This window comes from Clostridium sp. CF012, from assembly GCF_018861755.1.
Taxonomy (GTDB): Bacteria; Bacillota; Clostridia; order Clostridiales; family Clostridiaceae; genus Clostridium_AD.
Genome location: NZ_JAHLEF010000014.1, coordinates 1 through 57,671, shown reverse-complemented (window position 1 = coordinate 57,671; position 57,671 = coordinate 1). Strand labels below are relative to the sequence as shown.

At 30.3% G+C, this 57,671-nt stretch carries 55 protein-coding genes and 1 tRNA gene (1 of these 56 running past the window's edge); 47 read left to right on the top strand and 9 right to left on the bottom strand.

Going from position 1 to position 57,671, the window contains the following annotated elements:
* A protein-coding gene (locus KPL50_RS13990; RefSeq protein WP_216299144.1) for a hypothetical protein crosses the window boundary here: on the bottom strand, positions 1-502 show its 5' portion. It extends 404 nt beyond the left edge of the window; only the first 502 of its 906 coding nucleotides appear in the window; its start codon is at positions 500-502; its stop codon lies off the left edge, out of view.
* 185 nt (positions 503-687) lie between these two features.
* On the opposite strand from KPL50_RS13990, the gene KPL50_RS13985 reads away from it, so the two are divergent.
* The 18 genes from KPL50_RS13985 to KPL50_RS13905 all read left to right on the top strand — a co-directional run bounded on the left by KPL50_RS13985 (position 688) and on the right by KPL50_RS13905 (position 23,643).
* A tRNA-Ser gene (locus KPL50_RS13985) sits at positions 688-779 on the top strand.
* Between the two features lie 681 nt (positions 780-1,460).
* Positions 1,461-3,332 carry an AIPR family protein gene (locus KPL50_RS13980; protein WP_216299143.1) on the top strand — a complete coding sequence of 624 codons (1,872 nt, stop codon included), beginning with the start codon at positions 1,461-1,463 and terminating at the stop codon, positions 3,330-3,332.
* A gap of 460 nt (positions 3,333-3,792) precedes the next feature.
* The gene (locus tag KPL50_RS13975; RefSeq protein WP_216299142.1) at positions 3,793-4,155 is read left to right on the top strand and encodes a hypothetical protein; all 363 of its coding nucleotides are present in this window, start codon (positions 3,793-3,795) and stop codon (positions 4,153-4,155) included.
* A 30-nt stretch (positions 4,156-4,185) separates the two neighbouring features.
* Entirely contained in the window at positions 4,186-4,311 is a 126-nt protein-coding gene (locus tag KPL50_RS27925) for a recombinase zinc beta ribbon domain-containing protein (RefSeq protein WP_375372924.1), read from the top strand.
* Between the two features lie 515 nt (positions 4,312-4,826).
* Complete coding sequence (locus tag KPL50_RS13970) at positions 4,827-5,015, top strand: hypothetical protein (protein ID WP_216299141.1); 189 nt, start codon at positions 4,827-4,829, stop codon at positions 5,013-5,015.
* 284 nt (positions 5,016-5,299) lie between these two features.
* On the top strand, positions 5,300-5,446 hold the full coding sequence (locus KPL50_RS13965) for a hypothetical protein (protein WP_216299140.1): 147 nt from the start codon (positions 5,300-5,302) through the stop codon (positions 5,444-5,446).
* Positions 5,447-5,724: 278 nt separating this feature from the next.
* Positions 5,725-6,351 (top strand): hypothetical protein, encoded by a 627-nt coding sequence (locus KPL50_RS13960; RefSeq protein WP_216299139.1) that lies wholly within the window; start codon positions 5,725-5,727, stop codon positions 6,349-6,351.
* Positions 6,352-6,502: 151 nt separating this feature from the next.
* Positions 6,503-7,492: a hypothetical protein gene (locus tag KPL50_RS13955; RefSeq protein ID WP_216299138.1), complete on the top strand. Its 990-nt coding sequence runs from the start codon at positions 6,503-6,505 to the stop codon at positions 7,490-7,492.
* Positions 7,493-8,091: 599 nt separating this feature from the next.
* A complete protein-coding gene (locus KPL50_RS13950) occupies positions 8,092-9,591 on the top strand; it encodes an ATP-binding protein (protein ID WP_216299137.1) in 1,500 nt (499 codons plus the stop codon).
* Positions 9,581-13,003 (top strand): Z1 domain-containing protein, encoded by a 3,423-nt coding sequence (locus tag KPL50_RS13945; RefSeq protein ID WP_216299136.1) that lies wholly within the window; start codon positions 9,581-9,583, stop codon positions 13,001-13,003. The genes KPL50_RS13950 and KPL50_RS13945 overlap by 11 nt, the downstream gene beginning before the upstream one ends.
* 4 nt (positions 13,004-13,007) lie before the next feature.
* Positions 13,008-13,922: a PD-(D/E)XK motif protein gene (locus tag KPL50_RS13940; RefSeq protein ID WP_216299135.1), complete on the top strand. Its 915-nt coding sequence runs from the start codon at positions 13,008-13,010 to the stop codon at positions 13,920-13,922.
* 16 nt (positions 13,923-13,938) lie between these two features.
* A complete protein-coding gene (locus KPL50_RS13935) occupies positions 13,939-16,047 on the top strand; it encodes an AIPR family protein (RefSeq protein WP_216299134.1) in 2,109 nt (702 codons plus the stop codon).
* A 120-nt stretch (positions 16,048-16,167) separates the two neighbouring features.
* Entirely contained in the window at positions 16,168-17,229 is a 1,062-nt protein-coding gene (locus KPL50_RS13930) for a hypothetical protein (protein ID WP_216299133.1), read from the top strand.
* 150 nt (positions 17,230-17,379) lie between these two features.
* Positions 17,380-17,712 (top strand): hypothetical protein, encoded by a 333-nt coding sequence (locus KPL50_RS13925; protein WP_216299132.1) that lies wholly within the window; start codon positions 17,380-17,382, stop codon positions 17,710-17,712.
* A 403-nt stretch (positions 17,713-18,115) separates the two neighbouring features.
* Entirely contained in the window at positions 18,116-19,135 is a 1,020-nt protein-coding gene (locus KPL50_RS13920) for a DNA cytosine methyltransferase (RefSeq protein ID WP_253200625.1), read from the top strand.
* Positions 19,136-19,138: 3 nt separating this feature from the next.
* Positions 19,139-20,668 (top strand): DNA cytosine methyltransferase, encoded by a 1,530-nt coding sequence (locus tag KPL50_RS13915; protein WP_253200624.1) that lies wholly within the window; start codon positions 19,139-19,141, stop codon positions 20,666-20,668.
* 129 nt (positions 20,669-20,797) lie between these two features.
* Entirely contained in the window at positions 20,798-21,976 is a 1,179-nt protein-coding gene (locus KPL50_RS13910) for a hypothetical protein (RefSeq protein WP_216299131.1), read from the top strand.
* A gap of 320 nt (positions 21,977-22,296) precedes the next feature.
* Positions 22,297-23,643 (top strand): DUF3883 domain-containing protein, encoded by a 1,347-nt coding sequence (locus KPL50_RS13905; RefSeq protein WP_216299130.1) that lies wholly within the window; start codon positions 22,297-22,299, stop codon positions 23,641-23,643.
* Between the two features lie 484 nt (positions 23,644-24,127).
* Here KPL50_RS13905 and KPL50_RS13900 read toward each other — a convergent pair whose 3' ends face one another.
* Positions 24,128-25,120, bottom strand: coding sequence for a hypothetical protein (locus KPL50_RS13900; protein ID WP_216299129.1), 993 nt, complete (start codon positions 25,118-25,120; stop codon positions 24,128-24,130).
* 288 nt (positions 25,121-25,408) lie between these two features.
* Between KPL50_RS13900 and KPL50_RS13895 the strand changes: the two genes are divergently transcribed.
* From KPL50_RS13895 to KPL50_RS13835, 13 genes are all read left to right on the top strand, one after another.
* Positions 25,409-25,765 carry a hypothetical protein gene (locus KPL50_RS13895; RefSeq protein WP_216299128.1) on the top strand — a complete coding sequence of 119 codons (357 nt, stop codon included), beginning with the start codon at positions 25,409-25,411 and terminating at the stop codon, positions 25,763-25,765.
* A gap of 2 nt (positions 25,766-25,767) precedes the next feature.
* Positions 25,768-26,673, top strand: coding sequence for a tyrosine-type recombinase/integrase (locus KPL50_RS13890; protein ID WP_309245179.1), 906 nt, complete (start codon positions 25,768-25,770; stop codon positions 26,671-26,673).
* A 94-nt stretch (positions 26,674-26,767) separates the two neighbouring features.
* Complete coding sequence (locus tag KPL50_RS13885) at positions 26,768-27,199, top strand: phage integrase N-terminal SAM-like domain-containing protein (protein ID WP_216299127.1); 432 nt, start codon at positions 26,768-26,770, stop codon at positions 27,197-27,199.
* Between the two features lie 122 nt (positions 27,200-27,321).
* Positions 27,322-27,852, top strand: a complete 531-nt coding sequence (locus KPL50_RS13880; RefSeq protein WP_216299126.1) for a JAB domain-containing protein — start codon at positions 27,322-27,324, stop codon at positions 27,850-27,852.
* Between the two features lie 18 nt (positions 27,853-27,870).
* Positions 27,871-28,179, top strand: a complete 309-nt coding sequence (locus KPL50_RS13875) for a DUF960 family protein (RefSeq protein ID WP_216299125.1) — start codon at positions 27,871-27,873, stop codon at positions 28,177-28,179.
* Positions 28,180-28,188: 9 nt separating this feature from the next.
* Positions 28,189-28,548, top strand: coding sequence for a hypothetical protein (locus tag KPL50_RS13870; RefSeq protein ID WP_216299124.1), 360 nt, complete (start codon positions 28,189-28,191; stop codon positions 28,546-28,548).
* Complete coding sequence (locus KPL50_RS13865; protein ID WP_216299123.1) at positions 28,548-28,691, top strand: hypothetical protein; 144 nt, start codon at positions 28,548-28,550, stop codon at positions 28,689-28,691. The genes KPL50_RS13870 and KPL50_RS13865 overlap by 1 nt, the downstream gene beginning before the upstream one ends.
* A gap of 224 nt (positions 28,692-28,915) precedes the next feature.
* A complete protein-coding gene (locus KPL50_RS27090; RefSeq protein ID WP_253200623.1) occupies positions 28,916-30,016 on the top strand; it encodes a hypothetical protein in 1,101 nt (366 codons plus the stop codon).
* 124 nt (positions 30,017-30,140) lie between these two features.
* Entirely contained in the window at positions 30,141-31,520 is a 1,380-nt protein-coding gene (locus tag KPL50_RS13855; RefSeq protein ID WP_216299122.1) for a phage/plasmid primase, P4 family, read from the top strand.
* Positions 31,521-31,819: 299 nt separating this feature from the next.
* The gene (locus KPL50_RS13850) at positions 31,820-32,521 is read left to right on the top strand and encodes a hypothetical protein (protein WP_216299121.1); all 702 of its coding nucleotides are present in this window, start codon (positions 31,820-31,822) and stop codon (positions 32,519-32,521) included.
* 219 nt (positions 32,522-32,740) lie between these two features.
* Complete coding sequence (locus KPL50_RS13845) at positions 32,741-32,938, top strand: hypothetical protein (protein WP_216299120.1); 198 nt, start codon at positions 32,741-32,743, stop codon at positions 32,936-32,938.
* Between the two features lie 51 nt (positions 32,939-32,989).
* Positions 32,990-34,162 (top strand): site-specific integrase, encoded by a 1,173-nt coding sequence (locus KPL50_RS13840; RefSeq protein ID WP_216299119.1) that lies wholly within the window; start codon positions 32,990-32,992, stop codon positions 34,160-34,162.
* Between the two features lie 182 nt (positions 34,163-34,344).
* Positions 34,345-34,782, top strand: coding sequence for a hypothetical protein (locus tag KPL50_RS13835; protein WP_216299118.1), 438 nt, complete (start codon positions 34,345-34,347; stop codon positions 34,780-34,782).
* Positions 34,783-34,999: 217 nt separating this feature from the next.
* On the opposite strand, the gene KPL50_RS13830 is transcribed toward KPL50_RS13835, so the two are convergent.
* Positions 35,000-35,614, bottom strand: a complete 615-nt coding sequence (locus KPL50_RS13830; RefSeq protein WP_216299117.1) for a hypothetical protein — start codon at positions 35,612-35,614, stop codon at positions 35,000-35,002.
* A 326-nt stretch (positions 35,615-35,940) separates the two neighbouring features.
* Between KPL50_RS13830 and KPL50_RS13825 the strand changes: the two genes are divergently transcribed.
* The 5 genes from KPL50_RS13825 (at position 35,941) to KPL50_RS13805 (ending at position 39,084) form a co-directional block, all read left to right on the top strand.
* Positions 35,941-36,138: a hypothetical protein gene (locus tag KPL50_RS13825; RefSeq protein WP_216299116.1), complete on the top strand. Its 198-nt coding sequence runs from the start codon at positions 35,941-35,943 to the stop codon at positions 36,136-36,138.
* A gap of 83 nt (positions 36,139-36,221) precedes the next feature.
* Positions 36,222-36,740, top strand: a complete 519-nt coding sequence (locus tag KPL50_RS13820; RefSeq protein ID WP_216299115.1) for a hypothetical protein — start codon at positions 36,222-36,224, stop codon at positions 36,738-36,740.
* Positions 36,741-37,271: 531 nt separating this feature from the next.
* On the top strand, positions 37,272-38,027 hold the full coding sequence (locus KPL50_RS13815; RefSeq protein WP_216299114.1) for a tyrosine-type recombinase/integrase: 756 nt from the start codon (positions 37,272-37,274) through the stop codon (positions 38,025-38,027).
* Positions 38,028-38,453: 426 nt separating this feature from the next.
* On the top strand, positions 38,454-38,849 hold the full coding sequence (locus KPL50_RS13810; RefSeq protein WP_216299113.1) for a hypothetical protein: 396 nt from the start codon (positions 38,454-38,456) through the stop codon (positions 38,847-38,849).
* On the top strand, positions 38,842-39,084 hold the full coding sequence (locus KPL50_RS13805; protein ID WP_216299112.1) for a hypothetical protein: 243 nt from the start codon (positions 38,842-38,844) through the stop codon (positions 39,082-39,084). Before KPL50_RS13810 ends, KPL50_RS13805 begins: the two co-directional genes overlap by 8 nt.
* A gap of 693 nt (positions 39,085-39,777) precedes the next feature.
* Here KPL50_RS13805 and KPL50_RS13800 read toward each other — a convergent pair.
* From KPL50_RS13800 to KPL50_RS13780, 5 genes are all read right to left on the bottom strand, one after another.
* Positions 39,778-40,335, bottom strand: coding sequence for an OB-fold putative lipoprotein (locus KPL50_RS13800; protein ID WP_216299111.1), 558 nt, complete (start codon positions 40,333-40,335; stop codon positions 39,778-39,780).
* Between the two features lie 159 nt (positions 40,336-40,494).
* A complete protein-coding gene (locus tag KPL50_RS13795) occupies positions 40,495-41,289 on the bottom strand; it encodes a hypothetical protein (RefSeq protein WP_216299110.1) in 795 nt (264 codons plus the stop codon).
* Between the two features lie 581 nt (positions 41,290-41,870).
* Positions 41,871-43,085, bottom strand: a complete 1,215-nt coding sequence (locus KPL50_RS27085; protein WP_253200622.1) for a transposase — start codon at positions 43,083-43,085, stop codon at positions 41,871-41,873.
* A gap of 576 nt (positions 43,086-43,661) precedes the next feature.
* Positions 43,662-43,820, bottom strand: coding sequence for a hypothetical protein (locus tag KPL50_RS13785; protein ID WP_216299109.1), 159 nt, complete (start codon positions 43,818-43,820; stop codon positions 43,662-43,664).
* A 129-nt stretch (positions 43,821-43,949) separates the two neighbouring features.
* Positions 43,950-44,648, bottom strand: coding sequence for a hypothetical protein (locus KPL50_RS13780; protein WP_216299108.1), 699 nt, complete (start codon positions 44,646-44,648; stop codon positions 43,950-43,952).
* Positions 44,649-44,781: 133 nt separating this feature from the next.
* Between KPL50_RS13780 and KPL50_RS13775 the strand changes: the two genes are divergently transcribed.
* Positions 44,782-45,705, top strand: a complete 924-nt coding sequence (locus KPL50_RS13775; protein WP_253200621.1) for a GNAT family N-acetyltransferase — start codon at positions 44,782-44,784, stop codon at positions 45,703-45,705.
* Positions 45,706-45,834: 129 nt separating this feature from the next.
* Entirely contained in the window at positions 45,835-46,338 is a 504-nt protein-coding gene (locus tag KPL50_RS13770) for a flavodoxin family protein (RefSeq protein WP_216299107.1), read from the top strand.
* 27 nt (positions 46,339-46,365) lie between these two features.
* On the opposite strand, the gene KPL50_RS13765 is transcribed toward KPL50_RS13770, so the two are convergent.
* Positions 46,366-46,824 carry a YdeI/OmpD-associated family protein gene (locus KPL50_RS13765; RefSeq protein ID WP_216299106.1) on the bottom strand — a complete coding sequence of 153 codons (459 nt, stop codon included), beginning with the start codon at positions 46,822-46,824 and terminating at the stop codon, positions 46,366-46,368.
* Between the two features lie 275 nt (positions 46,825-47,099).
* On the opposite strand from KPL50_RS13765, the gene KPL50_RS13760 reads away from it, so the two are divergent.
* The 9 genes from KPL50_RS13760 to lgt all read left to right on the top strand — a co-directional run bounded on the left by KPL50_RS13760 (position 47,100) and on the right by lgt (position 57,521).
* Positions 47,100-47,846 carry a copper homeostasis protein CutC gene (locus tag KPL50_RS13760; protein ID WP_253200620.1) on the top strand — a complete coding sequence of 249 codons (747 nt, stop codon included), beginning with the start codon at positions 47,100-47,102 and terminating at the stop codon, positions 47,844-47,846.
* Between the two features lie 35 nt (positions 47,847-47,881).
* Positions 47,882-48,658, top strand: a complete 777-nt coding sequence (locus KPL50_RS13755; protein WP_216299105.1) for a GNAT family N-acetyltransferase — start codon at positions 47,882-47,884, stop codon at positions 48,656-48,658.
* 242 nt (positions 48,659-48,900) lie between these two features.
* On the top strand, positions 48,901-49,818 hold the full coding sequence (locus KPL50_RS13750) for an LD-carboxypeptidase (protein WP_216299104.1): 918 nt from the start codon (positions 48,901-48,903) through the stop codon (positions 49,816-49,818).
* A gap of 178 nt (positions 49,819-49,996) precedes the next feature.
* Positions 49,997-53,542 (top strand): response regulator, encoded by a 3,546-nt coding sequence (locus KPL50_RS13745; RefSeq protein ID WP_216299103.1) that lies wholly within the window; start codon positions 49,997-49,999, stop codon positions 53,540-53,542.
* Entirely contained in the window at positions 53,539-54,387 is an 849-nt protein-coding gene (locus KPL50_RS13740; protein ID WP_216299102.1) for a protein-glutamate O-methyltransferase CheR, read from the top strand. The genes KPL50_RS13745 and KPL50_RS13740 overlap by 4 nt, the downstream gene beginning before the upstream one ends.
* A gap of 24 nt (positions 54,388-54,411) precedes the next feature.
* Positions 54,412-54,996, top strand: a complete 585-nt coding sequence (locus KPL50_RS13735; protein ID WP_216299101.1) for a chemotaxis protein CheB — start codon at positions 54,412-54,414, stop codon at positions 54,994-54,996.
* On the top strand, positions 54,980-55,960 hold the full coding sequence (locus KPL50_RS13730; protein WP_216299100.1) for a diguanylate cyclase domain-containing protein: 981 nt from the start codon (positions 54,980-54,982) through the stop codon (positions 55,958-55,960). The genes KPL50_RS13735 and KPL50_RS13730 overlap by 17 nt, the downstream gene beginning before the upstream one ends.
* Before the next feature lie 208 nt (positions 55,961-56,168).
* Complete coding sequence (locus KPL50_RS13725) at positions 56,169-56,492, top strand: rhodanese-like domain-containing protein (protein WP_216299099.1); 324 nt, start codon at positions 56,169-56,171, stop codon at positions 56,490-56,492.
* Positions 56,493-56,741: 249 nt separating this feature from the next.
* Positions 56,742-57,521, top strand: a complete 780-nt coding sequence (lgt, locus tag KPL50_RS13720; protein WP_309245181.1) for a prolipoprotein diacylglyceryl transferase — start codon at positions 56,742-56,744, stop codon at positions 57,519-57,521.
* The last annotated feature ends 150 nt before the right edge of the window (positions 57,522-57,671 follow it).

Genomic DNA, 57,671 nt, shown 5'->3' with positions numbered 1-57,671 from the left:
TAAATGGATAACTATTTTTGCTATCTGCACTTATCCACGTTCCTTCAATTTTATCAACAGTACTCATTGTACCTTTAAATACACCTGTATTTTTACCTACATCATCATATTCATATAGTATAATATTTTTTTCTCCTGATTTTCCTTGGAGTTTGATTTCTTTTCTCTGTTTGTCATAAAAATAAGAGCCAACCATATTTTTTTCTAATGGATAAATGCTCATATGAATTGGGAGTTTATTATTTATTGTGCCCTGATAATCATAATATCCCTTTTCAAACGGACTTTTAGTAGTATCTATATTTTCCAGTGATTTGGTAATTATATCACTATTAACGACTGTATCAATTTTAGTTGTCTTTTCTGATTGAGATTGTTGATTAGTATTTATTGCGGTATCATTAACCGTAGGTTTAGCTATATTATTAACATCCTTCTTTGCACTTGAACACCCTGTTAAGATGACCATTAAAGCAATGATAATACTTACTGTTTTATTCATTTTAAATTCATCCCCTTATTTTTGGTTGATTCACAGGAGTTATTATATTCAACAAGTTAACCAATAGGTTATTATTCACTTATGTATATTATAATGCTTTTACATAAGGGGTTCAACAGGAATTACATTTTTTAGTATATAGTTACTTGTTTATATGTTATACTATAAAAGGTAACTTATTATATGGAGAGATGTCCGAGTGGCCGAAGGTACCTGCCTCGAAAACAGGCGAACGCTTTATCGCGTTCCGGGGGTTCAAATCCCCCTTTCTCCGCCAAAATCAAAGGCTCTAGCGATTATGCTAGAGCCTTTTTAGTAGGGATTTTCAATGAAAATCGGGCTTGTGGCGCCCGTTTGACGACAAAATAGGAAAGACTAAACGAAAGTGGATGATAATAGTATTTTTAATGTTATTAAAAATGATTAACTTTAATGTTAAAAGATTAGATATTTAGAATATCACTCAATGAACCGTATCATAAGTAAATGAGGTTTTTACTAAAATTGGTAGTGAGTTATAAATCACTGATGTCATTTAAAATTATGCTACATAACATTGGTTTGGAGTGACTCGAGGTGAACCGTACCACAAATAAAGAAGGTTTATTAATAGGGGGATGATGCGGTTCGAATCCACCAGTAAAACTCGACTAAATAATTTTAGTTGAGGTTTTTCTTATGCGTTGATTTTCTGTCGGCGAGTTATCAGGGAGTGACCATACTTTAAATGATGCAAATATTTTATAGCAGAATACTGAGCGTTATATAAAATTAAGAAGGTTATAGACAGTGTAGAGCTACCCTTATACAAACTTAGAATTACTCATATAAGCCAACTAAATATTTTATATAAGTCTTTAAAATTATGTACATTTATTACATATATATGTATAATATATATATATTTAGTCAATAACAAAGATAATTTGGGTATATAAGTCTAATCTTGGGGGAGTATATGAGCAAGTATAGTACATTAGTAAATATTCTTGATGAATTAAGAAATGAGGCGCCAAAAGGTTACAAAAGGTATTATCCATCAGTAAATGAAAAGGAGAAACTAGATGCAGCCCGATCAAGAGCATTTGTACATTTATTTTTAAAGGTTTACTATGGATTGAGTGACTTTTTTAGTAGAGAAGATTATATTACAGATGATCCAGCCGATGGTGGGATAGATGCCTATTACATAGATAGTGAACGAAAATTAATAACTTTTGTCCAATCTAAATTTAGGACAAATGAAGTTAATTTTGAGAATAAAAGGATTGATCTAGATGAAATATTAAAAATGGATGTAGATAGAATAACAGATGGATATAATACCGACGAAGATGGCAATACATATAATGATAAGATAATTAACATGATGAAAAGAATAAGCGGAATACCTGATGTTGGAAGGTATAGGTATGAAGTAATTATATTAGCAAATTTAAAAAGTTATAAAGATTCGGTATTGAAAAGATTAACTGGTGGATTTAGTGCAACGGTTTTTGACTATGATAAATGTTATACCTCACTATTATTTCCAATAGTAACAGGATGCTACTTTAATGCTGATGAGATTAATATTGCCTTATCTTTAATAAATAAAGAGAGTAACGAGGGGAGAATTAGTTACTCTGTACAAACCGAGTTTAGTGACTGCAAAATCATGGTTGTATTTGTACCTCTAATTGAAATTGCCAAGATTGTATATAAATATAAAAATTCTATACTAAAATTTAACCCTCGTTGCTATTTGGGACTAAATAACAATGATGTTAATCCTAAAATAGAAAACACAATTAGAAATAAAAAAACTAATGAATTTGCGTTATTTAATAATGGAATTACAATATTATCTGATAATACTGAATTGAATTCTAAAATAGCCTTAAAGGATTCAGCACAATTAATTATTACAAATCCTCAAATAATTAATGGAGGACAAACAGCATACACTTTGGCGACTGTTTATGAAAAATGCTTAAAAGATAAAAATGAATATATTTTTGATAATAAGGAAGTACTTGTTAAAGTAATAACATTTTTTGAAGCAGAAGGTAATGCAGAAGGTAATCAACAGAAAAAACTATCATTAATAGAGGAGTTGTCTAGAGCAACTAATGAACAATCTGCTGTAAGAGAATCTGATAGACGCTCAAATGATAAAGCACAAATTAATTATCAAGCTAAAATATTTAATGAATTTGGATATTTTTATAATCGTAAAAGAGGAGAATTTCATGATGGATTAAGTAAAAAGTATATTGAAAAAGATAAGATAATTGACCATTCTGTATTTATTAGAGTTGCGGTAAGTGCAAAAGGCGATGTTGCAAGGGCAAGAAGAAACAGTGAAGAATTTCTATTTAGAGAGAGTAACTTTAAAGAAGTATTTGTTGATTCGGAGATATACAAAAAATATATGTTTGGATACTTTTGTCATCAATATTTAGTTGAGTTAGAAAAAATATTCGATAAGACGCAAAATAATAAATATGGTGTAAACACTTATGGAAATGCCTTAAGATATGGCAAGTATGCGATTGTTAATGTAGTTACAAGATTTTTTGATGAGAGCTTTGAAATATCAATATACAAAGATCTAGCTAAAAATATTACTGATAAAGTCCTTAACCAATGGTTAGGTTTTGAAAAAGCTGTAAGTGAAAAAAGCTATAACAATGATTATTTTTATTCTTATATGGATGATAATAAAAAAAATATATTTTACAATTTTGATGGTTATTATAAAGGTCGAAATATAGATAATGACATAAAGGGTTATAAATTTAATATAGAAAGTAATGATGAAGAAGTAGCTGCAACATTGGATGAATAAAATAATGTGAAAAAAATAATTTATATATACTATTAATAAAGGCATGAGAATTAATTCTCATGCCTTTATTAATTTTTAAAAGTATAAGTCAAACTAATGTTCTAATTAATTTAGGCCACTAGGTGAGAACTTCTCTGCCAAACAATACTTCATCTACGAACCCCATATGAAGCATGTCTACTATTCTGCATAAGTAAGATTTACCTTTTGTCTACCAGGTAAACTTAGCATCTACAAAATAGAAATGTTTTATTAATCTCGGCATATTGGAATTAGCATTTAATATATTCTCAACACTATTTATTTCATAACCATCTAGTGGTAATGGCATAAGGAAATGAAATAAATATAAGAGTAATTAAGTATTATTATTTTAACAAATATATACCATAAAAAAGAACTACCTGTCTATGGAGATTATAGATAGGTGGTTTTTATATTTTTACGGGAGGTAATGTTAATGATTGAATTAGTATATTTGAAAGAAATGGACAAGCTAAAAGCTATGCCACAAGAGGGACAAGAAACCATCCAAGGTATATTGCGGATATTAGATACAGAATACGGAGCAGATAGAAAGCAATATGAAGACAATGGAGGGTACATTATAATTGTAGAGAGGCAGGAGGATTTCGAAAAAATAAAGAAAAACACATACTTTGATTGTGATAATGTTATTGCCGAATATGTGGATAAAATAGTATGTAGCAATGGGCAAGTGTTAACTAATTCCTTAATAATGTGTAATAGTGATTATACAATATCAATAATAATACCAATGGAATTAACACCACAAAATTTAATAATTTATATGATAGATTAAAAGCCTTAATTGCCGATATAACAAAAGCCTATGTATGTCTCCTATAGATGTGGCAGTAGATTGAAAAAAAGAAATTGTGATGATAAGGAGATACGTAGAGAATACATTGAGGAATTTGTACTATCAGAATTAGAGCGGAACATATTAAATGATTAAGCTATTTCGGTATTTGTTAATAAGATTAATAAACATATACAATAATAATCAAAGAATAATCAAAGAATAATCAAAGAATAATCAAAGAATGAAAAGTCATCAACAGAAATAATAGCTAAAGAGCTTGATGGCATTGATAAGCAGATTAGTAATATAGTAACCCCAATTACACAAGGATTTGCCTATGATGAATTTAAGACAAAGATGGTAGACTTAAAGGAGAAGAAAACTAAATTAGAAGTTACTTTAATTGGGAAGGAGCATACAAGTTAAGCTCCTAAGATAACAGAAGAGCAGGTTAAGAATTTGTTTTCAATGTTCAGAGGGTAATAATACTGTATAATAAAGATTGTAATATCTATAAAAGTTAGGGTGAGTGAATATATAAAAAAACAGGATATGAAATACAGGTAAGGAGACAATAGTACCTTTATTTGCATATGGTGAGGTTAGAAGGGTTTTAAGTGAATTATTCCAATAGGTTATTTTAATGAAGATAATAGGAGGGGTATATTATGAATTCAAATACATTTGTTTGTCTATTGTCGCAGGAAAAACAGGATAAAATTAAAGAGTTGGTTACCTCATATGCAATTAAAGAGGGATACGGTGCTGATGAAATAGAAAAAATGATAGTAAGTGTTATGGAAAACAGATTATGGAATATAGAAGATATTATTGATATAAAGCAATTCCTAATATAAAAAGTATCTTAATAATTAACATAAAATAGCAGGGACAAAATCCTTACTATCTCTTCCACGCATCTTTTAGCTTATATTTTATTTCCTCAGTTATATCATACCCCAATGGGGGCTGACCCCTAGTATGCCTTGCTTGATATGCTGTTTCTTTCATACCTTTCATTACTTAGATTGTTAGGTTAGCTGAATAATATTGTCCATTCCTTCAATTACTGATTCAAGAATTATTGATTCTGGACTTCCATTTAAAATTTCCACTAGAGCAGGTAAAAGCCTTGTTTTCAATGTTCAGAGGCGTTGTAACAGAGAGGAATATACCAGAGTGTAAGAAGTTCATTCAGAATTATGTTGATAAAGTAATTATATTTAAAGACCACGTTGAAGTAATATTCAACGTGGTCTTTACTATTTTAAAGGAGTATGAAGCATAGAAGATTAAGTTATCTGCAAATAAGACTACACTTCTTAATAAGCATAGAAATATTGTGGAGACATTAAAGCTGCTATAAAATTCAAGGTGATTATAGTGGCTTTAATTGTGCTAAATTTTGGGATGGGTGAAAGTGCAAATACATGATTGAAATAATCATGAAAATTTTATAGAAATGATTAGAAAAGGCATTGACATAGCTCGATAAAAGTTATATGATTGAAACAATCAATAATACAATATAAAAATGATTAAAAAAATTAAAAGGAGATGACGTTTATGAACGACAAACAGTATAAAGCTATAAAACTATTAGCAAAGGCTAATTACATGGAAAGTATTAGTGAAGAGTTTAGTACCATCAAAGACAGATTATTGGGCGTATTAGATACTTACATGTATGATACTAATGAGAAAAAACGTGATGCATCCTCATTTATGAAAACTGTAATTGACGAAGGTTGCTTTATAAATGTAGTTAGCTTACACAATCAGTTAATGCATTCGCTTAAGGAAAATAATAAAAAAGAATATGAGGCAATATATAATAGCGATTATAGCAAAAGTGTTAATAGGGCACGTTCTAGAGCTGCACATAACTTTGAAAATCAGCCTAATTTTGAACTAACATATAACTGCAATTATTTAACCGAGGTAAAAGAACCTATTTCAAGAACTTTGGAAAATGCATTATCATATGATGATATTACCCAAACAACTATATATGAAAAACACTTTTATGATATAAGAAAAGAGTATTCAGCACAAAATATACAGCAAAGTTACGCGCGAACTGGATATCCAAATCAATATTGGATTACTCAACAGCCAATTGTACCACAACAACCAATGATTCCAATACAAACTGTTAATGAGCAATATTTTATAAAGCAACCAAATTACTAGTATGAGCTAGTTGGTTATCAAAATGAGTATCCATATTGATATATATATTTTTAGTTGTTAAATAAATATTAAATAAAAGACAATATTTAGAGTTAGTTATATAGTATATTTAATATATAACTAACGCTTATTAAAAATGAAAGGTGACTTTATGGAAGAAAAAACAAAATATTATGAAAATTTAATCGATAAATATATATATAATACAATAATTAGTGTTTCAGAAATAGCAAAATGTTTAGGTATTAATTTAAGTGATATGACTGAAGTAGTTGGTTTTTCAATATCTGCTGTCTCAAGAATTAGAAACAAGGTGAAAAATGAACAACATAAAGCTTATGATAGTTTGCCATATGCTTTATGCATGTTAACTTCAATAGACTATTTATGTATATTTGATGGTATAAAAAGTGAAACTTTATCAGAAATAAAAAGAATGTTATTTGAAAACATGTGTGAACCAGTTCCACTGTATTATGATGCTGATGGTGTAGCGCATAACACAATAAGCATCAATAAGCAAAGATGGTATAAAGTAGAACATGTTGAAGGTAGAGGATTTGTATATCAATTGAAATATTTTATATATCGCAAGAAGCAAGAAGAAAAAGAGGTGCAGCGTTACATAATAGAGAATGAGCTAACAAATATACTTAAAAACTGCAGAATAGCGTTTACATTAATGGGATATAAATATGCAGAAAAACGTTTTGATGAGATAAATAATTTAATAAGAAATACCTATAAAAATAGCAATATTATTTATTTAAGTTCTTTTATTTCTGATGAAAACTATTATGGAAAATTAAGATTACCAGATAAAAAAATATATATGTACGAACTGAAAAGTTGTAGTAAAGAGATAATGAATGAAATGCAAGGTGATGCAGATTGTATTATTGACTTTTATTCTTTGGTTTTAGAAGAAATTAGTGATAACTATGTGCTTTTATTCATAAAGAATGAGGAGGAAAAATTTCTTTATAAAGAAATTTATAAAGAAGAATACCAAGATAAAGTAATTTTTGCATATTATTCATATAACAATAATGCAAAAAAAGCGAGATTAGTTCTCAATTACAAAGATAGTGCTTATATAGTAAATAATACTAACAATGTTTTAGATATGTATGATTTATAGCAACCTTCTTGAAATTGGTTTGTGGGTTTTCTTATGCGTTGATTAGTCTGGTGAAGTAAACCGTACTGAAAGTACGATGCATTTTAACCTAAATAGACATACAATTTAATAGACTGATGAGAATATAAAGTATAATCTACGAGCATTAATTCACCTGTCTCGAAAGCAGGTGAATGGGTTATTCCGTTCCGGGGTTCAAATCGTCATTTTTCAACAAAAATTAAGGGTTCTAGCAGTTTATGCTAGAGCCTTTTTAGTATTGTTCTTAGATGAAAAACAGGATAGTGGTGCCTGTTAAACGACAAAACGGGAAATACTAAACGAAAATGTATAATAATGATGATGTTTTGTTAACTTGAATTAGTGATATATGTATATGGACAGAAATATAACTAATTCATGATAGTGAATTTAGTTTAGTTCGAAAAATGATATAATATGTAATAAATCTTTATATGGTGTATAATTAAAGTATAAGAAAGAGTAATAATAAAATATAATTTTTTATAAAAATGGTATTAACCAACTGTAGTAAGCTAGTAGATTACGGGGATAAAAACTAAATTTTTACTTATATACCAATAGAGGAGGTTCGGGTCGTGGCAACTTACAAAAAAAATCCACCTGAGGCAAATGTCCTTATGGAATCTATGCGAGCAATGGGGTATTCATTTGAATCTGCAATTGCGGATGTTTTAGATAATAGCTTGACTGCGCATTCGAGAAATATACAACTAGTTTTTCCTGTTGATCCACAGGATTGCTATGTAGCAATTTGTGATGACGGAAAAGGTATGACAAATTCGGAATTGTATAATGCAATGAAATATGGATGTAATATAAATGAAGGAAATAGGAGTGAATATGACCTTGGTCGTTTTGGTTTAGGACTAAAATCAGCCTCATTATCTCAATGTAAAAATTTGACTGTTGCAAGTAAATGTAATGGGATTATTTCTGCATATGTTTGGGATATAGATTTTGTTAAATCCCAAATGGACTGGATAATTCAAGAATTAGATGAAGAAGAAATTAGTAATATAAGAGAAGTTGATAGACTGAATGAATTGGAAAGTGGAACTGTGGTTCTTTGGCAAAAATTTGATGTTATAGAAAAATCGACAGGTGATGTTTTCACTACATTGGACAGTTATAAAGAACGTACTGCAGAATATCTATCACTTATTTTTCATAGATTCATAAATTCTGAAAAGCAAAAGCGAGTAACAATTAAAATAAATAATTTTATAATTGTTGGATTGGATCCTTTCTTGGAAAAACACAAAAAAACTAATCCTAGAAAAGAAATAGGAATTCCAATTGAAGATTCAAATGGAATAGAAAGATATATAATTGTAAGTCCATATGTTCTTCCTTTCCAGAAGGATATGGATAAAGATGATTATAAGAAAATCGGAGGAGTACAAAATTATAGAACTAAGCAAGGGTATTATATATATAGAAACGAGAGATTAATAGTATGGGGCACTTGGTTTGGATTACCAAAGAATGAGTTAACAAAAAATGCTCGTATAAAAGTTGATATCCCAAACACTTTAGATGACATTTGGGGAATTGATATAAAAAAACAAAAGGCTACTATTCCGAAAATAATTAGGGCACAACTTAAAAGGGCTGTAGATGAAGCTATGGATATTGCCATTAATTCACAAGTATACCGTGGACGGATACAGAATGTTAATGAAGACTTGGACTATGTTTGGGATAGAATAAAGGTTAGAAATGAAAAATATATTTGTAAAATAAATAGGACATCCAGAATCTTCGATTTTTTAAAAGATGCAGATATTAATGATGACATATTGAATAGATTTGAAATGATACTTGAAGAGTTGGAAAATACTTTGCCATATCAACAAATCTATATAGATATGTCAGGGAATAAGATAGCCGATGAGACTGAGACAGATCGTTTGAGTGATGTGTGTGATAAAGCACGATTCTTAATTAAAATGAGTTTTAAAATGGGTAATTTAGATTTAAATAACATCATTGATAAAATATTTATTTCAGAACCGTTTTGTAAGTATTCTCAATTAAAAGAAAAACTACAGGGGGAATATAAAAGTGGAAATTAACAATATTGAAATCATGAAATGTGTTGAAGCGATTGAACATTTGTACAATATAACTAGAAGTTCTGATGATGTTGATGAACAACAACTTCAGAAGAGTATTGCTATGATTATTGAAGTTTCTAAGTATAGATTTAATGAGGTTGAAGCTAAAAAGGTAAAATCAGAGGCTGAGTATTTGTGCCAAACAAAGCATAGTAATGGGACGAGCATTACAAATGATTATGATCACTATGAATGGTATTCAGAAAAATTGAAAGAAGAAGGTGCATTGGACCCGTTTTTTTGGAGTAGATATAGAAAATATTTGCTCGAAGATCAACATTTAGGACTTAATGATGTAAATAAACTAGATCAAACTACATTAATTAAGTTGATGAATTACCTTGGAGATCCTCAAAGCGAGGCTAAATTTTTTCGTAGAGGACTTATTATTGGGGATGTTCAATCTGGTAAGACTTCGACATATATTGGTATGGTATGTAAAGCAGCTGATGCAGGATACAAGGTTATTATTTTGTTGACGGGAACAATTGAAACATTGAGAAATCAAACACAAAAGCGTGTTGAAGAAGGGTTTGTAGGATTTGATATTTCACGTTGTAATGATGGAGCTCAAACATCTCGAATAGGGGTTGGTAAAGATGGTAAATCACTCTCTGTTACTGCGATGACATCAAGAGAGTATGATTTTGTTGGAAATATGAACAAAATAACAACTTCGTTAGAAAGCAATAAGGTTGTTGTATGTGTAATAAAGAAAAATACAACTGTACTTAAAAGATTATACCAGTGGTTATACAATCTTAATGCTGATCCAATAACTAAGAAAATTCATTACCCAATGCTCCTAATTGATGATGAGGCAGATAATGCATCGATTAATACAAACAAGCCAGAAGAAAATCCTACTAAAATTAACGAATTAATTCGTAAGTTAGTAGATGTATTTTGGCAAGCTTCATACGTAGGCTTTACAGCAACACCTTTTGCAAATGTTTTTATTAATCCAGAAACTACAGAAGACATGTTGAATGACGATTTGTTTCCTAATGATTTTATATATAGTTTGCCTACTCCATCAAACTATATTGGGGCTCAAAAGATATTTTACGAAGGTGGAAAATACAGAAAAGCTTTAAAGTATATCGAAGATGCTGGATCTAATGTTGATAATGATTTATTTAATTGTAAAAATATAAAAAGAAAATGGAATGGAACGTTGCCTAAGAATCTAAAGGATTCCATATATACTTTCCTTTTGGCAAATGCTATTAGAGATTTAAGACATGATTTAGATAAGCCTAGAAGAATGATGATAAATATTTCACACGTTAATGATATTCAACAATATGTGAAAGAAAATGTTGAATCTATTTATACAGAAGCATATAACAAAATAAAATTTGATTTATCACATGATTTGGAAAAAAATAAGAAAATCCCAATCTTAAATGCAATATATACTCAATGGAAAATAAATTATGAGGGGTTAGAATTTACATGGGATCAAATTGTAGATTTGCTCTTTACATCTATAGAAAATATACAAATAAAAGTTATTAATAGTTCTAAAGGGTCAGACAATTCGGATTATGTAAATAATTCAGATTTAAGAGTAATTGCAATTGAACAAGAAGAAAATCCAACTAAAATCAACAAATTAATTCTACAATTAGTAGATGTATTTTGGCAGGCTACCTATATAGGGTTTACAGCTAACTACGTAGAAGTTACAGCTACCTCATTTGTACAGGAGGGGTCTGCCTCATCAAACTATATAGGGGATCAAAATAGCTTTTACAAAGATAGGGATAAAGATTTATTTTATTATAAGCATAAAAAAAATTGGAAGGGAACGTTACCTAAAAGCTTAACTGATTCAATATATACTTTTTTTTTGGTGAATGCTATTAGAGACTTAAGACATGATTTAGATAAGCCTAGAACAATGATGATAAATATTTCTAGATTTGTTGACGTTCAACAATACGTGAAAGAAAATGTTGAACAAATTTATGAAGAAGCGTATAACAAAATAAAATTTGATTTATCTCATGATTTGGGGAAAAATAAGAAAATACCAATTTTGAATGCAATATATACTCAATGGAAAAAAAATTATGAAGGAATAGAATTCACATGGGATCAAATTGTAGAAAAGCTCTTTACATCTGTAGAAAATATACAAATAAAAGTTATTAATAGTTCTAAAGGGTCAGACAAGCTGGAATATGAAAGTAATCCGGGTTTGAGAATAATTGCCATTGGTGGTCTATCCTTATCTAGAGGGTTAACTCTTGAAGGTTTAATTATAAGTTATTTTTATAGAAACACATCAACCTATGATGTGCTTATGCAGATGGGAAGATGGTTTGGTTATCGTAAAAATTATGACTTTTTATTTAGGATTTGGACAAGTAAAAAGTCAGCTGATTGGTATACTGAAATATCAGAAGCTACTGAGTTATTAAAAGAGGATTTGGAGGTAATGAGAGAATGCAAGAGAACCCCAAGAGAATTTGGTGTAAGAGTACGTAATGATAGCAAAGAATTACGCATAACAGCTGCAAATAAAATGAGGATAGCAGCAGATAAAACTGAATATATGAGTTATTTTGGTGACGTTTTTGAAACACCATATTTAATAAATGATTTACTACAAAACTCCAAAAATGTTCAATTGGTGCATTTGTTAATAAAAAATGCGAGGGGCAGCAGTGTAAAATTAGATAGATTAGAAAGTCAAGGTAACCATTATGCATTAAAAGATGTTCCTAAAAGAATTGTTATTGATTTTATAAGTAATTTTAAGTCTTCAAAATATAATCGACGTTTTGATACCAAACAAATTTATCAATTTTTAAGTAGCTGTGAAATATCACAACTAGATTGTTGGGATATCGTATTTTTAGATGGAGATAAAATAGAACCACCACTCGTTTTCGAAGGAGCTAAAATATATTCTCTAACACGCTCTTGTTCAGTTGATGAGTATCGAGATAGGATAAATATTGGAAATAGAGGGAAACTTGCAGGTCCTTCTGATGGGCGACAGTGTTTAAATGACGTAGAGATAATTGAAAATGCTAAAAACAACTTTAAAGCGCAGTATCTACAGGATAAAAAAGTGGAATTTAAAGATAAGCAAAAATATCCTATAAACACATGGTTTAAGTATGTTGAAAAGAGAAATCCTCTTTTGTTAGTTTATTTAATTAATTTGAAAGAAGATGGGGAAGGTAGTCTAGCAACTAAGAAGGTCATTAAAGAATCAACGGAACCATGGGTTGGATTGGCTATGGGCATACCTAATTGTGATGGAAGTAATGCTGAAAAGCATACTTATAAGGTTAATCCGATTTACTCAAAGCAAGAAATTAAAGATATGCTAGCTGAAAATGAGGAGGAATAAGGTCATGTTTAATATACAAGAAAGATTCAAGGAATTAAAATCTTATGGATATTTCATAAAGGCTGATGCTAAGCATATTTTGGATTGGTATATCGGACTTGATGATCAAGGAAGGAAATCAATTAAATTTAGAGCAAAATTCACACCTAGAAATATTATGGGTACAAACACAATTATAGTGAATCAATATAAAAGTGATGACTATAACACATTAATTTTCTCTTTAGAAGACAATGAAATTAGTGGATTATTTTATAGATTTTGCGAAGATTTAATGGAGACATCAAGAAGTATTGACGAGCCTGACTTGGGTTATACCAATATAATAAATAGATTTTCACTATGGAAAAAAATGTTTTTAAAATCAAGGAACGAATTTTTAACTGAACCAGAAATCATGGGGCTTATTGGCGAAATCTTATTCCTAGAGGAGCAATTGTTTGGCCTATATGGTAAACACCAAGCATTATTAAGTTGGAGTGGACAGGAACTGACACATAAGGACTTTTCAAATGATGATACGTGGTATGAGATTAAGACCATGCACAGAGGTAGCCAGACAGTTAAAATTTCATCCATTGAACAGCTTGAAAGTGATAAAATAGGTGAACTTGTTGTATATAGTCTCGAGAAAATGAGTCCAGCTTTTAATGGAATTAAATTAAATGAACTTGTTTCAGAGATATATGAATCATTTGATAATGAGGATGATAAGGGGGATTTTTTTACTAAGGTGTCACTACAAGGATTTACATATAATGACCATTATGATGATTATGTTTATGAAGTCAGCGATTGTAGAAAATTTTTAGTTGATGAAGAATTCCCAAAGCTTGATAGAAATAATTTGATTTCTGCAATTGTTAAGGCTCAGTATGAATTGTCATTGGTTAATATTATGGATTATGAAATTAAATAGATAAAGAGGGGTATATATGGATGTAAATGAATATCGTAAAGAGTTTATTGAAGAACTACGTATGGATGCAGCAATTAATTGTACTGACACGGATGATGAATTCGTAGCTAGGTCATTGGAAATATTGGAATCATTAGGCGAAGTTAGTGATCCGGTTAAGTTCTATTTTGGAAAACAAGGTCGAAGAAATAGGATGATGCAATTTAACGCATATGCGTTTGATGAAGCTGATGGATCCATTATACTTATTATTAGTGATTTTAAAGATACATTTAATCTTGAGACGTTGACAAGGACTCAAATTGATGTATTATACAAAAAAATGGTTTCATTTATTGATGAAGTATATAAAGGGAATATTGGGGACTATTGTGACGATGCTGATCCAACACTTGATGTGGCTAAGGAAATAAGAATTAAAATAGGAGCAGATATTGAACGAAGTAGTATTTTAAAATTTAAGTTCTATATTATTTCGAATTCAAAACTTAGTGAGCAGGTTAAGTCGCTTAAAAGGGAAGATTTATTGGAGAGACACGTTGAATTAAACGTTTGGACTATTGAACGTTATTTTGAAATAATGCAGTCATTTAGTAATGAGCCAATTGTAATTAATGTAAATGAGTTTGGTATTAGTGGTATTCCATGCCTTAAAGCTAAAATGAATGATGAAATAGATTACGATGCTTATTTAGCAATAATAACAGGTAAATTTTTAGCTGATATATATTTAGCTTATGGTAGTAGACTTCTTGAAGGGAATGTTAGAGCATTTTTGAGTATAAAGGGAAAAGTAAACAAGGGGATTAGAAATACAATTATAAAAGAACCAACTAAATTTTTTACATATAATAATGGGGTTGCCGTAACAGCAGAGCATGTTGAATTTATGCAAGGTGAAAATGGACTTGAAATTACATGTATGAGAGATTTGCAGATAATTAACGGTGGTCAAACTACTGCATCATTAGCAAGTGCAATAATCAAAAAGGATAATAAAGAATTATCGAATATCTTTGTTCCAATGAAGTTGACGGTAATTAAGACAACTGGAAGTGAAGATGAAAGAGGAGAAATTTATAACAATATGGTTCAGAAAATCTCTAAATGTGCTAATTGCCAAAATCCAGTTAAGGATGCTGATTTCTTCTCGAATAGTCCGTTCCATATTTTAATAGAAAAAATGTCAAGGAAATATATGGCGCCTCCTATTCACGGGAATCTACATCCTACTGTATGGTATTATGAGCGATTTCGTGGGAAGTGGGAACAAGAGCAAATGAAATTGACAAAATCTGAAAGAGAAAAATTTAAAGCTAAATATCCAAAAGAACAGAAACTAACAAAAGAATTATTAGCTATGTATTTAATTACTTTGGATTGTTTGCCATATGTTGTTGCAAGGGGTTCTGCAAAAAACATGAAGTACTTTGCGGATAATATTGATAGGCAATATACTACATCAAAAGAGCAATTTAATGAATTCTATTTCAAAAGGGCGATATGCGCTGCTATTATTTTTAAGAATGTTGATAAGCTGCTATATAGACAACCGTGGTATCCAAAAGGGGGAAATAAAGCTCAAATCGTGCCGTATACAATTTCTAAGATCATTAACTGTATACCAGTAGGCCTTTCTTTAAATTTTATGATTATATGGCAAAAACAAGAGTTATATCAGTCGCTTATACATGAGGTAGAAATAGTATGTAAGATAGCGCACGAATTTTTAGCTGATTCTCATGGAATTATTGTAAGGGAATATGCAAAGGATGTAAAAACATGGGAAGAATTTAAATGCATACCATACAGTTTGACAGAACGTTTCTTGATTGACCTTGTACCAATGGAAGAAATACAATCTGAAGCAAGACAAGCAAAAAAAGAACAAAAATTAGACAATGATTTAGCATTAGAGATTATAGTTTTGCGTTTTGGTGCGGATTATTGGCGTAGATTATTAAAAATAGGGTTAGAAAAAAAAGTATTAAATATAAAAGAAATGGAATTGCTGAAAATTGGTACACAAATTGATAGTTTAACACCCAAAATTCCGTCTTCACTGCAAGCTAAAAAGATGATGGAAATTAGAGATAAGCTTGATTCTGAAGGAATTGTAGTATAATAGCACTAAAATGAGTTATTACCTAAAGAATATAATATTAATAAATGAGAAATGATTTGAGGTAAAGGTAAAGACTATGTGTTTTATAATTAAAAAAGGAATAGATTATGGGAGAGGAAAATGAGAAAAGAGGAATTTGCTCAATGGTTAAGAGTTGTAAAAAAATTAGGACAGGGGACTATTAGTTCACGTGTATCAAATGTCCTGCGAGTAAATAGGGTAGAGGGAGATTTAGATAAGCACTATCAGGAAAATGATTGTAAAATATTATTAAATAAGCTTGAGTATTCAAAGTTGGATTATTCTGAAAAGAAACCACTAAATCACAAAATAATTATTGATGGAAATTATCTTACTGGAACGGCAACATTAAAAAGGGCCGTAAAGTTATACTTAGAATTTTGTAGGAGCGTTAGTGAGGATATTGATAATTGTACGGAAGTTGCAATAATAGTTAAAACTAAAAAAAAGATAGTTAAAGACATTGTTAAAAATAATAATAAAGAGATAAATAGTATAATACTTGATTCGTATGAATGTTTTACTAAGAAATTTAATATTACAAAAACTGATTTTTATAACTTCGGATTAGAAGAAACAATATATCCATTAGCTGAGAGAGTAGAAGAATATTGGGATGAATTAAAAAAAAGATTATTTAATAATAAAAAAGTATATATTAGAGGATACGGCAGAGATGCTCATGGTACACCACTATATAAAGAATTTCATGTAAAAGTATTTGGAAATGAAAATGTTAAAAAGGATCCAACAAATAATCTACAGCCTCAAAAACTCATTCAGAAATTAACTGGATTTAGACGTAATGATAACTTAATGAATTATCAAGTTTCGCATATTTTTGGTATGACACGTAATGCATTAATGTTTGAAGCACCATGGAATATTGCATTAGTCCCTAAAATAATAGACCCATTAACAGGGCATGAAAGTAATGGAGATTGGGCTAAGGAATATAAGGAGCTATTTCTAAAGGATATATATATAAAATATGCTAAATATATTGATGAATATAATCAACTTGCTAATAAATATGATTTTCAAGGTAAAATAGCAGAGTTCGGTGTTGAAAAGGCATCAGATGTATCAAGTGAATATTTTAATTTGAAAAAGCGGAATAAACTACTATCTGATTTAAGCAATGATTTTAGGTTCTTATAGAACGGATTAATAAATAACGTGAACTATATTACCATAATATATGATGAGCTATTTTATAATACATTATAAATATATATTATTATAATAATAAAAACTTTTATTCACATTATAGTGAGTAGGAGTTTTTTACTTTCTAGGAGGTATTCGTAAATGATAGATACTAATTATTTAAGAGAAAAAAATAGGGTAGCAATAACAAGTTTTCTTCAATGGGAGGATAGAAATGGAAGCTATACAGATAAAAACAGTGATATTGAAGGTGTCAAAAGGATGTTATATGAGGATGCAATAAAATATTTTTTTGGAGTAATAAACTCAGAAATATATTTTGCTATTGCTGATAATATTTTTGAGTTAACATATGAAGAAGTAATAAAGTATTCAAAAGAGTTTAATATCTATGATAAAACAATGTATAAGATGAGACTGTTGTTTAAGCAGAACAATAATACTAAAGAATTCTATAGGAGCTTAATAGATTAAAACTATATTTTTATATGAGTGGGAATATCAATAATAGAGATATTATCTAGAGGTACAATAAGATAACCAACATGTAGTGGCGACAATTGACATAGGAACTAATGTTCGATACAATGATAATATAGAATTTTCAAATACAAGTTACTATAAGTGATAAATTTGAAAATTATTTATAAAAGTAGCAAATATATTACAATTTAAAAGCATATTGTTATTCAATTTTATCTATGATAAAATAGTATGGTCGAAAGGGATAATATTATGGCGAAAGCTCGGAATAATTAGGTTTTGTTATAAATATAATAATTGAAAATGATTTATTAGAAGAAATTAATAATAGATTTGAAGGTAATATAGAACAGAAGAAACAATGGCTGTCTTAAGAAGGGATTGGGAAATATATATGGAAAGAATTAATTATATAAATAGACATCTGAGGACTGTAAGTTTATTTTCGGGAGCTGGAGGTTTAGATTTAGGTTTTTTAAATGCAGGATTTGATATAATATTCGCTAATGACTATGATAGATATGCAGTTGAAAGTTACAGAGATAACATTGGAGATCACATACAATTAGGAGATGTAAATGAGGTACTGGATCAGATACCAGAACATGATGTTCTTATAGCGGGGTTCCCGTGTCAGCCATTTAGCTTGATGGGGCACCAAAGGGGCTTTGAAGATGAAAGAGGGACTTTATTTTTCACTATAGAAACAATATTAAGAAGACATCAATCTAAGATAATAGTTTTAGAAAATGTAAAAAATCTACAAAGCCATGATGGTGGAAACACATTCAGAAGAATGAAAAGAATACTAGAAGAGGATCTAGGGTATATTTTATTCCATGATGTATTAAATTCTGCCGACTATGGAATACCACACACAAGAAGAAGAGTATTTATTGTTGGATTTAAAAGAGAGTATTATGAGCAAAATAATTTAGCATTTGAATTTCCACCACCTACTATAGATTTAGAAACTACAGTTCAACCTACAGTTCAAGATATACTAGATGAAGATGTTGATAGGAAATACTTTTTATCAGAAAAAATACTTAGAACAATAATGGCTACAGGGACTAGGAACTATGTTGCTAGGCCAGAGATTAATTTGGAAGTAGCTAGGCCATTATGTGCTACTATGCATAAAATGCACAGGGCTTCACAAGATAATTATTATGAGGATAGGATAAACCGTGAAAGATTCGAAGATGATGAAATAAGACCTATTTCAAATGTTAGAATGCTTACACCAAATGAATGTAGAATTTTGCAGGGATTTCCGAGTGATTGGAATCAAGTTGTATCTAATACACAGGCATATAGACAATTTGGGAATGCTGTAACAGTTAATGTAGCATATAGTATTGCTATAGCGATTGTACAAGCTTTAAATATAAATTTAGAAATTGAGGTATAAGAAATGGTGAAAATAGAAAAGAAATCTTTTAGCATATTTCAAGAGTTAGCTGGTATTACTAAGACTGGAGAAAAAAAGATATTTCGAAATATTTTGAATGATTTTGTTAATTGTATTTGTCAATTATATAAAATACAAAAAAAAATTATTGTACAGAAAAATGACTATTCAATTGAGCTTTATAACTTCCTTATAAAGCTAGGAGTCATACGGAATGTCGATGAAATATATAAACTAAAGATTGTTTTAGACAAAGATTTTGACGTTATAATGTCTGTTTTATCAGAATATTTAAGCCTTAATGAAATGATAGATACTAACTTAATGAAGTATATGGATTATTATAGAGAAAAGGCAATGATTGAATATTATAAAGATACAAAAAGCCCTACTGTGGTAGATTTCTTTTGCGGTTCCGGTGGGATGAGCTTGGGATTTTATCAAAATGGCTTTAAAACACTGCTTGCTAATGATATTGAAGATGTATGTACAGAAACGTATTCATTTAATCATTCTGAGGTTCCAAAAGAGAGAATTATAACCGGAGATATAAAAGAGATTGTTGATAAAATTGATGAATATATTAATGATGAAGTAGATGTTATAATAGGGGGTCCGCCATGCCAAGGATTTTCAATGGCTAATAGACAGAGACTAATAGATGATCCTCGGAATGTTCTTTATAAGTATTATGTAAGAGGGGTCGAGAAAATAAAACCTAAATTCTTTGTGATGGAGAATGTAGCGGGTATGATAAGTGTCGCAGACCAAGTAATAGAAGATTTTCATAATCTTAAAGGAGCGGATTATGATGTTTGCTATCATGTTTTTAACGCAAGCGACTTTTCAGTGCCACAAAATAGAAAACGTCTGATTTATATAGGAATAAGGTCAGATATAAGTGAAAGGTTACAAATTAACGCAAAAGAAATAATTAAAGAAATAGAATCTTATGCTGAAGGTATGGAGAAGTATGTTTTGCAAGATGCTATTGGAGATTTGAGAGAACTACAACCATTAAGAATAAGAAATTCTACAAAAATGGACACAGAGGAATCAGGAAAAAAGATTGAATGCAATAGAAGTAAGGCAAGTAGTGCGTATGCAGACTTAATAAATCAAGGATCTAGAAATACACTTATTTTTAATCATAAGACAAGATATAATAATGACCGAGATATAGAGATTTTCGCGAGAATGCTGCCAGGAGATAAGTCAGATAGTGAAAGAATAGCAGATATAATGCCGTATACATCAAGAAGTGATATTTTTAAGGATAAGTATTACAAGTTAATTCCTAATAGAATATGCAAAACGATTACAGCCCATATGAAGTTCGACTGTAACATGTATATACATCCAAATCAAGCAAGAGGGTTAAGTCCAAGAGAGGCTGCGAGGGTGCAATCATATCCAGATAACTATTTCTTCTTAGGTCCATATACTAAGACATATATGCAAATAGGAAATAGTGTGCCTCCATTAATGTCAAATGCAATAGCAGATATCTTAAGGAGATATCTTAGAAGATAGTTTTAGAAGACTATCTTCTTTTTTTTGCCCGAGTACAATCAAGATGGTCTGACAATTATAAGATAAGGCATTGACAGGTAAGATCGGGGAGAGTATAATCATGGTAATAGATGAAAGGGAGGTATTATTATGATATATGAAGTTAATGAAATATTAAACAAAGGGGAAGAGTATTTAAAAAAAGTTGGTGTAAGTGTAAAAGAAATAGAATATATATTAGATGAAGATAAGTTTCAGTGTACTTTAGCTATAAGACTACCAGAAGTGTGTATATTAAAAGAAAATAGGTCAACAGGCAGTAGAAGTAAACAGTATCATATCCATTTTACAGGAGATGGAATGAAGAACTTTTACTCACAGATTGAATTGCAAAATGCAATTAGCTCTACTGAAGATATCAAGATAAATATAAGACTAATAAATAAGAATCTAATAGATTTACAAGCAAGGCATAATAATATTAAGAATAATGATTCAGATAAAGAAGTATTTGATGTAATAGAAAATGGGTATGTTTTAAGTAATACAGTTAAAAAGATATCAGTCAGAAATGATTTATCAAAGCAAGTACAATTAAGTAAAATAAAATATGATGGAAACGCATTTTCAAAATTAAGAACATACCTGTTTCCGGGCGATTTATTACTCTTCTATAAATATAATGATAGTGATGAGTATTTAGTTGTAGGTATTCCTTCTGAAAATGCTGATGGTATTAATTTTAGTAAAGGGGCTACAAAATATACAGAGATTGCTGCAAATGAAGAAAATAAGAAAGAATTAAGCAGTAAGAAAATATTAAGTCAACGTAAATTAAAAGAGGTTACTGCTGACACTATTGCAGAAACTATTTTTAATGATGATGAAGATGATGATGAATTTGAAGATTTAGGTAATTATAGTGATGGAAAAAAGAAATTAAGAGAAAGAACAGAAAGACATCAAAAAATAGTGAAGAAGTTAGCTAAGTATTTGGAAGCATGTGGGTTTACAATATATGAAAGTGCAATTGACTGCTTAGCAATAAAAAACGAAAAGAAAATTCTAGTTTTCGAAATTAAAACTTTAGAAGCATCTGAGGTTGATGAAAGAAAACAAATTCGTAGAGTATTATCTCAATTATGTTTTTACGAAGAATTTAGGATGGAAAACTACAAAGGATTAGAATGTACAAAAATAGGTGTATTTGAAAGAAAAATTGATGATAAATACATTGCTTTTTTAAGAAAATACAATATAGAAGCATTTTGGTATATGGGTGATCAATTATGTGGTAGTAATAACAAAATACAAATATTAAATGATTAGTGACATTAAATAAGAGGTTGCTTTCTTTAATGTCAAATGAAATAGAGGATATCTTGAGGAGATATCTAAGAAGATAGTTTTAGAAGACTAGTTCTTTTTTTACCCGAGTACAAATGGGATAGTCTGATAATTATACATTAAGGTGTTGACAGGTAGACTCGGGGAGAGTATAATCATGGTAATAGATAAAAGGGAGGTCTTATTAAGATAGGTGAAGTTAATAAAAGATTAAACAAAGGGAAAGGGTGAGGGTATTTAAAAAAGTTGGTGTAAGTGGAAAAGGTTAAGTATAAATAAAAATTTAACAAGGGGGTCAGAATATGTTTAATAGAGTATTAACAGATATCAATCAATTCTTATCTAATATTGGGGTAACAAATTATATTTTAAGAGGTGAAGATTTTCAGGGGGTGTTTATTAAAAGGTTATCCAATTCCAACATTAATAATGAAGAGAAAAAGGATCTTAAACCTAATGATAAAAGAAATCATCAATCTCATTTAGATGTTCCTGGGAAAAAGAATATAAATTTCTTTTTTTCGCAAGACGTACAAGATATGCATAACAATGGAGAGAAAATAGGAAAATTTATTAATATTGATTTAATAAGAAATAATAGCGATTATATTAATCAAATAGATGTCCCTATAACGAGGGTTGAATTTAAGCGTAAAGAACTAACTTATAAAAAAACAATTAGGGCGACACACTCACCATATATTAGTAGTGGTATTACTGGAAGCACATTAATAGAATGCAGGGCAATATTAAAATTAGGTCATGAGTCTAATGTGCAAGTTCAAATCAATACTCCGGTTCCTACTGATAGATTTAATCAATTTCGCAAAAAACTATATAAAAATGATATATTGGTATTATTAAAAAAGGATGAAGATAATTTTGTAGGAATAGCGATACCATCAGAGGACCTTCATAATTATAATGATTTACAATTTACAATGGCTAATACAGTGATATTAAATGGCGGGGCAGGAATAGACGAGGCAGAAATAGAAGAGGATGAAATAGAAGTAGAAGAGGAAGAAATAGAAGAAGCAGAAGTGGTAGATGATATAAATAAAGGAGATGGCCATAAGCAGGAAGAAACGGTTAAGGAAGATAATACATTTGAACTAGATACTAATAATTTGGAATTTGTACTGTATACACCACCGTTTGGAAATAAAACGCCCAGCTTACAAAGTGGAAATCAAAGAAGAGCTAGGAAAAAAGATTATGATAAAGCTAATAAGACGAATGGGATTAAAGGCACTTTAGGGGAAGAGGCAGTTGTAATTAATGAAAAAGAAAAATTAATATCAATTGGGAGACAAGACCTTGCAGACACCGTTGAATGGGTGTCTAAAACAAAAGGAGACGGATTAGGATATGATATTGAATCTTGGAAGGTTAACGGACAAATTGCAGAAAAAATGTATATAGAGGTAAAAACAACTACAGGTCCAATTAGTACTCCTTTTGAAATAAGTGCAAATGAGGTTGAGGTATCGAAGGAACTTGGAGATAAGTATTATATATATAGAATATTTGGTATAGAAAAGATAACTACTAAAATTAACTTTTATATAATAAATGGTGATATTACAAAACATTTTGAATTAATTCCATCCTCATTCAAAGCTTATCTAAATACAGAGGATATTTAATGGATTGGTAATAATATAAGCTAAATACATGAAGTCGAATTCCATGCAACTAAATTATAGTCAAACATTTTAAATATCAACCATTTATAAAGAGCTATATATTATAGATATAGCTTTACTACATCTATTTCAAGATACATTGCGTCATATAGTGAGAAAACGTTAAATAGATATAAGAATCCAACAGATATTTTTAATATTAACCGATTAGTAAATTTATGAAATTATATTAAGCGTTTTTACAACTTATATAGGATAATATGGTGCACCCAAAAATATAATTCACTGCAAAACTTTGTGAGAATTCACTGCAAAAAATATTTGTAGTGGTGGTACCAATAGCAGTTATTCTAGTATAAGGACTGGCAGGAAATCAGCTACGTCATTTCTTACTGCATAATATAAATAATGCAGTGTATTGTTAGAAGTCTAAGATGGAGTAAGATCTGTCTTAGGCTAAATGAAAATTTTAATAATAGCCACTTCAATTAATTAGTTTAAATTTATCTGGATATGTTAAATTAAGCGCTTTAGAGACTGAACTACTAAAACATCGTTTTAACATCCAACCAAGTCCATTTTCATTAAAATTACTTCTAGATAGCTTTTTAATGATATCTTCATCAGACCACTTAAGCTTTTCCTCTATTAGCCACTTCGTAGATTCTATTCCATCTTCTAATGTCCATTGGCTATGATTTGATATTATAAAATCCCATGACCTAAATTTATTGGGATATGCTGAATCTAATGCTTTATATAATCTCCCATCATAAACATTCTCTAACATTCTCCTTAAGCCATTATCATGAAATATCTTTACGCATATGTATTTCTTAACATCATTATGTGACCATTTCATCTTTTCCTCTATCAACCATTTAGTAGCTTCTATCCCATTCTCTGTCTTCCAATAAATTGTTGGAACAAAGTTCAATTCCCAAGGTTTGAATATATTAGGGTAGATATAATTTATTGCATTATATGTAGAATTATTAAAAACAAACTCTAACATACATCTAAGTCCATTTTCCCTAAATATATTTACATTCAACTTTTCACATATATCTTTGTTAGACCATTTTAGTTTTTCTTCTAAAAGCCACTTAGTAGATTCTCCACCTGTTGTTACTGTCCAATAATTTTTAGGTACAACTTTTATTTCCCAAGGTTTAAATTTATTAGGATAAGCTGAATTAATAGCTTCAAATGGTGATTTATTATAAACTGCGCACATCATTCCACAAAGTTTATTATTCAAAAAAGTTGATGATGAAAACATTTCTTTAATATCACTATTAGACCACTTTAAAATTACTTCTAACAAGTACCTAGTTATCTCAATTGCATTTTTATCAGCATCTGGTTTCTGCCAAAACCCTTTAGGAAATGATTTAATATCGCCAATTAAAACCAGTTTATAAATCTCTATTGCAGTTAATCTATATAAATTTTTTCTTTCTTTTCTAGTAAGCATAATTAAATTCCCCCCCATAGTAACCTTCTCTCATTTGCATACACTTACAACCATTAATTCAATATTTAAACAAATATAATTAATTTTACATTACAAAGCACTATAATACAAGAAAAATGAATAGATAGTTTATCACCCTTGGATTACAAATATAATCATTTTTAAAAACAAAGTATAATTACGAGAATTAAGATATGTCTTAGGCGATTTTTTATATGTAACAATCATAAATTCAAATATATATTATTACCTTGAATAACATATATAGAATTCAAGGAGGATATAATTATGATAAAGTTAGCTCACAAAACAGAAGTAGAAACTCTAAAAGGTTTACCTGCAGAAGTAAAAGAAAAAGCATTAGAAATAGTAACTATTCTTGATGATAATTACGGCGATATAAGGGTTAAAAGGGATCTAGGAGGATATGTACTAATAGCAGAAACCCCAGAAGATGTAAAAACTATAAATGAGCTAATAGATTTTGAATATACTTTTCCAGAGTATGTTGAACTAATATCATGTAAAAATAGTGGTGGCAGCTACACTAATTCTCTAATGCTCCTAAGCAGTGATTATAGTATAAGTCTATTGATTCCAAATATATTAACACCTGAGAATTTATTAATATATTTGGAGGGATAATTGTGAATGAAGATAATATTGAAACAGAAGCTAAAAAAATATTAACTGACTTTGAGCAAGCATTAGTTGCAGATGGTAAAGCACTAAAAACTATAGAGAGTTATATAGGTGACATTAGGGTATTTCTTGGATGGTTAGAATCTAAGGGTAACATCTTTATCGGAAACCTAAAAAGGTTTCATATTACAGCATATAGGAATTACTTAGTCCAAAATAACTACGAGATAAATACCATAAATAAGAAAATTAATAGTCTACAATCATTTGGTCAATATCTAATGGATGAAAAATATCTAACTGAGCAAGTGGTGAATTTAAGAAAAGATAAATTAAAGGTAGCGGCAGGTAGTGAAAAAGAAGTGGAAGTATTCACAGATGCTGAAGTAGAAAGGTTCTTATTTTATATCCAATCGGAAAAAGTAAGAGCTAGAGATAGTCTAATAATACTACTGCTATTGTACACTGGGGTAAGAGTATCAGAACTTGTAAATGTGAAACTAAGGGATGTAGATATGTTATCTATGAACCTAACTGTAGCGTGGGGCAAAGGTGGAAAAAGAAGGGAGGTTCCACTAAAGGGAGAAGTCGTTGATTCAGTTAAGGAATACTTAGAAGGAGAAAGAAGGGTGAATAAATTTGCAAGTAGTGAGTATTTAATATTAACCAATAGGTCGCCAAGGATGGATAGGGATGCAGTGAATAGTGTATTGAAAAAGATGGAAAGTAAGCTGATTATAAGAATGCACCCACATAAATTTCGTCACACATTTTGTACTAGACTGTTAAAAAAAGGAGTAGAATTGACAACTGTTGCAAAGCTTGCGGGCCATTCTTCAATTCAGACAACAGCTAGTTTCTACATCAATACGTCTTCAAAGGACAAGAGGGAGGCTGTGGAACGGCTATAGATGGTATATTTTTCTGCAATAGTAGATACTACTAATCTAAAATATCGATACTAGCAGTATATAGATATGAAATGAAAAATGGAGGTAAAAAAAAATGGCAACACCTAAAAAGAAAAGCAATATTATACAAGAAATAGTAGAGGTTGATGCAATGCCTATAACAAAGATATCAAATGGTAGACAGGCGATCGAGTTTAAAATCAGTGAAGAAGCTAAAAATATAATTGAAGAATTCAAAGAGAATTTAGTGGGAAATAATAAGGCATCAACGACCGTTAAATCATATATTTTTGACGTTAATAGCTTTATTTCTTACATAGAAAGTGTAGGAATAGTATTTACTGGCGAATTCAATACTTCTCAGTATAGTGACTTTATAAAAACTCAAATTGAATTAAAAGTTAAACCTAATACTATTAATAAACGAATAAACAGTTTGCAACAGTTCAATATTTACTTATTATTAAAAAAGTATATGAAGGGTGTAATTATAATATCTAAAAACGATAGACTGCCAATAAATTAATTACTACTTTACTGGTAGATATAGAAGATAATAAAGAATTTAAAAATGAAAATATGTAAGGCGCTTAATCTCAAAGTAATTGAGGTTAAGTGCTATTTTTATGCGAGAGGAATGATAAGGATATGACGAGTTCAATATATTGTGTTGGCAAAATAAATAGAGGGCAAAAGGAAATTATAGTAGCAGAAGATAATAATAACAATATTACTCCTGCTAAAAGGATAAATATAGTATCTATAAAAATGGTGAGGGAAGCAACAATGCTCTATGATATACGAAGAATATCCTCGCCAGCAGATGCAGTTGAACTTGGAAGAAGGTTTTTGGATGAATTAGATAGAGAACAGCTATTGCTATGTTGCCTAGATACTAAAAATCAGCCAATTGCATTGAATGTGGTGTCAGTAGGTAGTCTCAATAGTTCCATAGTTCACCCTCGTGAGGTATTTAAAGTTGCAATTCTAAGCAATGCAGCCTCAATAATATTATACCATAATCATCCTTCAGGTGACCCAACCCCATCTAGTGAAGATACTAGTATTACTAATAGGTTAAAGGAATGTGGAAAACTAATTGGTATCGAACTAATAGACCACATAATCATTGGTTCAGAGGGTAGATACTGTAGCCTAAAAGAAAAAGGAATATTGTAGAGTAAGGAGATATAAAAGATGTTTGATAAAAGTAACAGGTACATCACCAAAGGAATTCAACAGGAAATGCCATTAGAATTACAATTATTAATGTGGAATTATATAGATAAACTAAAAGAGCAAGGGATGGAACTAGACTATTTGCAGGTATTTGAACTAATTGAGCATAGAGCTGATGATATATTCTACCAAATCATAGAACATAGACAAGAAGTACCAGAGTACAATAAAACTTATAAGTTATTTTCAAAGAGAATCATTAATGCAAAGGTATTTGTAATTTGTGATGGAAAGTATGCGACAATGCTTCTGGCAGAGGAATATTAGGAGGACTAAATGAAGAGAAAATTAAGTGATGAAAAATGTTTTAACTATGATAGTAATGAGCTTCTAGGTGTAATGAGATTTGATTTCCATGATGGTGCATTAGCTAATCAATGGAATACGAAAGATTTATTAATTAAGTTGAAGAATAATACGGAAATAGATTTAAAAAAGCTACAAGAAGAATTAAATTACATTCAATTTAACATTATTAATGAGTATAATAAGGTTGTAGAACTATGCAATGGTACAGGATATGAGAATGAAACCTTAATGTATATAGATTTAGATATAGCTAAATATGTAATTAAATTAATTCCAGTCAGAGATACATACTCTTATATTTATACATACATTAAGGAGATCAGTTAATGGACATACTAAAAATAATTAAGATAATTTCGATAGTTCTCCAACTTATAGTAAGTGGCTTATCTCAATCAGAATCAATTACAGGTGCATCAGCTAAATTTGGAGTGTCAGAAAACCTGATAAAAAGATTTATGAAGATATAAATTTTCACTATATATTTATTAAAAATTCAATAAATATATAGTGAGTTTTTATTATGTTAAGTAAGTTCTAAGTTCTACGAGACTATTTTTTTTTTGAAAAATACCGTTGTAATCAATAATACGATTATTATAATATTTTTAGCTATAAAAGTAGTTATATTAAGAATAGGAAAAGAAGTGTTATAATCAAATACATAAATAAAAGAAAGGAAAGATTAAATCTAATGATAGAAACAAGGCATACTGATGAAGAGAAAAATAACTGTGTAAACGAATATCTTAATGGTATGGATAAATGCTATTTATCCAGTAAATATTCAACATCAATTAGGACTATTGATAGATGGATAAAAAAAATTAATGTTGATGAAGTTAAGTTAAAGATAGCTAAAAGGTCCGGGACAATACCAAAAGATATACAAGAAGAAATTCTTAAAATATTGAATACTAATCCTATATTTCAAGGCTTTAATATAGCAGAATGGAATGAACCGAAGGTAATTAAATACATAAATAATACATTTGGTATTGAGATAAATAGGAGGATGGCGAAAGCATTAATAGAAGATGCAGTAAAAGTAAATACTATTCAATATGAGGATAGAGTGGACAGCTACATAGAACAATTCGATACTTTAGGGTATAGCATAGTGCTATTAGATTACATAAAAATAGGTAAGATTAGTAGAATAGAGATAGAGTCATTGGAACTTAGAAAATATACAAAAAATAAATTAGATGTTAACCTTGTAATTGCTAGGGCAAATGATCATATATATTTAGATGTAATTGTATCAGAAATTAATATAGTAGATAAAAGTAAAATAGAAATTATTAAGACTTCGGAAAAGGAAAGATTAGACAGACAGGTGCTTCAAAGAAAAGTAATTGTAGATGATAAGTATGATATATTAAACAAAATAAAGAGGCTAGAGGGTAATGAGAATATTGTATTTATAACAACCTATGATAAAGATATTGATAAGCTCATAAGGAAAAGAAATAAGATAAAATATTATATAGTGAATGAAGGTATATATAATAAACTATTACAAGAGAAATATGAAGGTATGCATGGTAAATCTGTAGTTGATTATATGAATAACGAGAACAATAAAAGTAGAAGATATGAGTCAGTTAGGGATATAAGTGAAGTAGTATGGGGGAAGGTTAATGATTATGTATTAAAAATTACAAAATATAGAATTGATATAGAAGAAAACGCAAAGAATACAGAAAATAAAACTTATAAAATGAAGAATGATGAAGAAAAAATGAGAAAAAGAATGGTAATATTAAATCATAATTTTATATATAACATTTAAGACAGAGAACTTTGAGCTCTGTCTTTTAATTTACAGTTAATTACATAGAGATGTGATATATATACTATTAATCTATAATAAATCTTGTAAGGAACACAGAGAAAAACATAGAGGAGGAATTAAAATGTTTACAGATAAACAGTTGGAAGAGATTGAACAAATGGGAATAAGTATCTGCAAAAACACTTTTAAAGTTAATTACTTTAGTCCTAACAAGTTTGCTTCATATATTAAAGGGAAATCACATCTGATTTACAACAAAGGAGAATTCTACACGTACAATAATGGAAAATGGAGCAAGGTAGATGAGTTAAGAGTTTTTAAGAGGTTAAGAGCTCAACTTCACAAGTATTTTGATGACATTTGGAGCACTAAGGTAGAACGGGAATATGTAGAAGCATTGAAGAGAATAGTACTACATAATGAAGAATTAAATAGTTATAAGGATTACATAAACATGCTAAATGGAATGTATGATTTAGAAACACATACTTTAGTAGAACATAGTCTAAAATTTTATAGCACTATTCAGATACCTATTAACTACGATGAGAATGCTGAATGTCCTAACTTCATGAAGTTCTTAGATGAATGCTTCTTAGGTGATGAAGATTCAAAGATCCTTTCACAAGAATGGGCGGGATATTCTATGACGGCAGAAGTAAAGGCGCAAAAGGCACTGGTACTTTACGGTACAGGTGCTAACGGTAAAGGAGTATTCATTGATTTAATAAGTTACTGTATCGGCAGTGAGAATATATCAAGTGTTGCTCTTAATGAGCTTAATAAACCTTTTATGCGAGTATGCTTACACAATAAGCTTGCTAACATATGTAGCGAAAATGAAAATAATGGTGCAAGTCTTAACACCCAGTATTTTAAGATGATAACAGGGGAAGACGTAATAACTGCTGAGCAGAAATATAAACCAGCCTTCTCATTCAAACCTACAGCAAAGATTATTATGGCAATGAACAATCTGCCACATACCAAGGATACTAGTCATGGATTTCAGAGAAGATTGAGTGTTCTCCATTTTAGGAATACTGTTGCTGAAAATAAAAGGGACAGAAACTTGAAAGATAAGCTAAAGCAAGAGCTACAAGGCATTTTTAATTGGAGTATATTAGGTCTGAAAAGATTAAAGGAGAATGAATTCCGATTTTCAGATTGTAATGTTTCTAATGAAGTAATTAAGAACTATGCAAAGGACATTAACCCTTTTATATGTTTCTTTGAAGAGTGTATTGAAAAAGCAGAGGAGTCCTATAAAGAAGATAAGAAAGTAATCTATAACACATTTAAGGTATGGGCAGATGCTAACGGAATGAAAGGATATGCGGATATAAGTACTAGGAAGTTCTGGGCGAAATTCGATGAACAGTTAAAAGTTCTAGGGTATATGGGCAAATCTGGACATTCCAATAAATTGAACTATCATACTGGAGTAAGAGTGATTGGAGAGTTCAAAATTGATATAAACAATCCAATTTATAAATACTAAAACTTTAATTGGGGAGTATAGAGGGGGTGATTGGGTGGAATTAGGGTACATCAATTTCATGTAAATCAATGGGTTGGGGGATTGGGTAAGTTTATTATTAGAAATATTCATAAAAATATTTTTAATAATAAATATAAAACATGGGTAAGAAAGCTCCCATACATCCAAACATAATGAAATCAACGAATTCCAGGTGTTTTCAATACACCTAAATATGTCCATGAATAACCCAAAATAAAAAATACAAGGTAATGGGTACAAAAAGCAATCAAATAAAAGATAAAAGGAGAATGATTAAATTGGCAGTAATAAAGAGAAGACCAGTACCAACAACAAACGCTACAGAAGAAACGAAAGTGAAAACAGGTAAAGAAACAACAAGAAAGCCTAGAAGACCAATAACTGAATTACTGGAAGAATGGAAACATTCAGAAAAAGAAAAAGAAAAAGAAAAAGAAGAAGGTTCAGAAGTAGAAGAGGTAGAAGGCTTAGCAGTAGAAGAAACAGAAGGTTCAGCAATAGAAGAAGGACAAGAAATTAAGGAAATAGATACTCAAGAATATAAAGAAATAAAAACAGACATCATTCAAGAAACCAATAAGAATTATAACCTAGAAAAATTTCAACCATCATCAAGTAAGAAAATAAGTAGAAGCAATCTAGTAGCAGGAGTTATGTCAGTTGTAAACTCTAAATATGCAAAAAGAGTGACTTTATCAAGAGGCTTAATGGATAAGTTAAACAATCCAACTAAGGTTGCAATATCATTTTCAGATGAAAGTATTGCAATAGGAGTAACATTACCAAATAACAATAATCAATTAGATGTCAAGATAATGGGCAAGAACGGGGTTATTTATTCAGCAGGAATTGTTTCAGAAATAACTGATAAGTATAAGTTGAATTTCAGTAACAGAACATCAATAACCTTTTCAGAAGTTGAATACATTAAATCAGATGGATGCACCATTGCAATAATTAATGCTAAGCAAGTTAAATAAGGAGGTAAAGAAGATGGACAAGTCAAAAAGAGTTGATGAGATTATGGATATATTAGAAAAAGTGATACTAGAGTACATTCAAGTAGAGAAAGTACCTAAGAAAAAATAAACAATATACATAAAGCTTGGTATTAGATGTAATTACAATAACTGATATCAAGCGTACTAATAAAAAATTATAAATATATATTATTAAATAGAATATGGAGGTTATCAATAATGAAAAATCTTAATGAGTACCCAGAAATAATGACCGCTAAAAACATAGCTGAGTATATGGATATAAGCTATGCCAAAGCTCTACATATGCTAAAATATAGTGATGTACCTTGCCTTAAAATAGGGCATATCTTTAAGGTCTCAAGAAATGTCTTTGAAGCATGGTTAAATGAACCCAATAAAAAGATAATAGCTTAGATTTATGGGGGGAGTATTTTCCCCTGTTACATTATAGAGGAGGTAATAAAGATGGCAAGAGGGCATATAAGAAAAAGAGTATACAAGAGCGGTATAACATGGCAGATTACTATTGAGCTTGGTCTTGATGAAAATGGTGAAAGGCAAAGAATGTTTAAATCCACTTATGGCACTAAAAAAGAAGCCGAAAAGGAAATGCAACAAATGTTGAATGAGCTAGATGGTGGGACATTTATTGAAGATACAAAAATCACCGTAGCTTCTTATTTAAGAAATTGGATAAAGATTTATGTTGAACCAAACCTTGCTCCCACTACAATAGATGGGTACAAATCTAATGTTGAGAACTACATTATCCCTAAGATAGGGACGATATTATTACAAAAGCTATCACCTATGCATCTACAAGATATGTATCTTAAGTTATTTCAAAATGGACGTTTAGATGGCAAAGGAGGATTGTCTCCAACCACAATTAGAGCGATTCATAGGACTCTAGGTAAAGCACTAGACCAAGCACTAAGAATGGACCAGATTAAAAGAAATGTTTCTACTCTAGTTACAATACCAAAAGTGAAGCCCTATAAAGCTGAGATATATGATGAAATAGAACTTATTAATCTATTAAATGTTGTTAAAGGCACAGATATGGAGGTTCCTTTAACATTAGGAGCTACACTTGGATTGAGACGTGGTGAGATATTAGGTTTAAAATGGGATGATATTAATCTAAAGGAAAATAAAATGACCATTAACAATAACTTAGTTAGTACGATGGCAGGGGCAGTTTTTACAACTCCCAAAACTAATAAAAGTTGCCGCACACTTGAATTGTCAGAAGGAATGTTAAACTTACTTAAGAAACACCGGTTAACGCAAAAGGAAAACAAACTAAAGCTAGGAGATGCATATAATGACATTGATTTAGTTTGTTGCTATCCTGATGGGAATTTCTATGTACCTAAGAATTTCAGTAAGAAATTCGCTTGGTTCCTAAAGAGTAAAGGATTAAAACATATAAGGCTGCATGATCTGAGACATTCTAATGCCACGTTAATGCTGACCTATGGGATACCTGCTAAAGTAGCATCAGAAAGGTTAGGACATTCCTCAATCAGTATTACCCTTGATCTATACTCTCATGTTACTGCTAGTATGCAAAAGGATGTTGCTGACAAGATTGAGCAGGGTATATTTAATAGATTAACTGCATCTGCTAATTAATGGGAACTACTCTTCGACGAGTGGTTTCTTTTCTATGTGTTTTAAGAATCAAATTAAATAAATATTTTGCTTTGAAATAATATAAAAGAATAATAATACTATATAATTGGCAAGGAGAAGGATTATTTGTATTTATGAGGAATAATACAATTATAATAATAAAAGTATAAAGGGGTTAATCAATGATGGACAATAATTGGTTACAAGGTAATACACTTGGTGGAAAAGAGAAGTATTTTTGGTGGCTTTATGATGGAGAAAAAATTACAATTAAAAGAAAAATAAAAAACAATCCTGATTGCATAACGCAACTTTCAAATAATCAAGTTGATATGTTAATGTTATATATTAAGCAAAGTGGTAGAACACCTTTAGCAAATAGTATGACAAAAATTGAAGATGGAACAGAAAAAGATGGTATAGGAAAATACATTTATAACGATATTATAAAAGATAAAAGAGTAGCACAGTCTGCAAGTCAATTGGTTTCAATATTTCATCGCATTAATGTATTGCACTATAATGGAAAGAAGCGCAACATGGAATTTTGGATCAATAATATGAATTGGAAAGAAATCATTTTAAGTTTTATGAAGCAATTAAACGAAGATATTAATTAAGCTACACGTAGTTTATAATGATAAACATCTGAAAAAATGGATACTTTGAAGTTAGACAATAACTAAATTTATATATTGCCTAAAGGTAGTTGTTGCTAATATCTAAAAGGATGTTCCTAATAATATTAAACGTGGAGTGTTTAATAGAACTGCTTCTTCTAATCTTAAAAGGGAACTACTTCTTAAAGAGTAATTCCTTTATATGTGTAAATTTAAATTAATCTATAAATAAATCATCTATTTTCTTCGCAGTAATTGCCTTAACCAGGCTTGTTGTCCTATTAACTATTATTCTAGGATGATTCACATAATCTGCGGTAAGCGGAATTGGATTTCTTAACTCTTTTACTTCTGATAATACCACAATTTGGTACTCACGCCATGAAAGTATTTCCTTCCCAAAATTAGGGTCGCTTAACAAAGCTTGAAGCTCTGGTAAATCAAGTATTTCATTGCCAACAACGTGACGATATATATGGGATACTTTTCCTACATGACTAATACAATTTGGTAAATCACACTGTGAATCTCCATAAAATAAAATATTCATCATTGGAGTAACCATTCTGGTTGTTGTAAAAAAACAGATTTTATATTTTACTAGAAAATCCATATACCACTTATGCTGTGTGGCGGTAACTGCTTCCCTCACATCTTTTACTTTTAAATCATCAATAACAACTGTCTCCATCTTACTTTTTCTCCCTTCAATACTCTCAATATGAGTATCTATTATCTCATTTAGATACTGGTTTAAACTTTTGGGTTTTGATAAATTTGTTAATAGGTCAAACTTTCGTTCACTCATGCGTAAAAGAAATTTTTTATCCATAATTCACATGCCTTTCACTAAGTGATATCATTCACTCTGTGAGTAGATGATATCATTCACATACGAAGATGTCAATAAAAATATTTAATATGCTTCAAGGTCCATAGTTTAGTTAAATATATTTTTGTGAATGTTAGCAAAGGTATAGACAAAACAACTTTATTATGACATAATAAGCTTAATGGCAATGAAGCTACTTGAAGTTACTTGAAGCCACTTGAGGAAAGTGTAATTGCTTGAGGTTAAATAAGGGTTATAACGACATGATGGTTGTGACAACTTCTTTTTATTATTTTAAATATACCATTAAAGGAGGGAAAATGAGCATGAAGACAACGAAAACTGAAAAAATATTAATTTATTTATGGGCAAACAACGGAGGAATGGATTTAGAGGTGCTTTATCAGTTAATGAATGCAATTCAGTCATCTTCTGAACGTCATAATATTAGGGGAATTTTAAGTAGTCTTAAAGCGAGAGGATTAGCTAATAATCCTAAGCATGCTTGGTGGCAAGTAGTTTAGCATGGCAACAGAAGCATTATGTGCTTCTGTTGTTTGTGATTATTCTGTCATTAATATAAAAAAGAGAGGGGAGTAATGTGCAGATGGATAATAAAGATGTTCTAGAAATTGTGGTTTTGTTTAAAGATGGGAAATATAAGCGAGTCAATTCAATGGAATCCTTCAAGGATTTATTTGATAATAGAGAAAGTGAAGATGAGAAAAGTGATGTTGCCATCAAGACAGAAAAGAGATTGGCAGAAATGTTTACTTCTCATAGGTATTCAATGTATACCAGAAAAATACTAATAAATATTGCTGCAATAATGCTGGCTAGCGCTGAAAATGAATTTAATGCATCATTTAATATAAATAGTATTATTGGTAGGATTTCGAGTGTTGCAGTGATAACTAAACAAACTGTGTCAGATAAATTATATCGTGCGATGCATTTAAAATCTTGGGATTATCACAGAAAGATTATGGATTACCTTGATAATTCAGAAGAAACTGACGATACGTTAGAACAGCACTTAGTCAAAAATGCCAATAATGTATATGATAAAGAACTAATTAGTGATTATTTTAACGGTAAATTTTTTGATGTAATGGGAAATAAATAATAGACAGATAGAAAACACAGGGGGTAAGTGAGTAGGTATAAAACGAAGTAAGAATAAATGATTTTCATCATTTTTGATTATGTTGAGCAATAAATAATGTATAGAGATACTTATAAGTTTTTGTTTTTATAAATAATTTTGTGTGACGCCCATACGACGACAAAATGGTCGCCACTAAGCCATACCAATAATAATTGGATGAAACTGAAAGTAACAACGTCCGAAACTAAACATCAATAGAAGCAAGCATCTTTCAACAGGGGCTACTACAAGAAAAGTCTTCAGCACAACTCGAAAACAGGCGAACGGGTTATTCCGTTCCGGGGGTTCGAATCCCCCTCTCTCCGCCAAGGATTTTAAAGGGTTTGTAATCCTTTTTCATATTATATATATAAAAATATATTCAAGAAAGTACGTATGATTTTTCGAAAGAAAAAGAGAAGTCATGCGTACTTTTTTTGTCTTTTTTATGGTTTTCCTTATCAATAATATTGAAAGGTGGAATTAAAATGAAAATAAAAACGAATAAAAATGAATAAAAAGAACAATGAAAAAACCTTTGAGGAGGGGTTTAAAGAATTTATTAATTATTGTAAGGTGAAAAACTTAGCAAAAGATACAATTAGATTTTATGATGGGTGTTTTAATTCTTTTACATCACACGTAGATGAAAGTATATTGATAAAGGAAATTGCAAGTAAAACTGTAGATAGCTATATTTTATATCTATATGGTAGGGGGATAAGAAGTGTGTCCACTAATACATATATAAGGGGTATACGAACCATACTGTATTACTTTATGAAACTCGAATACCTTAAAGAGTTTAAAATTAATATAATAAAATCAGAGAAGAAAGTTAAAGAAATATATACTGACGCAGAATTAAAAATATTACTGATAAAACCAAACTTGAAGGAATGTGCTTTTACAGAGTTTAGAACTTGGACAATCATAAATTTCTTCCTAACTGTTCCTGTTAGAGCAGGTACTTTGGTAAGTATAAAAATAAAGAATTTGGACTTTGAAAGTGAATTGATAACATTTGAAAAGATGAAAAATAGGAAACAACAAATATTGCCGATGGGTAGAATTTTAAAATCAATCTTGCTTGAATATTTACAATATAGGAGTTCTGAAACAAGTGAAGATTTTCTATTTCCCAATGCTTATGGTGAACCTATGTCAGTTAGAACTCTTGAAAAGAGTGTAAAAAGTTATAACAATAAGAGAGGGGGAATGCGTTCAGGATTGCATATTTTCAGGAATGTATATGCGGAAAAATAGATTATAGCAGGTGGTGATATATTTCGTTTACAAAAATTATTAAATCACAATGGTTTGAATATGGTAAGAGAGTATGTTGATATGTTTACAGAGGATTTGCAGAAGGATTTTGATAAATTTAATGCACTAGAACAACTTCAAGATAATAGAAAGCATATCAAAATGGGTTGAAGAGGGCAATAAATCTTTTCCATTTCACATTTATCAAGTAGTGAAGACTAAAGTGGAAATTTATAAAATAGTGATTTTACAAACATTAAAGCTAGAACATTATTGTGTTAACAAACAAATTTTTTTCACTTAATAATTGGAAAGAATAACCTGTATACAGGGTACGATAAATATGATGAAGCCGATAGGGTAAAGAAAAATGTTACAAATAGGAATTTTTACGCACCAGATACAAAAAATAAATTTGGAAGCAAAATGCATGATTTTGAAAATTTAATTAAACAAGGCAAAGATATTATTAGTACCCACGCACTATTTAAATCTATCAAACCAGATTTCATAGAGTGGATTTATATAAATGGGTATACGTTAATATTAGATGAAGTTATGAATGTTATTGATACTGTACAAGTTTCAAGGCATGATTATGATGCATTGATTAATCAAGGGATAATGGAGATGGAAAGTAACGGAAGAATTGTATGGAGTGAAAATTACATGGATTATGAAGGGGAATTTAATGACTTAAAGCACCATGCAAGCAATCATAATTTATATCAACACTCTAGAAGCAGTAATGGAGCAAATCAATCATTGGTATGGACATTTCCTGTATCCATATTTAAAGTATATTCTAACATACTTGTTTGAGGGCCAATTACAAAAATACTATTATGACTTACATGATGTTGATTACCAATACAAATCAATTGATTGTGTAAATGATAACTATGTTCTTTCTGATTATAAAGGAAAAGAGGAACAAGATAGAAATGGTATAAAACTATTAATTAACATTTATGAAGGTAATTTGAATAAGATTGGAGATGAAAAATACACATTATCCTCCACATGGTTAAAAGATAAGAATAACCTACAGCAGTAGTTTTGTATCTTGTAATGTCAGAGCAATAAATGATTTTTCTCATAAAAAATCGTTAGCATATTTAGTAAACAGATTTCTTAACCCTATAGATAAAGGGTTCTTCCAAGATAAAGGTATAAGTGTTAATGAAACAAAGTGGGGATTAAGTGAACTTATCCAATGGATTTGGAGAAGTAGGATAAGAAACGGGGAAAATATTACTCTTTATATACCATCGTTAAGAATGAGAATGTTATTAATTGAATATCTCAATGGGGAAATTTAATTGGAAAACAGTCAATGTTTTAGAACTTTAAAGGTCCTAAATAATTAAAAGAATGGCGTAACCATGCGTGTTTGAGAGTGTTTATCTTAAAAGGGAATTAAAAGAGAATTAAAAAACATATTAAAATGTGTATTTACGATTTTAAATATAACGTCTATATATAAGTAGTATTAATATTTCTTAGCTAGTAATTAAAAAAACTTTGATAGTAAATATTATATAGGTGGTGCAGGTATAAATATTCCGATAATAAATTATACTTAAAGTGTAAATCCAATGCACTAGGAATTGTTTAATGATGATTTAAAGGGTATGTAGTATGTTGCTAAAAAGTTATTAAAAAAATACCCCCAACTTCTCTTTTAAAAGAGGTCAAAGGTATTATTTCAAGAAATATTTTATTCTTTATAATTGCATTTCATTAAAAATTATTTTAATATACTTTTTTGGACACCGACATTAATTGATTTTCCATCAACAACACCTTGTATTGTAACAGTGTCACCTTTTTTCAAACTAGCTATTTTATCAATTTCTGTTTTTTCATCAAAGAAACATTGAACATTTGTTATTGCAAAGTCTTTTCCTGCCGAAAGTATAATGAAAGTTTGTCCAAGCATAACACCAATATCGTCTATTTTCCCTGTTGTTTCAATGGTTTTACCTTTATAATCTTTGTCTGCTTTTACTTCATTTTCTTCATAAGCTTTTGCTAAAACAACTGCCGAAACCTTTAATGCTTCTACCTTTTTTTCTACAGGTTTATTCTTAGCAGTTGTACTTGTAGCAGGAGCTGTTGTACTAGCACTCCCTTTATCTCCACCCATTGCCGAATTGATACCACCTAGAATAACAAGTGCTAAAATAACAGTTAATACCTTATGTTTCATAAAAAAGTTTCTTTGGTCTTTGCCACAATGAACACATTTGTTTACACCTTTAGCAATTTCTTTACTACAAGCTTTACAGTTTACCATCTTTGCCATTTGATTGTCCCCCTTAGTTTTTTTTCCATTCACAATTATATTGTAATTTTAGTGCTTTGTCATCAGGTAATGAATGGGAAAAACAAGGTGTTTGGGTGGGTGATAATATGTGGATATAAATGAACCCCTACACAGTTTTAATGTAGGGGTAAACGATTATTATATTTTTTCAATTTTAGAAATTAAACCATCAATAGTTTTTATAGAAAAGCATTTTGTATTGTATATATTATATTCACCCAATAATCTAGTTATTCTTCTTCTTTGCTCATCATCAATTAAGATAAAATCACAATATGGCAATAAAGTTGATATATTTTCAATGTCTTTTATATCACCTGTAGGCAGAATAAGTTTTTTTGATGTAAAAATATCAGTGGTTAAGAGTGTGCTTATATGAATGTATGGTATCATTCTAAATTCTTCAGATTTCAGATAATCTAAATAGTCTTTTGATGAAGAACTACCTCCAAATTCAATCCATTTTTTTATAGGATTAAAGCATTGAGTGAATAACTCCATATCATCAAATGAATTTATGCCTTTTCCTTGCATTAACGTTCCAAGTTTAATTATATTTGATTTTATAGCAGTATATGTTCCTAAATATTCATCTTCTAATTGTTCATCAAAATTCTTTCCTTTGTAGTAGGTATCTTTTAAACATTGGAATTGATTATTTAGCATAGTCTTTTTCTTTTTCTTTTCTTCTAACCGATCATTTGATGGATTTTCAACAATATTAATTGTAATAGGGTTATGATTATCGATTTCAGTAGGTAAGTTTTCCGAAAGTGCTTTTCTATAATCAAATACGCAATTTTCCTCATTTCTCAAATAGAATTTCATCATGGTTAACTTTTGGGTTTCTATTATTAGAGATGAAAAATCAAACCTAGCTCCATTGGTTAATTTTAAAAATGAAGTTATGGTTTCATAAACCTTTTCTTCCAATTCTTCTATTTGGTCATTTAGGACACAAATTATTTTTCCCTATTTTACTTTTCTTAAAAGTAAATTATAAAGATTTGTTATTCGTACATCAACTCTTTTACCAATACCTAATTTGTATAGTTCAATTAAAAAGAAAGCATCTAACCAAATAATTGGGATTGATGACTTGTTTATTGTTATTTTCACTTCGACCTTCCCCTTTATCTAAAGTTATATTTAAAATCATATCATATTAAACACAAATATATTGATTATGGTATAAGTTCTATATTATATTGTGATATTATTAATGTAATTAGACAAAAGGACATTTTTTTAACAGTATTACATCTGTTGGGGTGCATCTGTTAATATATATGACATACCGTTACAAAACCATTTGAAAAGTTCTATTTTTTCTATGAATACTGTAATATTTGACCATATAAGAGAGTGTACTCGGAAAACAATAATTAACAATTGCTATATTTAAGAACAAAAATATTTATTTGGATGGAAAATCATATGTAGATTAATTGTAGGCATAACAAAGAAAGCTTTTTCATACCCTATTTTAAAAAAGCCGTAGGCTGGTTATTGAGTTAAAACTGATTATAAATTAGGCAGCTATATTCCTTCCGAACAATGCCCCAATTACGAAGCTGGTGTCCACAAATTTTACCATGAGGAATACCTTTATCATCAAGTTCAACAAAATCACTACCTGATGAAGGTTTTGAAGAACGTGAATTTAAATCAATAATAGGATTTATTCCATAATGCATGCATAAAAGATAAAAGGCATTAGAATCATATGCAGAATCTAAGGCTACAGAATGAAATTTAATTTCAGGATAAAAATCTACAAGCTCTTTAAGTTCATAAACACCGGTAACAGAATCATGCCGAGCTGCACTAACAAATTTAATATGGATAGGTAGGCTGTAAAAACTATCACAGGCAGTAAACCCGTGATATGTATGACCATAGTAATAGTGTTCATTAAAGCTATCCCAACCCCAGCTAGCACTGGGAGCGGTAAACTTTCGATAACAATCACAACGCTCTCCAAGTTTAAGTTTGCAATCACAAACTTTTTTACCATAAGGCGAAGCTTGTGTAGGCATACAGGTTCCATCTTCGGCGATATTTAGTTTAGAAGGGTCACCCAAAATGTCCATTGATAAAGAAGGAATAACAAATAATTCTTTAAGTATGTTGTTCATTTTGGATTCTATTCTGTCAGAAAGCTTAGAATTATCATATTTTAAGATCCTTTTAACTAAACGTTCGACCACACCAGATTTGGAGTTATTCATCTTTTGGTTTTTCTTTTGTTTTTTACGTGGTTTACGTTTAATTTTACGCAGTTTGGATTTATATAGGATTTTATCCTTATGAATCAGCCTATCCATAAAATCATAAAAAGTACCTATACCAGGAATTTGATCGGCAAGTACGCCTTCGGCTTTAGAAGGCGAGTAGCAAGCAGGAATAAAGCCTGACAGAATTGCATAAAACGGTTCAGAACGTAATGTCTTTATCCAAGATGATATGCTAGTTTCTTTACAATAAGCCATGACGATAAGTGATCTGAGTAAAGCTACCGCATCTTTGGGCGGAGCCCCTTGATTAGATTTGGAATAAGTACTTTGTATTAGAGGGACAATTCCTGTTAGGTCGGCAGACCAGATTTTTGTTATTATTGAGCTACGCTCAAACAAAGTAATTTGTTGATTATTTTGAATAAAGAATTTTTCTAAAAATGTTTCAACAAAATCTTGATATTGAGTATGTGAAGCCTTAACAGTTAACATAAAAATCACTCCTTATAAATGAAAAATGGAAATAATACACATAATTCATTTTGCGATTTTTTTATTGCTGTCAAGGATTATTTCAAAGTATTTAATTTAAATAAATCGATAATACTACGGATAGCTTAGATTATATAGGCTATCCACAAGATATAAAGCTCGAAGAAATTCTAGGGTGAAGTTGATATCTAGATAAAAATGAACCTAGAATTAGCAATGGCTTGAGAGTTTCCGAGAGTACTAGTGGATGAGTATGGGGTGTTTTAGCAATTGGAACAGGAGGAAGAAAGCCTGTAAATAAGCTTAGGTATATTTCTGTAGATACGGCAGTAGACTACAGAAAAGAGATTGCGATAACAAGGAAATACGCAAGGAATACGTTGAGGAGTTTTTACTATCAGAGTTAGAAAAAGTATATTAAATGGTAAGGCTATGCCAATATTCGTTGAAAAAATTAATAAACATATATAGATGCAATCAAAAATGAAAAGGGTTCAATACAGATGATAATAAAGAGTTTGGGGATATTGATAATCGGATTAATAATATAGTAAACGCAATTACTCAAAAATTCGGCTATGATGAATTTAAAGCAAAGTTCAGTGGATGTATATTACTATTTCTATAATCGGGTACAGCCGACATACGTGTAAAAACCGGCCACATTATGGAAGTAATATCCATCATGTGGCCGGTTTTAAGTGCTTCCATTTGAAAATTAACGATATCTTTCAAAAAGTATATTTTTTGGAGGGGATAGGCAAAAACACCTTTACTACAAAAATTCCAACATTAAAGCTCTCAAAAGTAATAGTGATAAGTCACTTTAACCTTGGTTACAGGTATGATCCATCTACCCCAAATCTATTTAGTAATTTTAACTCTATCTGGTGTACATATAGTACCTTCAGGAATGTTTAAGTGACCAGTACTATCTAATTTATAATCTTTACCATCAATTGTAAATTTAGAGTTTTCAGTATACCCAAATTGAAAAAAATCATTATGATTATATCCATGTTGTAGATTTGTAAGGTCCTCTTGAGTATATAGCCAACCACTTGGTCCAAGAAGCACTTTTTCAGAGTTATTATCAAGTTGAATCATTTTTCCAGTCTCAGCACCCAAACTTTCCAGTCTAGCTCTTACTTCTTGGCAATTTGGGAAAAAGGTTCTTAATAAATGCAACTTTTCATCTAAAGGATAATTGCCACCTATAATTTTGACTAATTTAGTTGATTGAGCCATATCATTAAATTCATCTTCCGAAAATGCTTCAGAAACATCTTTATTAGGACACATATCATAAAAAAGTAACCCTACATTATTATTTTCTTTTACAGATATAGCCGCATACCCATGCATTAAAGTTTTAATTTTATAATTTGTTCCACTACTCACATTCAAAATATTATTATTAAATTTAAGTTCATCATAATCACCCAAAGTATATTTGTTAGTAGTTGTATTAATAGTATTAGTACTATTTGTTTTTTTATTAGTACTTAACGTATTATTATAGTTATTTCTATAACTCATAAGTGATGATACTCGATTATACAAGTGAATCCCTCCTAAAATTTAGTTTAGCTACATAATTATCGACAATATATAGGGATAGTTTAGTTTTATTTGAAATTATATACAAATAAAACTATATTATACTATACTAGAGACTAACATGTAGGGGGTAATTATGAAAATTTTACAAAAAAAGAGTAATGAGAATGACTTTGGGAGGGTGATGACAATGAAATATACTTATATTATAGATTATAAAAATAATGATAAATTACGTAAAAGCCTTAATGAATTAACTGAAAAAACATTTGGCATTAATTTTATAGAATGGTACAGCAATGGTTTTTGGGGGGAAGAATATATCCCTTATTCTTTAGTTAATGATGAAAAGGTTATATCGAATGTGTCTGTTAACCTAATGGATTTTGATATGGATGGTACAAAGAAACATTACGTTCAGATTGGCACAGTTATGACAGACAAAGATTATCGTGGTCAAGGATTGAGTCGTTATCTTATGGAAAAGGTAATCGATGAATACAAGAACAAAGTAGATGGAATTTATCTGTTTGGTAATGATAGTGTTGTAAATTTCTATCCCAAATTTGGTTTTGTTAAAAGTAAAGAATATCAATATAGCAAAAATATTTATTCTATAAGTAATGTAAAGAAGATAGAACATGTCGATATGTCGGATAAAACTAACTGGAAAAATCTGTTTTATATAGTGAAGAATAGTATAAGCAACGATAGATTTAGTTTGGACAACCTCGGTTTAGTTGCATTTTATACAACAGGTTTTATGAGTGACTCGGTTTCTTATTTGGCTGAAGAAGATACTTACATTATTGCAGATGTTAAAGAAGAACATCTTTTTATTTATCAAATTATAGCAAGTCATAAAGTAAATTTAGAAAAAGTAATCAGTTCCTTTGGCAGTGAAATAACAAAGGTGACACTTGGATTTACACCATATGATGGAAATGGATATACTATGGAAGAATTTCACGAGGAAGATTGCACATTATTTATTTTAGGAAAAGATTTAGAAAATATCGAAAAGAAAAAGCTAATGTTTCCAACTTTATCACATGCGTAAGTTAAATTAAAAGTGGATAATTATATTAAAATAAATTATTAGTACAATATATAGTTGAGTTAATTTTTTGAGCTACGGTAAATAATTGTGAAGTAAGATTATTTATATTTTATACAAGGAAGGTATGTTATGAGAGTTTTGATACTTATGGGGAGTTTTAGGCATAATGGTAATGCAGCAACGTTTCTTAAACCTTTTATTGATAAGTTAAAAAGCATGGATGTTGAAGTCGAATATGTAACTTTAACCGATAAGAATATTTCATATTGTGATGCATGCTGGACTTGCCAAGATGTATTTGATGGCTACGGTTGTCCTAAAAAAGATTATATGCAAGGTATATTTAAAGAAGTTTTAAAAGCGGATTGTTTGATTTTAGCAACTCCAATATATACATGGTATTGTACACCTCCAATGAAAGCTGTATTAGATAGGTTTTATGGCATGAATAAATATTACGGCAGAACTACTTGTGGATATGAGCTTGAATATGGCATAAGTCCTTTTGAAGATGGGATTAAGCGCCTTTGTCAAGATTCACATCTTGAGTATGTTGGAAAAATCTCGCCAATATTAAGGGCCCTATCAGAAATGTTAGGGTCCTTTTGGTATGGATTGATGCAGTTGATTTAGTTATTAAGCAGAAGGGTTTGCTTATACTTACCTAAGTCGCTTTCCTTCGGATAATAAAGCGACTGCCTTTATTATGCGTTCCGATCTAGTCACCTCACGCTTAGCCGAAGTGATCCAATTTACATATTCCTTCTGGGCTGTGAATGAGAGTGATTTGAAGGTTGATACAGCGATTTCATCACAATTCATTACAGATGCAAAATCTTCAGGAACTTCTACTAAGCGCACTTCGATGTCTTTTTCTAAGGTAACAAATACTTCGTCGCCAAATCCCTTTCCGATTTTGTTTCGAATTTCCTGTGTAAGACCGAGCATGGAACAGCCAACCATATTTACAACTGATCCACGATATTCGACTCCATCAAAAGTTGCTTTAACTTTAACACGTTTGGAACCGAAGACCTCTTTAACGTCAAATGGCGGCTCAACATAAGCTGCATTTAAGCTTTCATGCTGTTGTATAATTGCCTTGAATTCATGGTTCATTAGTGCCACCCCTTATTTTTATATGTTTAATAGAGTTAATCAATAACCTTATTTACCATTATAAAAGAATAGGGTGCCAGTTACAACAGTTGCTGGTTTATCAATAATTATTTCAACCTTTGTGTTTCAACTTTGCTACATCTTATTATAAATATCTATGGTAAAATCAAAGTATGGATAATATGAAAATATTACATTTATTATTTGAATTGTGTTTTATAGGATTAAAGATATGAAGATAAGAATTTTAATATAGCTAGAAAGAGAGGTTGAATATGAATAAAATAGTAGAGGTATGTTGTGGAAGCTATTATGATTGTCTACAAGCTTACAAAGGTAAAGCAGATAGAGTGGAATTAAATAGTGCACTATATATGGGGGGATTAACTCCTAGTATTGCAACTCTTGTTTTGACGAAAAAGAATACGGATTTAAAAGTTATTTGTATGGTAAGACCTAGAGGTGCAGGTTTCTGTTATGAAAGTGAAGACTATGAAACACTGCTATTAGATGTAAAGAGTATGATGGAGCATGGCGCAGATGGAATTGCTTTTGGTTGCTTAGATGACAAAGGTAATGTAAATGTTTCACAAACGAAAGAAGTAATTGATATCATTAAATTGTATGGAAAAGAAAAAGAAGTAGTATTCCATCGAGCTTTTGATTGTGTTCATGATCCTTATGGGACAATCGAAATTTTAATCAAGTTAGGTGTAGATCGTATTCTAACTAGCGGTTTAGAAGATAAGGCTGTTCAAGGAATAGAATTATTGAAAGATTTACAATTGAATTTTGGAAATGAAATTCAAATTTTAGCAGGTAGTGGAATCAATGCTAAAAATGTTAACCACTTTATGGAATATACCGGGATTACACAAGTACATAGTTCTTGTAAAGCATGGTTAAAAGATAAAACTACTACTACAAATCATGTTAGCTTTGCTTATAATAATGATGATTTTGCCTATGAAATAGTAGACACTAAACTAGTTGAACAATTAGTTGAAATCGTTCATAAGTAGGATGGGAAAATTTAGAATGATAGGAGCTGGTAAATATGTTTAGTGAATTTTCAAGTACTGAAATAGTATACATAAAAAAATTCACCGAAAGTTATGAAGATGATGAGATTATAAGGTTTTATGATAAGAATTTACAGGGAATGTATATGCACAATTTTACACTTATCAAAAACAGTGTTTGTAGAGATAAGTTTAGAAAAATAATTTTTGATGAGTTAGAAAAAAGAAAGGATGAAAATGCAAATTTTTTAAGAATAGAGTTTAATTTTTCTATCGAGGATAATTTTATTAATAATTTGCCTGTAGTTCCTGAGGTAACCAAATATGATTACATGTATATTGATCCCAAAATGAATGATTATTTAGTTGGAAATGAAGGGTGCATAATAAAGAGGGCCTCATCAGAACAAATATTAAAAGAGGGCATAGAAGTCGATATTTTAGCAAATGAATCAGCTATGGGTACTGAATTTGCAAGGAAAAGAATATATAGAAAATCAGAGGTATATAAAGAACTAACTTCCAATTTAGATTTATATGTTTGTACATATAATGGTATATCTATTGGAAACTGTGAATTTATGTTGAATAATGATATTGCTAAAATAGAGGATTTTGATATATTGAAAAGCTATCAAAGAAAAGGGTTTGGCACTTCTGTATTGAAATACCTATTAGAAGAGGCAAAAGAGAATTGTGTTGAATTTGTTTATCTTATAACTGATAGTTGTGGTACTGCAAAAGAGATGTATGAAAAATGTGGCTTTAAGAAAGCCGGAGAAAAGACAGAACTATTCTTTGATTTAAGTTAAATTTTTAAGGGCTCTAGCAATGTCTGCTAGAGTCCCTTTTGCATGCGTTTCCCTCAAAATTGGGTCTTATTAATATCCTTATTTTATGATAAAATTAAGTATTAGGATTACCTATCCTTTGATTGGAGAGTTTAATATGTTAATTAATGAAAATTTTCTACTAACGATTTTAGAAACCATTTAAAGGCAAGCCTTAAAGATGATTAACTAAAAAATATAATTAATTGAAGGAAGTGTTATTGATGATTGGAAAAAGATTATGTTTAGGAGATACCATAGGGATTATTTCTCCTGCTAGTCCAGAAAATATTGAAGCAATTCAAAAAGGTATTTTATTTCTAAAAAATCAAGGCTTTAATATAAAAGAGGGAACCCATTTATATGATAATTGGGGTTATCTCGCTGGCAAGGATAAGGACAGGGCAGCAGATGTTATGGAAATGTTTAAAGACCAAGAAGTAGATATGATACTCTGTATAAGAGGCGGATATGGCTCAAGTAGAATACTTCCCTATCTAGATTTTGATGTGATAAAAAAACATCCAAAGATATTTGCAGGTTTTAGTGACATAACGGTTTTTCTAAATTCATTTTATGAAAAATGTGAACTTACTACCTTTCATAGTCCCATGGGTAGTTCTAATCTAGAAGATATTGAAACTTTTAAAAGTTTTATGTTCACTTTTATGGAAGGGTATAAACCCTATGCTATTAAAAACCCAGCTGGATTTACTACTCACTGTATTACACGCGGTATTGCTGAGGGTAATCTTATAGGTGGTAACCTTTCCTTAATATGCAATTCACTTGGAACACCCTATGTAATTGATATGAAAGATAAAATACTCTTTATAGAGGAGATTGGTGAGGAACCTTATAAAATTGATAGAATGCTGACACAACTCCTATTAGCTAAAAAACTTCAGCAATGCAAGGGAATTATTTTAGGTCAATTTAATGGGTGTGACTTACCTCACTATGAAAGAAGCCTCACCTTAGAAGAAGTTTTTAAGGATCGCTTATACAACTTAGGCATCCCTATGTTTTCAGGGTTTTGCTCAGGGCATGACTATCCTAAACTAACTCTTCCAATTGGCGCAAGGGTTAAAATGGATGCAGAGGTGGGAATTATTTATGTAATGGAAGCTGTAGTAAAATAGTATTACAATCATTTTTATTGTTCCACCAGTGGTATTTCTATGATTTTGCTAGAGGCTGAAGTTCATTGTATCTAAGCAAATGCTATGATATAATACGGTTAAATTACAAAATTCGGCAAAATTCGTCAATTTAAGGTACTTTATTAGTAGTAATTCATTAGCTAAAGGGGGAGAAAAGGTGCTTTTAAAGAAGATGAAAATAGGTCAAAAGATGCTCTTAGGGTTTGGACTTATAACCGTTTTAATGTTGTCAGTACTTGGATATGCTTATATTAATTTTACTAAACAAAGTGCGAATGTGGATCTTAACCTTCACACATATAATGTAATAAGAGCGTCAGACACTATACTTATTAGTCTAATAAATATGGAGACAGGGTCAAGGGGATTTGCATTTACGGGGAAAGAAGAATTCTTGGAACCTTTTAATCAGGGGAAAATTGACTATAAGAGTCAATATAGTAATCTTAAACAGCTAACAACAGATAATTATCGTCAACAGGATAGGTTGGATAGTCTTAATAATTCACATGAAATCTGGTTACAATGGGTGTCTAGCCAAATAGTAGAATTTAGGCGTAAGGTAAATATTGGTGAGGCTAAAATTGAAGATTTAATAGTTATTGCTCAATCTGGAAAAGGTAAACAACAGATGGATAATTCACGTAAAATAATCCAGGATATAATTAACGAGGAGCAAGATTTGCTTAAGACACGGAATAACAATCTTCTTAAAATGGAAAAACAAACTGTCATCCTACTTTTTGTGGGAGGGGTGTTAGTTACACTACTAACAGTTATTATATCAATTTTGTTAGTTAGAATGATTGTGAATCCAATTGTGACAGTAACAAATACCTTTAAAGAAATATCAGAGGGAGATGCAGATTTAGAGGTTAGATTAATGGTAAGTTCCAATGATGAGTTAGGGGATATGTCTAGATATTTTAATACCTTTATGACTAAGCTTACAGAAATGATTCTAGATAATAAAAATCAGAGCTGGCTAAAAACAGGCGAGGCCGAATTAAGTGAAAAAATTCGAGGAGAGCAAGATCTAGTACCACTATCCACAAATATAATTACTTATATCGCTAAATATATAAATGCACAAATTGGTGTAGTATACGTCAAGACAAAGGATGATACTTTTAATTTTTTTGGAAGTTATGCTTATAATCCACCAGAAAATTTATCAAAGGAGATTAAACTCGGTGAAGGAATTATAGGACAAGCTGCTTTGGAAAAGCGAACCATCGTCATTACGAATGTTCCTGATTATTATATTAAAATAGCATCTGGATTAGGCGCTTCTGTTCCTAGAAATATTTTAGTTACACCATTTATATATGAAAATGAAGTTTTAGGAATTATTGAATTGGGATCATTCAATGAATTTACTGAGATGCAATTAAAATTTATAAAGCAAATAAGTTCTAGTATTGCTATTACCATACATTCTGCAGAGGTAAGACTTAAAATGAAGGAACTACTACATAAAACTATGGTGCAGTCAGAAGAATTGCAGTCTCAACAAGAGGAGCTTAGACAAAATAATGAGGAATTAGAGGAACATACTAAATCTCTAAAGAAATCAGAGGCACATCTAAAAAAACAACAGCAAGAACTAAGTGTAGTAAATGAAGCACTTGAAGAGAAGGCTAAGGCACTTGAAATTACAAGTAAATATAAATCTGAATTTTTAGCAAATATGTCTCATGAACTTCGAACTCCATTAAATAGTATATTGGTTCTTTCACAGATGCTTGCTGGAAACAAAGATGCAGTATCCTTAAGTGCTAAGCAGTTGGAATTTGCAAAAACCATACATTCATCTGGGGGAGATTTATTAAAGCTTATTAATGATATTCTAGATTTATCTAAGGTGGAAGCAGGAAAGATGGAAGTTAATTTTGAAAAAATATTTTTCACAGAATTAGAGGGCTATGTAGATAGCTTATTTAGACCAGTAGCAGCGCAAAAGGGGCTCTATTTTAAAGTCGAAATTCAAGATGGTTTGCCAAAAAATATTTTATCTGATATGCAGAGAGTGCAACAAATATTAAACAATTTACTTTCTAATGCAATAAAATTTACTAGTAATGGTGGAATAACTATGTCGGTCCATTCTATTAAAGAGCATGGTATTTTAAACTTTCAGGGTAAAACCGAGAAGTTTATAGGAATATCTATAACTGATACTGGAATTGGAGTGCCCCACGACAAGCAGGCTCTTATATTTGAAGCATTCAAACAATCTGACGGCACCACCAGCAGAAAGTATGGAGGTACTGGTCTGGGACTTTCAATTTCAAAGGAATTAGCAGGACTTCTTGGAGGGTCAATTCATCTAGTTAGTGAGGTGGAAAAGGGAAGTACATTTACGTTAATACTCCCATACCAGGCAGAGAAAGGGAAATTATTAGCAGTGGATATTGAAAAAGGCACAAATACTTGGCAAGTAGAAGAAAATATAATAGAAAACATAATAGAAAATAATGAAGTAATAGAAACTAAAAATATAGATGATAGACGTATTATAAATGCATTTGAAAAATATATACTTATCATTGAAGATGATAAAAAATTTGCCAGTATTCTAGTGGAACTTGCTCATGAAAAGGGTTATAAGTGTTTAATTGCTGAAAACGGCTTAACAGGAATAGATCTTGCAATGAAATACAAACCGGATGCTATTTTACTAGATATAGGGCTTCCTGATATCAGTGGTTGGAAAGTTGTTGAAAAGCTTAAGGGGAATAGTGAAACTAAAAATATAACTGTACATGTAATCTCTGGGGGAGACCATTATAATTCCAAAGAAAAAGTGAACAGTGTTTTAGGGTATCTTAAAAAACCAGTAAGTGTAGAGAGTCTTGATGTGGTATTTATGGAAATTCAAAATAGTATTTCAAAGCCCCTTAAAAAGGTTCTTATTGTAGATGAGAATAAAGCTGATGGTGGAAATATAGTAAAGGTCTTAAGTGAAAAAGGTTTTCAGATAACATTATTAGATAGCGGAATAGAAGCATATAATATACTAAAGACTGAATTATTTGATTGCTTGATAATGGATTTAAAGAGTAAAGATATATCTGGTTTTCAGCTCCTAGCTAAGTTAGATAAGGAAAGTATAGAGAATTTGCAAATTATAATTTATACAGAAAATGAACTTTCGTGGCAGGATGAATTAGAACTGCAGAAATATGCTCAAAGTATTATTATTAAAGGAACACGCTCTGCGGAAAGGCTTGTTTCTGAAGTAAGTCTATTTCTTCATGATTTAGATTCAAAAATAGAGGAAAAGAAAATTAAAGTTATAAAAACCCAACATGAAAAGGAAGATGCATTAAACAATAAAAAAATTCTTGTGGTTGATGATGATATGAGAAATATATTTGCGCTTACCAGTGTGCTAGAAGAAAAGGGTATAAAAGTTGTTGTAGGACGTAATGGAGAAGAGGCTATTAAAAAGCTTTATGAAAATTTAGATATAGATTTAATTTTAATGGATATTATGATGCCTGACATGGACGGATACACAGCAATACGTGCAATTAGAAAACAAGAAGGGTTTCATAAAACGCCAATCCTTGCAATAACAGCAAAAGCTATGAAAGATGACAAACAAAAATGTATTGATGCTGGAGCAGATGATTATTTAACAAAGCCAATAGATATGGATAAGCTTATTTCACTTTTAAGGGTGTGGTTATACAAATGATACAAAGTGAAACAGATGAGAAAATTGCAAATGAAGAAATAGAGATTCAGCTTCTACTAGAAGCTATAAATATGAAATATGGATATGATTTCAGGAATTATTCAAATGCTCATATGGAGCGTAGGATTCACTATAGAATGTCTTTAGCTGGAATTGATAGTATTAGCGAGATGCAGCATAAAATCCTTTATGATGTGGAGTTCTTTAATTTGGTATTATCAGATTTTTCTATCAATGTAACGGAAATGTTTAGGGATCCATCCTTTTACAGAGCTTTCAGAAAAGAGGTTATCCCTATACTAAAAACATATCCCTTTATAAAAATATGGCATGCAGGGTGTTCTACCGGTGAAGAAATATATTCAATGGCTATTTTACTAAAAGAAGAGGGGTTATATGATAGGTCACAAATTTATGCTACGGATTTTAATAAAGTAGCCTTACAAAAGGCAAAAGAGGGAATTTATAATATTGATGATATTAAAGAGTATACTTACAATTATCAGCAAGCGGGAGGGCAATGTTCATTTTCAGATTATTATATAGCACAATATAACTCCGTAATATTTGAACCATCACTTAAAAAGAAGATTACTTTTGCGGAGCATAACTTAGTAACAGATGGAGTTTTTGGTGAAATGCATGTTATTATTTGCAGAAATGTTATGATATATTTTAATAAGAAGCTGCAAAGTAATGTAATAAAACTATTTTCAGATAGTCTATCTAATGGTTGTTTTCTTTGTTTGGGATCAAAGGAAAGCATTAAATTTTCAACTAGCTTAGATAGCTTTGAAGAATTTATTAGCAGTGAAAAAATTTATCGTAAAAAATATTATCTTTAGATTTATGGAATAGGAGTGGGTGAAATGAAGTTTAAGGCTGTAGTTATAGGGGCGTCTGCAGGAGGGTTTGATGCAATTAGCACGCTACTTATGGGCCTAAAAGAAGAATTTAATGCCCCAATTTTAATAGTTCAGCATTTGAGTGCACGTTCTAATAATTATATGGTTACGCATCTTAATGGAATATGTAAAATAAATGTAGTGGAAGCTGAGGAAAAGCAAAAAATACACTCTGGAAATGTCTATGTTGCTCCGCCTAATTATCACTTATTGGTAGAAAAAGATGAAACACTATCTCTTACAGTTGAACCAAAGGTGAATTATGCTAGACCTTCTATAGATGTACTTTTTGAGACAGCAGCAAATGTATATGGGAATGGGCTTATAGGAGTAATTCTTACTGGTGCAAATGGTGATGGTGGCATGGGACTTAAAAGGATAAAGGAATTGGGCGGGCTAACTATAGTTCAAGATCCAAAAACAGCAGAAATAAATTCAATGCCAATGAATGCAATAGCCATGACCAAAGTTGATTATATACTTGACCTTAGAGAAATTAGTAGTAAACTTGTTGAACTAGTAGGGGGAAAAAATGAATCAAATAGATGATATTAATATATTGATTGTAGATGATAGGCCAGAAAATTTGTTTGTTTTAGAAAATTTACTTGAAAATATGAATTGCAATATTATTAAAGCAACATCAGGAAATGAGGCCTTAAGCCTAATGCTTGATTATGATTTTGCACTTGTGCTTCTCGATGTACAAATGCCTGACATGGATGGATTTGAAACCGCAGAGCTAATGAGAAGCAGCGGTAGAACACGGTATATACCAGTAATATTTGTAACTGCCATAAGTAATGAACAAAAATGTATCTTTAAAGGTTACGAAGTAGGGGCTGTAGACTATCTTTTTAAACCTATTGAACCAGTAATACTCCAGTCTAAGGTTAGAGTTTTTATTGAGTTACATAGTCAAAAGAAATTAGTGGAAGAGCAGTCTAGATTACTCCAGTTAAAGATTCAGGAATTGATAGAGCTTAGGGCTGATAATTTCAGATTGGAGAATCTATCAATTTGTGATGGCCTTACTGGTATTTCAAACAGACGACACTTTGATCAGTATTTAGAAATAGCTTGGAAAAATAGTATACGCTCTGGTAAACCAATATCTTTAGTAATGGCAGATATTGATTATTTTAAAGCATACAATGATAATTATGGGCACTTAAAAGGGGATGAAAGTCTTATTAAAGTTGCAAAAACTATGGCATCTAGTGTAAAGCGCCCATTAGATATGGTGGCACGATATGGTGGAGAGGAGTTTGCTGTAATTTTACCAGAAACCGATATGAATGGAGCAACTATAGTAGCTGAGGATATAAGAAAAAATATTGAAGCACTAGCTATTACCCATAACTATTCTAATATTACTCCTTATATTACATTAAGTTTAGGAGTTGCAACAATGATACCAAGCCATTTCAATTCAATGGAAGAATTTGTTGATAATGCAGATAAGGCTTTATATAAAGCAAAATCCCATGGACGTAATATTGTAGTTTCATAATAGAAAGGGTATCTCTTTATTGTATAAAAATTATGAATGTTAATTATAATATAAAAGTATGGTATTAGATAAAACCATACTTTTTTAATTTATCTATTGCTTTTTATTTTATATGTGATAACATATCTTTATATCGTAATATTGCGATATAAAGATGAAAATAAAATGTTTTAAATTATAAATATATCTAAAAAGGAGAGTATAAATTATGTTTAATTCTAAGATTAAAAATGTTACTGCAGAAGAGGCTCATAAACTTTTAAGCGAAAACAGGGAGTTTATTATTTTAGATGTAAGAACTAGAGAAGAATACGATGGTGGTCACATTCCAGGAGCAAAGCTTGTTCCAGTTCAGATTCTTCCTATGAAACTTGCTGAACTTGATAAATACAAAGATAAGCCAGTACTTGTTTATTGCGCATCCGGTGGAAGAAGTCCAAGGGCAGTGGATACATTGGCAAATAGTTCGTTTAAAAATATTTATCATCTCAATAGAGGGATATGTTCTTGGGGATACAGTCTAACTAGATAATAGTCAAATAAAAATTCAAAGGGGGATGGGAAACTCGATATTGAGCTTCTCATTTTTTAATATAATATTTGAAAAAATAAACTTATTGGCAAAATGGCTAAAAGTGTATATACTTTACTTAAGAATCTAATTATGGGAAAATAGAAGTGGATATGATTAAAATCCTAGAGAGATTTAAGATATTATTGCACTAGGGTCTGCAGCGATGGTAATAGAAGCTTATTTAAAAAGTATTTAGGTGATAATAATATTAGGAGTGATGGTATGAACCCAGTAGCGTTTTATATTTTTGGAATTGGTGTAATGTGGTATGGAATATTTATAGGGGTAGGAATGGCATTGGCTATAATACTCGCAAGTTATACATGTAAGTATAGAGATGTTAATTATGACTCTCTTCTAGATGTAGTGCTTATTTCTCTACCAATTGGTATTATAGGTGCAAGGCTATATTATGTAGCTTTTGAGTTCAATGATTATAGAAGTAATTTAATAGAGATATTTAATATTAGAGGAGGCGGACTTGCAATCCATGGTGGAATTCTGTTTGCCTTAGTAACCGCATATATAATTGCAAAGCGTAAGAAGATGAATTTCTTTAAGATGACAGATGTTGCGGCGCCAACAATTATTATTGCTCAGGCGATAGGAAGATGGGGAAATTTTTTTAATTCTGAAGCCCATGGTGGTCCTGTATCCTATGAGTTTATAAAGAAATTTCCGAAATTTATTCAGCAAGGTATGTATATAGACGGAGTATATTATCATCCTACTTTCTTATACGAATCACTATGGGATTTCGCCGTGTTTATAATACTTATGATTCTTTTAAGAAAAAATAAGAAAGTTGGTATTGTATTCTTTTCATATATTGGACTCTATTCAATTGGTAGATTTTTCATAGAGGGTCTAAGAACAGATAGCTTAATGTTTGGACCTTTAAGAATTGCTCAGCTAGTGAGTTTGTCTGGAATTGTAATCTGGGTGGGATTTTTAATTTTATCTAGGTATAAAAAAGTAGAATTATAGTATGTGAGAGAAGTATAAAAATAAGCATCAGTGGCTACGTAATAAAGTGGACCCTGTGTCAAGGACATTCTAAAAAAAGAGCCTTAAAAATACCCTAATATCATATTTTCTGATATTAGGGTATTTTTTTAAACTTTTATAGGGTACTTA

What these genes read in the sequence shown, in the direction of transcription:
- KPL50_RS13940 (WP_216299135.1), top strand. Translation starts at nt 13,008, where the DNA reads ATGTTTAATATACAAGAAAGATTCAAGGAATTAAAATCTTATGGATAT.
- KPL50_RS13840 (WP_216299119.1), top strand. Translation starts at nt 32,990, where the DNA reads ATGGCAAGAGGGCATATAAGAAAAAGAGTATACAAGAGCGGTATAACA.
- KPL50_RS13740 (WP_216299102.1), top strand. Translation starts at nt 53,539, where the DNA reads ATGATACAAAGTGAAACAGATGAGAAAATTGCAAATGAAGAAATAGAG.
- KPL50_RS13920 (WP_253200625.1), top strand. Translation starts at nt 18,116, where the DNA reads ATGGAAAGAATTAATTATATAAATAGACATCTGAGGACTGTAAGTTTA.
- KPL50_RS13925 (WP_216299132.1), top strand. Translation starts at nt 17,380, where the DNA reads ATGATAGATACTAATTATTTAAGAGAAAAAAATAGGGTAGCAATAACA.
- KPL50_RS13900 (WP_216299129.1), bottom strand. Translation starts at nt 25,120, where the DNA reads ATGCTTACTAGAAAAGAAAGAAAAAATTTATATAGATTAACTGCAATA.
- KPL50_RS13845 (WP_216299120.1), top strand. Translation starts at nt 32,741, where the DNA reads ATGAAAAATCTTAATGAGTACCCAGAAATAATGACCGCTAAAAACATA.
- KPL50_RS13735 (WP_216299101.1), top strand. Translation starts at nt 54,412, where the DNA reads ATGAAGTTTAAGGCTGTAGTTATAGGGGCGTCTGCAGGAGGGTTTGAT.
- KPL50_RS13815 (WP_216299114.1), top strand. Translation starts at nt 37,272, where the DNA reads ATGAATAAAAAGAACAATGAAAAAACCTTTGAGGAGGGGTTTAAAGAA.
- KPL50_RS13935 (WP_216299134.1), top strand. Translation starts at nt 13,939, where the DNA reads ATGGATGTAAATGAATATCGTAAAGAGTTTATTGAAGAACTACGTATG.
- KPL50_RS13820 (WP_216299115.1), top strand. Translation starts at nt 36,222, where the DNA reads ATGGATAATAAAGATGTTCTAGAAATTGTGGTTTTGTTTAAAGATGGG.
- KPL50_RS27925 (WP_375372924.1), top strand. Translation starts at nt 4,186, where the DNA reads ATGTATGTCTCCTATAGATGTGGCAGTAGATTGAAAAAAAGAAATTGT.
- KPL50_RS13895 (WP_216299128.1), top strand. Translation starts at nt 25,409, where the DNA reads ATGATAAAGTTAGCTCACAAAACAGAAGTAGAAACTCTAAAAGGTTTA.
- KPL50_RS13835 (WP_216299118.1), top strand. Translation starts at nt 34,345, where the DNA reads ATGATGGACAATAATTGGTTACAAGGTAATACACTTGGTGGAAAAGAG.
- KPL50_RS27090 (WP_253200623.1), top strand. Translation starts at nt 28,916, where the DNA reads ATGATAGAAACAAGGCATACTGATGAAGAGAAAAATAACTGTGTAAAC.
- KPL50_RS13760 (WP_253200620.1), top strand. Translation starts at nt 47,100, where the DNA reads ATGAATAAAATAGTAGAGGTATGTTGTGGAAGCTATTATGATTGTCTA.
- KPL50_RS13725 (WP_216299099.1), top strand. Translation starts at nt 56,169, where the DNA reads ATGTTTAATTCTAAGATTAAAAATGTTACTGCAGAAGAGGCTCATAAA.
- KPL50_RS13885 (WP_216299127.1), top strand. Translation starts at nt 26,768, where the DNA reads ATGGCAACACCTAAAAAGAAAAGCAATATTATACAAGAAATAGTAGAG.
- KPL50_RS13810 (WP_216299113.1), top strand. Translation starts at nt 38,454, where the DNA reads ATGCATGATTTTGAAAATTTAATTAAACAAGGCAAAGATATTATTAGT.
- KPL50_RS13975 (WP_216299142.1), top strand. Translation starts at nt 3,793, where the DNA reads ATGATTGAATTAGTATATTTGAAAGAAATGGACAAGCTAAAAGCTATG.
- KPL50_RS13970 (WP_216299141.1), top strand. Translation starts at nt 4,827, where the DNA reads ATGAATTCAAATACATTTGTTTGTCTATTGTCGCAGGAAAAACAGGAT.
- KPL50_RS13830 (WP_216299117.1), bottom strand. Translation starts at nt 35,614, where the DNA reads ATGGATAAAAAATTTCTTTTACGCATGAGTGAACGAAAGTTTGACCTA.
- KPL50_RS27085 (WP_253200622.1), bottom strand. Translation starts at nt 43,085, where the DNA reads ATGTTAACTGTTAAGGCTTCACATACTCAATATCAAGATTTTGTTGAA.
- KPL50_RS13965 (WP_216299140.1), top strand. Translation starts at nt 5,300, where the DNA reads ATGTTCAGAGGCGTTGTAACAGAGAGGAATATACCAGAGTGTAAGAAG.
- KPL50_RS13875 (WP_216299125.1), top strand. Translation starts at nt 27,871, where the DNA reads ATGTTTGATAAAAGTAACAGGTACATCACCAAAGGAATTCAACAGGAA.
- KPL50_RS13865 (WP_216299123.1), top strand. Translation starts at nt 28,548, where the DNA reads ATGGACATACTAAAAATAATTAAGATAATTTCGATAGTTCTCCAACTT.
- KPL50_RS13905 (WP_216299130.1), top strand. Translation starts at nt 22,297, where the DNA reads ATGTTTAATAGAGTATTAACAGATATCAATCAATTCTTATCTAATATT.
- KPL50_RS13770 (WP_216299107.1), top strand. Translation starts at nt 45,835, where the DNA reads ATGAGAGTTTTGATACTTATGGGGAGTTTTAGGCATAATGGTAATGCA.
- KPL50_RS13910 (WP_216299131.1), top strand. Translation starts at nt 20,798, where the DNA reads ATGATATATGAAGTTAATGAAATATTAAACAAAGGGGAAGAGTATTTA.
- KPL50_RS13980 (WP_216299143.1), top strand. Translation starts at nt 1,461, where the DNA reads ATGAGCAAGTATAGTACATTAGTAAATATTCTTGATGAATTAAGAAAT.
- KPL50_RS13960 (WP_216299139.1), top strand. Translation starts at nt 5,725, where the DNA reads ATGAACGACAAACAGTATAAAGCTATAAAACTATTAGCAAAGGCTAAT.
- KPL50_RS13730 (WP_216299100.1), top strand. Translation starts at nt 54,980, where the DNA reads ATGAATCAAATAGATGATATTAATATATTGATTGTAGATGATAGGCCA.
- KPL50_RS13880 (WP_216299126.1), top strand. Translation starts at nt 27,322, where the DNA reads ATGACGAGTTCAATATATTGTGTTGGCAAAATAAATAGAGGGCAAAAG.
- KPL50_RS13775 (WP_253200621.1), top strand. Translation starts at nt 44,782, where the DNA reads ATGAAAATTTTACAAAAAAAGAGTAATGAGAATGACTTTGGGAGGGTG.
- KPL50_RS13800 (WP_216299111.1), bottom strand. Translation starts at nt 40,335, where the DNA reads ATGGCAAAGATGGTAAACTGTAAAGCTTGTAGTAAAGAAATTGCTAAA.
- KPL50_RS13765 (WP_216299106.1), bottom strand. Translation starts at nt 46,824, where the DNA reads ATGAACCATGAATTCAAGGCAATTATACAACAGCATGAAAGCTTAAAT.
- KPL50_RS13825 (WP_216299116.1), top strand. Translation starts at nt 35,941, where the DNA reads ATGAAGACAACGAAAACTGAAAAAATATTAATTTATTTATGGGCAAAC.
- KPL50_RS13750 (WP_216299104.1), top strand. Translation starts at nt 48,901, where the DNA reads ATGATTGGAAAAAGATTATGTTTAGGAGATACCATAGGGATTATTTCT.
- KPL50_RS13870 (WP_216299124.1), top strand. Translation starts at nt 28,189, where the DNA reads ATGAAGAGAAAATTAAGTGATGAAAAATGTTTTAACTATGATAGTAAT.
- KPL50_RS13855 (WP_216299122.1), top strand. Translation starts at nt 30,141, where the DNA reads ATGTTTACAGATAAACAGTTGGAAGAGATTGAACAAATGGGAATAAGT.
- KPL50_RS13930 (WP_216299133.1), top strand. Translation starts at nt 16,168, where the DNA reads ATGAGAAAAGAGGAATTTGCTCAATGGTTAAGAGTTGTAAAAAAATTA.
- KPL50_RS13955 (WP_216299138.1), top strand. Translation starts at nt 6,503, where the DNA reads ATGGAAGAAAAAACAAAATATTATGAAAATTTAATCGATAAATATATA.
- KPL50_RS13915 (WP_253200624.1), top strand. Translation starts at nt 19,139, where the DNA reads ATGGTGAAAATAGAAAAGAAATCTTTTAGCATATTTCAAGAGTTAGCT.
- KPL50_RS13755 (WP_216299105.1), top strand. Translation starts at nt 47,882, where the DNA reads ATGTTTAGTGAATTTTCAAGTACTGAAATAGTATACATAAAAAAATTC.